A 55,614-nucleotide genomic window follows, 5' to 3' on the forward strand; every position below is an offset into this window, starting at 1 on the left:
GCGCGCTGTCGTTCCTGGGCCTCCTGTACCTGGTGGGGCAGGGCGACATGCTCAGCGTGTTCCAGCACGGTGTGCACGTGGGCGACGGCCTGATGCTGCTGGCCGCCTTGTCGTATGCGCTGTACGGCGTGCTGCTGCGCCACTGGAAAGTGCCGGTGCCCGCCTGGCAGTCCACCTTCGTGCAATCCATCTTCGCGCTGCTCTACATGTTCCCGCTCTACCTGCGCGTGCCGGCAGCGCAAGCGGCGCTGGACGTCAATACGGTTCCGCTCATTCTGTATGCCGGCATCTTCTCGTCGGTGTTGCTGTCGTATCTGTGGATCGAAGGCGTGCAGCGCTTGGGGCCCAACCGCTGCAGCATTTTCATCAACCTGCTGCCGCTCTTTACGGCGCTGGCCGCCTTCGTGATGCTGCGCGAACGCCTGCACAGCTATCACCTGCTGGGTGGCGCGGTCACCCTGGCGGGCGTGCTGCTGGCGCAGACCGTGCAGCGGCCGCTGTTCGGCGCCGGACGCGCGCTGGCGGCAGGCAAGGCCTAGCCGGCAATCACGGTCGTTCGAGCTTGTCGCACTTGTGACTGCAAACTCACCGCGCATTCACGGGCGTTCAAGACAGGCGCCCGCAGCCGCCGCATAGTGGCCGCTTTGCGCGGTGAGGCAATGAGCATTTTCCAGAAAACCACGATTGCGCTGGCCCGCAGCCCGGCGGTCGGCCACATGATGCGGGCGATGGCCGCCCGGACGTCGCTGGCGCGCCGTTTCGTCGGCGGCGCCGATGTGGACGAGGCCGTGCGGACCGCCGAGAAGCTGCGCGAGGCGCACGGCATCCGCGCCTCGCTCTTCTATCTGGGCGAATACGTGGCGGACCGCGCTGCAATCGACCACAACGTCTGTCAGGCCGTCGACGCGTGCCGGGCGCTGGCCGCGGCCGGCCTGGACGTGCACGTCTCCGTCGATCCCACGGCCATCGGCTACATGCGCGATGACACGCTGGGCGAGGAAAACGCGCGGCGCATCGGCACGGCGGTGCAGCGCTTTGGCGGCCAAGGCTGCGACTGGCTGGTGCTGGACATGGAAGATTCCAGCATCCGCGACCGCACCTGCACGCTGCATCGCACGCTGTTGGAAGCGGGCATCCCCGCCGGCCTCACGCTGCAGGCGCGGCGGCGCCGCACGCCGGAGGACCTGGCCTGGGCGATCCGGCAGCGCACCTCGCTGCGGCTGGTAAAGGGTGCGTTCCCCGAGCGTGAGCTTGACCACGCCGGGCGCGCGCGCATCGACCAGGCCTATCTGGACGCGGCGTCCATCATGCTGTCGCGCGAGGCGCGGGACTCTGGCTTTTACCCGGTCTTCGGCACGCACGACGACCGGCTGGCCGGCGCCATCATCGACCTGGCGCGCGAGCGCGGCTGGCCTGCCGGCAGTTTCGAATTTGAGATGCTTTACGGCGTGCGGCCGGACTGGCAGATCGCGCTGCGCCGGTTGGGCTATAACGTCAGGGTCTATCTCCCGTTTGGCGCGGACTGGTGGCCGTATGCCATCCGCCGGGTGGGGGAAAATCCTCGCAACGCGTGGCTGCTGGCCCGTTCGCTGAAAGCGGACGGGCATTACTTCGGGTAGCCGCGAATGGCTGGCAATTCATGGCGGTTTCTCAACATATCTGGCATTGCGGCGCGGGACTGCCCGGCGACGTATTGATCGCGGATCTGCGCGCGTATCGCTACGCGCCGCATTTCCACGACGCCTGGTCCATCGGCGCCATCGAACACGGCCGCTGCGACTTCACCGTGCAGGGCGTGGCCCATGCCGCCAGCGCGGGCGAGCTGGTGGTCATCGCGCCCGGGCAGGTGCATACCGGCGGCACAGCGGCGGGGGCGCTCGCTTATCGGATGGTCTACATCGATCCCGCGTGGTTCCAGGACCATGAACGGACGTTGCACGCGCACGGTGCGCGGCTGGCGGGGCCGGTGATCGCGGACGCCGCGCTTTGCGCGCAATGGCTGGACGCGCTGGCGCCCGGCGAGATCGCGCCGGCTGAGCGCAGCGCACGCATTTCGGCGGCCCTGTTCGGGACGCTGGCCGCGCATGGAGAGGCGGAGGAGGGCGGTGCTGCGCCGGCCGCCGGCCTCGCCGATGTATGCGCCTTGCTGCGCGAGCGCATGGCGGCGGATCCCGCCTGCGCACCCGACCTGGACGCCTTGGCGCAAGCGCAAAACCGCCATCGCACGACGCTGGTCAAGCAGTTTGCCCGGCGCTATGGATTGCCGCCCCAGGCGTGGCTTCGCAACTGGCGGGTGGCGCGCGCACGGGTGCTGTTGCGCGGCGGCCTGCCGTTGGCCGATGCGGCGCAGGCCGTCGGGTTTGCCGACCAGGCGCACCTGACGCGGGTGTTCAAGCAGGTCTACGGCAGCCCGCCGGGCGTGCTGCTCAAGGCCGGCGCGGGCGGTTCCCACACGTTGTGACGGCGGGGCGTCTCAAGCCGGTAGTCCGAGTATTTCCGCGTGAAGAATTCCGCGCCCAGCGCCTGCGCCGCGGCAAGCGGCCGCCGGGGATCGAGCGCCACCTCGCCGCGCCGGTTGCCGGCGCCATGCACGTAGCCCACGAAATCCGAATGCGTATACCGCGCATATTCCTGCACCTGATGCACGATGCCCAGCGCCGCGCCGGGATAGGTTTCTTCCGAGGCCACGGCCAACCCCAGCCGCTTGCCGGCCATGCCGGCCTTGACGCGTTCCGGCTCTGGCCCGGATCCCGCGTAATGGCTGAATGACCGGTCGAAGAACGCCTTGGTCTGCGCGGACATGCCATACCAGTAGATGGGCGTGCAGAACAGCACGCCATCGGCGGGCAGGAAGTGTTCAAGGAAGAGTTCGGCGTAACGGTCGGCGGGCGGCTTGGCGTGGCGCAAGTCCGGCAGCAGACCCTGGATGTAGTCGTCCAGGAAATGCACCGACGCCAACGTGCCGGCCGTTTCCGCGCCCTGGCGGGCGGATGCGGCCAGCGCGGCGCTGTTGCCATCGCGGCGGGGACTGCCGACCAAGATCAACAAGCGTTTGACTCGATGAGTTGAATTCATGCCTGGCTCCTATCAAAGATAACGATCTGAAGCCAAATGGTGGCGTCATCAAGCATGAAGCGACAACTGATCATTCCTTCACTAAGATGAACCCAATTCATCCCAGGATTCGCGCCCATGTTTGCCACGCTTCCCGTCACAGCGCTGCGTTCGTTCGAGGCCGCGGCGCGGTTGCGCAGTTTCAAGCTGGCCGCGGCCGAGTTGTCGGTCACGCCCACCGCGGTGTCGCATCAGGTCAAGGCACTGGAGCGGCATGTGGGCTGCGCGCTGTTCGAGCGCGTGCCGCGCGGCGTGCGGCTGACCGACAAGGGGGCGCGTCTGTTTGCCGGCGTACATGGCGCGTTGCTGGACGTCGCGCAGACGCTGGACGCCTTGCGGCCCGCGCCCGAGTCCGGCGCGCTGACCGTGTCCACGACGCATTCCTTTGCCGCTTTGTGGCTGGTGCCGCGGCTGGGGCGCTTTCACGAGGTCTATCCGCAGTACCAGTTGCGCCTGGACACGTCGCCCGACCCCGTGGACCTGTTGCAGGACGCCAGCGTGGATGTCGCCATCCGCTACAGCCGCCGGCGCTATCCCGGCTTGCACGCGGCCTGCACGCTGCCCGAGTGGTTCGGGGTGTATGGGGCGCCCGCGCAGATCGCGCACGCCGGCCGCCGTGCGCCCGCGCTGGTGACGGTGCGCTGGCGCGATTCGGAACTGTATGACGAAGGCTGGCAGGCATGGTGCGCGGCCGCCGGCCTGCCAGCCTGGCGGCGGCCTGCGGCCGAACTTGCCTACACCGAGGAACACTACGCGCTGCAGGCCGCCATCGCGGGCCAAGGCTTGGTGCTGGCCAGTTCGGTCATGGTGTCGGACAGCGTGGCCGCGGGAACGTTGGTTCCCTACCGGCCGGAGATACGGGTCGCGGGGTCGGCCTACACGGCGCTGTGCGCGCCGGGGCGCGAACGCCACCCGCCGGTCAAGGCTTTCCTGTCGTGGCTGCGCAAGGAATTCCGCGCGTAGTGGCATCCGTGGCCGGACGCGCGGCGGCGCGCGGCAGCAGCGGCAGGGCGGCCAGCATGCAGGATCCCGCGATCAGCCAGGCGACGGGCCACGAGCTCGCGGCGACGGTATGCGCGATAGCCAGCGGCGTGGCAAACAGCACCAGATAGACGCAGGTGTTGGCCATGCCGAGCGCCGTGCCCGCGCGCGAGGCGCCCGCCAGCGTGGCAAGTTCGGTGTAGGCGACGCCATGCCAGGCCGACGCGCAAATGCCGGCGGCGGCCAGCAGCACGGCCAGGGCGAATACGAGCCATCCGGTGGGGCGGGCGCCCGCCGCCCATGCCGCGCCTGCCAGCGCCGCGTACAACGCAAAGCTCAGCAGCGCGCAGCCGCGCAGGTAAGCGCGCCGGTTGCCGCGGCGATCGGTCCATCGTCCGCTCGCGATGCGCGCGGCCATGGCGCCCAGTTGAACGGCCACCATCACTGCCGTGAGCACGCCGATCCCCGCATGCAGGGCATCGTGCAGAAAGACGGCGGCAAAGGTCAGCACCGCGAATTGCGGGCCGCACATGATGCCGATGGCGAACGCCGCGCGCCAGACGCGGGTGTCCGTCATGGGGCTGCTGGTGGAAGGGCGAGCCGGCGCGGATGCATATGAAACTTTCGGCTCGCCAGGCATAGGCGGCACAGCCGGCAAAGCGGCCACACCCGCCACACCCCGCTCGCCAGGCTCCCGCAACCAGCACGCCGCAAGCAACGCGGCCGTGCCGCACATCACCGCCAGCACGCCAAACACCGCCCCGAACCCGGCATGGGCCGCCAGCCAAGGCAACAGCAGTGCGCCCAGGCCGCCGCCCAGCGGCACGGCGGTCTGGCGGATGCTCATTGCCAGTCCGCGCTCGCCGTCGTCGAACCACGCCATCACCGCGCGGCCGCTGGCGCCGTTGACGCTGCCGCCCAGCATGCCGACGAGCACCAGCCCGACGGCCAGCAGCCAGAGGCTGGGCACGAAGCCGCCAACCGGCGCCACCCAGCCGCTCATCCAGGCCAGCGCTGCCGCGGTCGAGCCCAAACCGCCCAGCAGCACGGGACGGTCACCCCACCGATCGGTCAGTAATCCCCAAGGCAGCTCGAAGAGCGCCACGCCCAACCCCAACAAGCCCAGCGCCAGCGCCAATTGGTCGGTATCGAGACGGTAGCCCGCGCGCATGAAGACAGCAGTGGTAGGCAGGCCGGCCGCGACGGCGGAAAATGCGGTGTTGGCGGCGACGCCCACGGCCAGCACCTTCCAGCGGTGAGGTGGGCGGACAAAGGTAGGGCGATCGGACATGGCAGGTGCCTGCAGAAACATTGACGGCGCCAGTGTGCGCGCCTAGCATGCTTCTGAAAATCAGGAAGTTTTGCACCAATGCTTTTGAAAATCGGGATTATTGAATGAGGCCAGTCACGTTCGACCTGGAGGTGCTGCGCAGCTTCGTCGCGGGCGTCGACCTGGGCAGCTTCGGGCGCGCGGCTGACCGCCTGGGCCGGTCGACGTCGGCCGTGAGCGCGCAGCTGAAAAAGCTGGAGGAGCAGGCCGGCGTGCCGCTGCTGCGCAAGGACGGGCGGGGCTTGGCGCTGACCGATGCCGGCGAGACCATGCTGGCCTACGCCCGCCGGCTTCTCGACCTGAACGACCAGGCCGCGCGCGCCGTGCGCGGCACGCAATTGCACGGCCGCGTGCGTCTCGGCCTGCAAGAGGATTTTGCCGAGATGCTGCTGCCGCGCGTGCTCGGCCGCTTTGCGCGCGCCCATCCCAAGGTCCGGATCGAGGCGCGCGTCGCCCGCAACACGGACCTTCTGGAACGCGTCGCGCTGGGCCAGCTTGATTTGGCGCTGGCCTGGGACCACGACGCCCGCCAGCCGCAGGCACAGCGGCTGGCCGAGCTGCCGATGTGCTGGATCGGGCCCGCGCACCCTGCGCCGGTGCCGGATGCGGACGGCGCGCTGCCGCTGGCGGCATTCGAGTCGCCCTGCCTGTTCCGCGGCTGCGCCACCGACGCGCTGGACCGCGCCGGCATTGCCTGGCTGGCTGCCTTCACCAGCCCGAGTCTCTCGGGCCTGTGGGCGGCAGTTTCCGCGGGGCTGGGAGTGGCCGTGCGCACGCCCCTTGGCCTGCCGTCCACCGTTCGCGTGATGAAGCCGGGCGAACACGGGTTGCCCGACTTGCCGGTCATCGCGTTGTCGCTGTACCGCGCGCAGGCGCAGCCCGATCCGGTCTGCGCCGCGCTGGACGAAATCCTGGTGCAATGCGTCAATGACAGCGTCGCCGCGTTGGCGGCCACGCGTTTTCAGGAGCGGGCCTCGCTGTGAACCAATTCCATGAAATGACGGTATTCCTGGCCGTGGCGGACGCGGGCAGTTTTTCCGGCGGGGCCCGGCGCCTGGAAATGTCCGCGCCCACCGTCACGCGCAGCGTGGCGGCGCTGGAACGTCGTCTGGGTGCTTTGCTGCTGGTGCGCACCACGCGCAGTCTGCGCCTGACCGAAGCCGGCCAGCGCTATGCCGCCGATTGCCGCCGCATCCTGGAAGACGTCGAACGCGCCGACGACGCCGCCGCCGGTGCAATGGCGGTCCCGCGCGGCGCGCTGGCAATCACCGCGCCCGCGCTGTTTGGCGAGCTGCATGTGATGCCGGCAGTGCTGGGATACTTGCGCGCCCATCGCCAGGTGTCGGTGCGAGCGCTGCTGGTGGATCGCGTCGTCAATCTGGTGGACGAGGACATCGATGTCGCCGTGCGGATCGGCGCGCTGCCCGATTCCTCGTTGACGGCGGTGCCCGTGGGACACGTGCGCCGCGTGGTGTGCGCCGCGCCCGGCTTTCTGCGCGATCATGGCGAGCCGGCCGACCCCGAGTCGCTGCATCAATTCTGCACCATCACGGCTGCCATGGAAGGACGCGCGCCGCAGTGGCGTTTTGCGCAGGCCGGCCAGACCGTGCGCCTGAACCTGCAATCGCAGTTGACCGTGACGTCGTTCCAGGCGGCGGTGGCGGCCGCGCGCGAAGGCTGGGGCCTGACGCAGGTGATGTCCTACCAGGTGGCGCCGCATCTGGCCAGTGGCGCCTTGCAGGTGGTGCTGCGCGGCTTCGAGATGCCGCCCGTGCCCGTGCATCTGGTGTATCCGGAAGGGCGCAAAAGCTCGGCCAAGGTGCGCAGCTTTGTGGATTTCTGCGTGGATGCGCTACGCGCGGATCTGGCGGCGCTGCCCGCCTGACGGGTTTATTTCATTTACCGCAAGAGTGTCTTGCCGGCGCCGGCCGTTCCGGATTTGCGTCGCGGGTCCCAACATGGAGTCTCGAATCCACCAGGGAGATCCCCGATGCAAACCAACCCCGCCCCGGCGCAGGCTGCCGCTCCGCTGAAGTTTTACAGTTTCCCGCTGTCCGGCCACGCGCATCGGGTCGCGCTGATGCTGTCACTGCTGGATGTCGCGCACGAACGCATCGACGTCGACCTGCGCCAGCGCGAACAAAAGCGGCCTGATTTCCTGGCGCTCAATGCCTTCGGCCAAGTGCCAGTCATTGACGACAACGGCGTCGTGGTGGCCGACTCGACCGCCATCCTGGTGTACCTGGCCAAGCAATACGGCGGCCGCGCCTGGCTGCCGGACGATCCGGTTGGCGCGGCCGCCGTGCAGCGCTGGCTGTCGGTGGCATCGGGGCCGCTGGCCGGCGGGCCCGCGTCGGCGCGGCTGGTGACGCTGTTCGGCGCGCCGCTCGATGTGGACGCCACGTTGGCGCGGGCCCATGCGTTGCTTGGGGTGATGGAGGGAGAACTCACGCACCGCGAGTTCCTGGCCGGCAGTGCGCCGACCATCGCCGATGTCGCCTGCTACGCCTATGTGGCGCATGCGCCCGAAGGCAACGTGTCGCTGGCCGATTATCCGCGCATCCGTGCGTGGCTCACGCGCATCGAAAATCTGCCGCGGTTCGTTCCCATGGCGTCGTCGCCCGTGGGCCTGCTGGCCGCCTGAAGACCCGCGCACACTGCAAGGACACCGTCATGAATCTGCCCGAACACACCGCACCGTCTCCCTGGCATGCGGGCGAACTGCACTTGCAGGAGCACGCCGGCGTGGCCGCGCGCATGGACATGGTGGGCCGCAAGGTCATCCGCGACTACATGCCGGATCAGCATCGCGAATTCTTCGCGCAGTTGCCATTCGTGGTGGCCGGCGCCGTCGACCCGCAGGGCGATCCGTGGGCCGGCATTCTGGAAGGGCAGCCGGGCTTTGCCGTGTCGCCGGACCCGCATACGCTGCGCATCGCGGCCATGCCTGACGAGGACGACCCGCTGCGCGCCGGGTTGGGATTGGGCCAGCCCGTCGGCTTGCTGGGCATCGAGCTGCACACGCGCCGCCGCAACCGCATGAACGGCCGCATCGCCGCCTGGGATGGCAAGCGCTTCGACGTGGCGGTGGCGCAATCATTCGGCAATTGTCCGCAGTACATCCAGTCGCGCGACTTCTTCTTCTCGCGCTCGCCGTCGATGCGCTTTGCCGCCGCATTGCCGGAGCGCGCCGGACTGGATGACGCGGCGCGCGCGCTGATCTCGGCGTCCGACACCTTCTTTGTCGCCAGTTATGCCGGGCACGCCGTCGATGTGTCGCACCGGGGCGGCAAGCCCGGCTTCGTGCGGGTGGACGGCGACGTGCTGACCATTCCGGACTTTTCCGGCAACCGCTTTTTCAACACCCTGGGCAACCTGGCCGCGAATCCTGTTGCCGGTCTGCTGTTCATCGACTTTGAACGCGGCGACCTGCTGCAACTGACGGGGCGCGCCGAGGTGATTCTGGACAGCCCCGAAATCGCCGTGTTCGAGGGCGCCGAACGCCTGTGGCGCGTGCACGTGCGCCGCGTGGTCCGCCGGCCGGGTGCACTGGCCCTGCGCTGGCGCTTCGATGCGTGGTCGCCCACTGCACTGGCGACCGGGCGGTGGCCGGCAGCCGCATAGTCTCAGGCGTCCGCCGCCACCTTGCGCACGACAGTGTCGTCGGGGTGCAGCAGCCGGCCGTCCTGCGCGCGGATCTCCATCCTTTGCACCGGTTGCCCGCGCTGGCGGTCGATCAGGGTGGAATGCGCCTCATCGGGACCGTAGTAGTGGTCCTCGCCCCACTGGCGCAGTCCGACGATCACCGGAAACAGCGCCTTGCCTTTATCCGTAAGCACGTATTCCTGGTAGGCGCTGCCGTCGGATGCCGGCGCGACGGCAAGAATGCCGTGCGCGACCAGCGTGCGCAGCCGGTCGCTCAGGATGTTCTTGGCCATGCCCAGGCTTTTCTGGAATTCGCCAAACCGGCGCAGGCCGTCAAAGGCATCCCGCACGATGAGCAGTGACCACCAGTCGCCGATGGCGTCGAGCGAGCGCGCGACCGGGCAGGCGGCGCCTTCAAGGCTGGTGCGTTTGACCATGCGGGCTCCTTGCGGCTTTTCAGAACAAAGTTGGTTGCATTATAAAACCTGTAGGTCTAGCATTCTGGTTTTGTAATAAAACCAGATTAATCATGAACCCGACCGCCCGATCCGACCCGCCCGAAGGCGATGCGACCCCCTCGATGCCGCCCGCGCTGGTTTTCCTGCTGGCAGCGGCGTGCGCGCTCAGCGTCGCCAACGTGTATTACGCGCAGCCGTTGCTCGACGCCATCGGCCGCGAATTCCGCCTGGACCAGGCGGCCGTGGGCATCGTCATCACCGCCACCCAGCTGGGCTGCGCGCTGGCGCTGTTCTTCGTGGTGCCGCTGGGCGACCTGCTGGATCGGCGGCGGCTGATGCTGGGGCAGTTGGGACTTCTGGTGCTGGCCTTGGCCGCGGTGGCGGCGTCTGCGAACGCACCGTGGCTGCTGGCCGGCATGGTGGCGTTGGGATTGCTGGGCACGGCGATGACGCAGGGCCTGCTTGCGCTGTCCGCGGCGCTGGCGGCGCCTGCTGAGCGCGGACGCGTCGTGGGGGCGGCGCAGGGCGGGGTGGTGATCGGCCTGTTGCTGGCGCGCACCTTGGCTGGCGCGCTGGCGGACCTGTGGGGCTGGCGTGCGGTGTATGTGGCGTCGGCCATTCTGTCGGCGGTGCTGGCGCTGGTGCTGGTCCGCTGGCTGCCGCGGCGGCAGTTGCCGGTGGCCGGGCTGGGCTACGGCGCGCTGTTGCGTTCCGTCTTCACGTTGCTGGTCACGGAACGCGTGCTGCGCGTGCGCGGCATGATCGCGCTGTTGATGTTCGCCGCGTTCAGCGCGTTCTGGACCGCGCTGGTGCTGCCGCTGAGCGCGCCGCCGCATTCGCTGTCGCACACGGCGGTGGGGGCGTTCGGACTGGTCGGGGTGGTGGGCGTGCTGATGGCGGCGCGCGCCGGCCGTCAGGCCGACGCCGGTCATGGCCAGCGCACCACCGCGATCGGCCTGGCGCTGCTATGCATGGCATGGGTGCCGATCGCCTTGCTGGACCACAGCCTGTGGCTGCTGGCGCTGGGCGTGCTGGCGCTGGACCTGGCGCTGCAGGCGCTGCACGTGACCAATCAGGCGATGATCTTCAGCATCAGCGCGCAGGCGCACAGCCGGCTGGTGGCCGGCTACATGATGTTCTACGCGGTGGGCAGCGGCCTGGGGTCGATTGCCGCGACCGCCGTGTACGCCAGCGCAGGCTGGCTGGGCGTGTGTGTGCTGGGCGTGGGCATCAGCGTGGCGGCGTTGGGGTTCTGGGCGGCGACGGTGCCGCGCGGCGCGCGCGCGGTGTGTCCCGCTGACGGACAGGCGCGCATCTAGCCGCGCGCGCCCGCCGTTTTCCGATCACGCCAGCCAGCGCTTGATGCGGCCGGCCAGCGCTTCGCGGCTGATGCCGTAGCGGTCATGCAGGGTGGGCAGGGCGCCGGCATCCAGGAACGCGTCCGGCAGCCCGGCCAGCTGGAACCCGGCCGGCTGTACACGGTGCCGCAGCAATGCGCTGGCCACCGCTTCGCCCAGTCCGCCGATCACCGAATGGTTCTCGGCCACGACCACCAGCCGGTGCTTGTAGCGCACCGCCTCGACCAGGCTGGCCTCGTCCAGCGGCTTGATGGTCGGGCTGTGCATCACCGCCACGCCGATGTTGTCGCGCGCCAGGTCCTCGGCGGCTTCCAGCGCGCGCATCGTCATGATGCCGCTGGCAATGATGAGCACGTCGCTGCCTTCGCGCAGCATCTTTGCCTTGCCCAGCTCGAACCGGTAGCCCTCGATCTCGTCCAGCACCAGCGGCACCTGGCCGCGCAGCAGGCGCATGTACACCGGGCCCTGGTGCTCGGCGATCTGCGGCACGGCCTGTTCGATGTCCAGCGCGTCGCACGGATCGACGATGGTCAGGCCGGGAATGCCGCGCATCATCGCCAGGTCCTCGGTGGCCTGGTGGCTGGGGCCGTAGCCGGTCGTCAGCCCGGGCAGCGCGCAGCAGATCTTGACGTTGAGGTTCTCCTCGGCGATGACCTGATGGATGAAATCGTAGGCGCGCCGCGTGCCGAACACCGCATAAGTCGTGGCGAACGGCACCAGGCCTTCCTTGGCCATGCCGCCCGCCGCGCCCATCAGCAGCTGTTCGGCCATGCCCATCTGGTAGAAGCGCTCGGGATACGCCTGCGCGAACAGGTGCAGGTCGGTGTATTTGGCCAGGTCGGCCGTCAGGCCCACGACGTCCGGACGCGATTCCGCGTACGCGACCAGCGCCTTGCCGAAGGGCGCCGCGCGGACGCGCTGCCCCTCCGAGGCAATCGACGCGATCATCGCGGACGTGGTGAGGCGGGGCTTTTGCTGGGTGCTGGCGCTGCTCATGACCAGGCTCCTTCGGTCGTGGGGGTGGGGCGGTTCTGGTCCAGGATGTCGAGCGCCTGTTGCCATTCCGGCGGGTCGACGCGGATGAAGTGGTTTTTCTCGCGTTGCTCAAGAAACGGGATGCCTTTGCCCATCCGGGTATCGAACAGGATGACGCGCGGCTTGGCGTCGGGCAGCGCGCGCGCGGTATCGAACGCCTGCACGACGGCGGGCAGGTCGTTGCCGTCCACGCGCTGCACGTGCCAGCCAAAGGCCGCCCACTTGTCAGCCAGCGGCTCAAATCCCATCACCTTGCCCGACGGGCCGTCCGCTTGCTGGTTGTTGATGTCGACCAGGCAGATGAGGTTGTCCAGTTCGTGATGCGCGGCGCCCATCGCCGCTTCCCAGGTCGAGCCTTCGTCCAGCTCGCCGTCCGACATGGAGTTGTAGACGAAGGCCGGATTGCGCTTGTGCTTGAGCCCCAGCGCGATGCCGACGCCGATGGACAGGCCCTGGCCCAGCGATCCGCCCGAAATCTCCATGCCCGGCGTGTAGGTCGCCATGCCGGACATGGGCAGGCGGCTGTCGTCGCTGCCATAGGTGTCGAGTTCGCTCTCCGGGATGACGCCGGCCTCGATCAGCGCCGCGTAGTGGGCAATGGCGTAGTGGCCATGCGACAGGAGAAAGCGGTCGCGGCCTTCCCATTGCGCGTCGCCCGGCAGTACGTTCATGGCGTGGCGGTAGGCGACTGCCAGCACGTCGGCCCAGCCGAGCGCCTGGCCGATGTAGCCCTGGCCCTGGACTTCGCCCATGCGGACCGCGTAGCGGCGGATGCGCCAGGCGGCGGACGCCAGTTCGCTCAAAGATTTGGACTTCTCCATTCGAAGCTCCCTATTCATGGTGTGGGGTTCATTTCAGGATGCTGGCGGGCACGTAGGACACCAGTCCCAGCACCGCAAAGGCGACCAGATAGAAGGGCGCCAGCTCGCGCACGGTCTGGCCGACCTTCACTTTGGCCAGTGCACTGGTGATGAAAAGCGTGGTGCCGACGGGTGGCGTGTACAGGCCGATGGCCAGGTTCACGACCATCATCACGCCCAGCTGCGTCATGTCCATGCCGATGCTCTGCGCCAGCGGCACGAACACGGGCGCCAGCAGCAGCACGGCGGCGGGCAGGTCGATGAACATGCCCAGAAACAGCATCATCAGGTTCATCAGCAGGATGACCAGCCATTTGGCGTGGACGTTTTCCTGGACCCAATGCGCGATGCCCTGCGGCGTCTGGTCGAAGGTCAGCAGCCAGCCGATGGCCGATGACGCCATGATCACCAGCAGGACCACGCCGGTCGCCAGCCCCGCGTGGACGATGGCGGCATTGAGCCGCGACCACGACAGATCGCGGTACATCACGGCCGACACCAGGCCCGCGTAGAACGTGGACAGGACCGCGACCTCGGTCGGCGTGGCAATGCCGAACCGCAGGAACACGATGATCAGCAGCGGCAGGACGACGGCGGGCAAGGCATACAGCAGGTGCCGGCGGAACGCCGCGCCATTGAAGGGCGACGTGTCGCGGGGAAAGTTGCGGCGGCGGCCCACCCACCAGCAGGCCAGCATGAAGCCGCCGCACAGCAGCAGACCGGGCAGAATCCCCGCGACGAACAGCGACGCGATCGACGCATTGGCGGTAAGGGCGAACAGGATCAACGGGATCGACGGCGGAATCAGGATGTCGATGGTGGCGGCGGCGGCCAGCGTGGCGGCCGAGAAGGCGGCCGGGTAGCCCAGCCGCTTATGCCACGGAATCATCAGCGAGCCGATGGCCGACGCATCCGCCACCGCCGAGCCCGACACGCCGCCGAACAGCGTGGACGACAGCACGCCGACCTGCGCGGGTCCGCCGTGATAGCGGCCGATCAGCGCGGACAGCACGCCCACCAGCGCTTCGCCGAGCTTGCCGCCCATCATCAGCGACCCGGTCAGCATGAAGAACGGAATGGCGATCAGGGGAAAACTCTGCACCTGCGAGACCATCTGCTGGACCACCACGTCCAGCGGCACGCGGTCCGTGCTGGCGACGGCCGCCATGGCGGCGACGAGCAAGGCGTGGGCGATGGGCATGGCCGCAACGGCGGCGCCCATGAAAACGATCAGAATCAATGCACTCATGGCTGTTCTCCCGTCACCAGTGCACGGCAGGCGCCTGCGGCTCGCCGTCGGGCTGCGCCGCGGCGTCGCGGCAATGCCAGCTCTGCCACGCCGACTGCCCCGCCAGCACGGCGAGCAGCAGCATGCCGCCCATCACGCACCCGTAGGTGAGCGAGCCGGGCATTTGCAGGATGGGGGATTTTTCGTCGTGGACGATCTCGATCATGTTGAACGTCGCCCAGGACAGGGTGGCGTACAGGACGGCGACCACGCTCCAGGCCACGGCCGCGACCACGCGGCGGGCATGAGCCGGCAAGGCGTCCATCAGGAACGTGGTGGCGATATGCGCGTTGTGCAGCGCGGCCAGCACGACCCCTGACATGACGAGCCAGGGAAAAAGCAGTTCGGGGATCTCGTTGGCCCATTCCAGGCTTGAACCGGTTGCGTATCGCAGTGCGGTGTTGACGACGAGGATCACGAAGATCACCGTGGTGGACAGCCACAGGATCACGCGGCATATGCCGTCGATGACCCTGCCGACCAGTCCGTGTCGATCGGTATTCATGTTGTCTCCTGCCTTGTGGCCGGTCCGCCGCCGTGCCGTCGCGAGGGACGGGACGGCGGCGGCCGAAAGGACATATCAGTTGCCGCGCGCCGCGGCCAGAACCTTCTTCACGTACGGGCCGATGGGACCGGCCAGCCATTTTTCGTCGACCGGCGCGGTGGCCTTGGCGAAGGCGGCGGTGTCCGGCGTCGTGACCTGCACGCCCTTGGCTTTCAGATCGGCCAGCAGCCGCGTGTCGGCGTCCCGGCTCAGCTTGCGCTGAAAGGCCGACGCTTCGTCGGCGGCTTCACGCACGGCCTTGCGGTCGGCGTCGCTCAGCCGGTCCCAGGTGCGCTTGCTCATCAGGAACGGCGTCATCTGGAACTGGTGATTGGTCATCGCCAGGTGCTTCTGCACTTCGTACAGCTTGCTGGCCTCGAAGTTCACCAGCGGATTCTCCTGGCCGTCCACCACGCCCTGCTGCAACGCCACATACAGTTCCGCGAACTTGATCTGCTGCGCCTGCGCGCCCAGGGCGTTCATGATGTCGACCAGCGTCGCGTCGGGCGGCACCCGCATCTTCAGGCCCTTCATGTCCTCGACCTTGTTGATGGGATGCTTGCTGTTGGTCATCTGGCGGATGCCGTTGTCCCAGGTGCCCAGCAGGATCAGGTTTTTGGCGGCCGATTTGTCGGCCAGCTCCTTGCCCAGCGGCCCGTCCAGCAGCTTGAATGCCGCGCTGGCGTCCGGGAACAGGAACGGCATGCCGAAGGCGGCGTACTCCGGCACGGCGGCGGCGACGGCGCCCTGGGAGTTGGCGCTCATGTCCAGGGCGCCCGTGCGCAGCGCAGTGACCATGGCGGCGTCGTCGCCCAACTGCGCGGACGGCGCGACCTGGACTTCGATGCGCCCGCCTGTCTTTGCCTTCAGCACCTCGGCAAACTTCACCGAGGCGTCGTGGCGGGGATTGCCGACGGCTGCGCCGTGGCCCAGCGTCAGCTTGAGGTTTTGCGCCTGCGCCGCCAGCGGCAGCAGGGTGGCGGCGGCCAGGACCAGGCCCGCCTGAAGCATTTTTCTGCTTTTCATGATGTCTCCTCCAATTTTTTGTGGGGTGCTGCGGATCAGTGAATCAACATGCCTCCGTTGACGTCCAGCGTGATGCCCGTGCAGTACGCCGACAGGTCGCTCGCCAGGAACACGCACGCGCCCGCCACGTCGTCCGCCCGGCCCAGGCGTGCCAGCGGGATGGTGCCTTCGATGTCGGCCTTGCGCTCGGCGGACAGCTTGCCTTGCGTGATGTCGGTTTCGATCAGCCCGGGTGTGATGCAGTTGATCCGGATGCCGTCGCCGCCGAACTCGCGCGCCATGGCCCGCGCCAGGCCCAGCACGCCTGCCTTCGCGGCGGAGTAGTGCGGTCCGCCGAAGATGCCGCCGCCGCGTTGGGCCGATACCGACGAGATGCAGACGATGGACCCCGAACGTTGCGCCTGCATGGCGGGAAGGGTGGCCTGCGACAGGTAAAGCGTGCCGCGCAGGCTCACGTCCAGGATGCGGTCGTAGTCCGCGCCGGTGATTTCCAGCGTCTTGACCGGCTGCGTAATGCCGGCGTTGTTCACCAGGATGTCGATCCTGCCGAACGTCTTGACGGCCTGTTCGATGGCTGCGATGCAGGCCGTCTTGTCGGTCACGTCCGCCACCAGCCCCAGATGGCCGTCGCCCAGCCGGGCGGCGGCGCTGGCGGGCGCGGCGCGTTCCAGGTCCAGGATCACCACGCGCGCGCCGTGCGCAGCCATCTGGCGGGCGGTGGCAAATCCCAGTCCGTTGATTCCTGCGCCGCCGGAAATCACGGCCACCTTGTCCTTGAGCAACATCTGTCTTCCTCCTGTCCTTGTTATGGAATCGATGCGGACCATTCTGGAGGCCGTCTAGCATTAAGACAAACGATGTGTCATCAGTCTAAGATGACGAATCGTCATCTGAAGTCAGGGACAACCCCATGCCTGCGCTGCCGCCCATCGTCAACCTGCTGGCGTTCGAAGCCGTGGCGCGCCGCCGCAGCTTTGCCATTGCCGCTACCGAATTGCACCTGACTGCGTCGGCGGTCAGCCACCAGATTTCGCGGCTGGAATCGGACCTGGGCGTGCGCCTGTTCGAGCGCAGCGCGCACGGGGTGCGGCTGAGCAGCGCGGGCGAACAATACCTGGTGCGAATCGGCGGGGCGCTTGCGGCGATCTCATCGGCCACCGAAGACCTGCGCCAGGGCGTCAGCAACAGCCTGTATGTGCACTCCGCGCCCAGCATCGCCAGCTTGTGGCTGATGCCGCGGCTGCGGCGGTTTGCCGAGGCGCATCCGCACGTGGCGCTGAACCTGTCGGCCGCGCATTCGCACAGTGATTTCGCGCTGGGGCAGTCGGATATCGACATCCGCTACGGCGTGCCGCATTGGGATGATGTGGTGGTGGAGCCGCTGTTCGAAGAACGGATACTGCCGCTGGCCAGCGCGGCGTTCATTCGCGAACACGGCATCAAGCGCATCGAACAGTTGCTGGACGTGCCGCTGATCCAGAGCAACGTCAGCGTCATTCAGTGGTCCGACTGGTTCGGGCGCTATTCGGAACGGCGTGCGCCGGATCACTTCACGATCCGCTTCGACCGTGCGCAGATGTCGCTTGACGCGGCGGCGCAGGGATTGGGCGTGGCGCTGGAAAGCGCCACCATTGCCGGCATGCATCTGGCGCAGGGCAGCCTGCAGCCGGTATTTGGAATGGCCAAGGCCATTGCGGTGAAGGCGCACTTTGCCGTCTACCCGGCGCGGCACGCCAAGCGTCCTTCCGTGGAGGCTTTTCTTGCCTGGATCCACGCCGAGGCAGCCGCGACGGCGATCACCCGCTGAGCCCGGCCCGCGCGAGCAGCCGGGGCAATGCGTCACGGCTGCACGTCGTACTCGGCTGTGCCCAGCACGACCGCCGCCAGGCCCGGCGCCTGCGTCAGCTTGTGCAGCGCAAAGGCTTGCGCGGTGGCGATCTTGGCGTTGTGGAAGTCCGGGTCTTCAGCCTGCAGGTCCAGGCTGGCAAGCAGGGCGCGGGCCATCTGCCAGCCGGCGAACGTCGTGCCTGCCAGCAGCAGGTAGGGCACCGCGGCGCCAAAGACCGCATTGGGATTGCCGGCCGCGTTGGCAAGAATGAACTCGACCGCGCTGGCCAGCGCTTCGCGGGCCTCGCGCAGCGGCTTGAGCATGCGGCCGGCGGCCGGCTCGGTGCGGGCCTGAAGGTCGGCTTCGGTCTGACGCACCGCGTCCAGCAGGGCGCGCGCCACGGCGCCGCCGTCGCGCAGCGTCTTGCGGCCGACCAGGTCGTTGGCCTGGATGGCGGTCGTGCCTTCGTAGATGGTCAGGATGCGGGCGTCGCGGTAGAACTGCGCGGCGCCGGTCTCTTCGATGAAGCCCATGCCGCCATGGACCTGCACGCCCAGGCTCGCGACATCGATCGACATCTCGGTGCACCAGCCCTTGACGATCGGCACCAGGTATTCCTGGATCGCCAGGTGGCGCTTGCGCGTGTCGGCGTCGGGACTGGCGTGGGCCAGGTCGGCATGGCCGGCGGTCACGTAGGCCAGCGCGCGGCCCGCTTCGGTCAGGGCGCGCATCGTGCCCAGCATGCGGCGCACGTCCGGGTGCTGGATGATGGGCACGGCGTCGCGCGACGAGCCGTCCACCGGGCGGCTCTGCACGCGCTCGGCGGCATAGGCCAACGCGTGCTGGTAGGCGCGATCGGCGATGGCGATGCCCTGAACGCCCACCGCGTAGCGGGCGGCGTTCATCATGATGAACATGGCGTCCAGGCCGCGGTTTTCCTGGCCGACCACGTAACCCAGCGCGCCGCCGGCGTCGCCGAACTGCAGCGTGCAGGTGGGGCTGGCCTTGATGCCCAGCTTGTGCTCGATGGACACGCAGGTCACATCGTTGCGCGCGCCCAGCGAGCCGTCTTCATTGACCAGGAACTTGGGCACCAAAAAGAGCGAAATGCCCTTCACGCCCTCGGGCGCATCAGGCAGGCGGGCCAGCACCAGATGCAGGATGTTCTCGGCAAGGTCGTGCTCGCCATAGGTGATGAAGATCTTGGTGCCGGACAGGCGGTAGGTGCCGTCGCCTACCGGCTGGGCGCGCGTGCGGACCATGGCAAGGTCCGAGCCGGCCTGCGGCTCGGTCAGGTTCATGGTGCCCGTCCATCGGCCGGAGATCATGGGGCCGATGAAGCGCTCGCGCAGCTCGGGCGAGCCAGCCGTCATCAGGGCTTCGATGGCGCCGTTGGTCAGCAGCGGGCACAGCGCGAACGACAGGTTTGCGGCGTTCAGCATTTCAGAGCACGGCGAGCCGATCAGCCCGGGCAGCCCCTGGCCGCCGTATTCGGCAGGGTGGGACAGGCCCTGCCAACCGGCGTCTGCATATTGGCGGAAGGCCTGCTTGAAGCCGGGGGCGGTGGTTACCGCGCCATCCTGCCAGGTGCTGGGCGCCTTGTCCGCCGGGTGGTTCAACGGCGCCAGGACTTCGGCGGCGAAGTGGGCGGATTCTTCCAGCACGGCTTGCGCGGTGTCGGGCGTGGCCTCCTCGAAACCGGGCAGGGCGGCCACCTGCGGCAGACCGGCCAGATGGTTCAACACGAACAGCATGTCTTTCACGGGGGCTTGGTACGTCATGGCGTAGGCGCTCCTGGTTTTATGGGTTAAGCGGATCAGGCCGGCTTGCCGGGGTCGGCCACGTCGATCGCGGACGTGGCGCCGACCGCGGCGCGCAGCTCGAATTTCTGGATCTTGCCGGTGGAGGTCTTGGGCAGGTCACCGAAGCGTACCGCGCGCGGCACCTTGAAGCCGGACAACAGCAGCTTGCAATGCGCGATGATCTCTTCGGCGGTGGCGGTGCAGCCGGGCTTGAGCTCGACGAAAGCGCAGGGCGTCTCGCCCCATTTGGGATCGGGCATGGCCACCACGGCCACGGCCGCCACGGCGGGATGCCGGTACAGCGCGTCCTCGACTTCGATGCTGGAGATGTTCTCGCCGCCCGAGATGATGATGTCCTTGCTGCGGTCCTTGATGCGAACATAGCCGTCGGCCGTCATCACGCCCAGATCGCCGGTGTGGAACCAGCCCCCGGCAAAGGCGTCCTCGGTCGCGCGCGCGTTCTTCAAGTATCCCTTCATGCAGATGTTGCCGCGGAACATGACCTCGCCGATGGTTTCCTCATCGCGCGGCACTTCGGCCATCGTTTCCGGGTTGCGCACCGACACGCCGGCCTGCAGGTGATAGCGCACGCCCTGGCGCGCGGTCAGCAGCGCGCGGCGCTCGGGGTCCAGCGCGTCCCAGGCGTCCTGGTGCGCGCAGACGGCGGCCGGTCCGTAGACTTCGGTCAGGCCATACACGTGGGTCAGCTCAAAGCCGATCTCCCGCATCTTGTCGATGACGGCTGGCGCAGGCGCGGCGCCCGCCACCATGGTGCGCACGGTATGCGTGATGCCCGCGCGCAACTCGGCCGGCGCGTTGGCCAGCGCGCTCTGCACGATGGGCGCGCCGCAGTAGTGGGTGACGCCTTCGTCGCGGATCAGGTCGAACACCGTCTTGGGATCGAACTTGCGCAGGCACACGTTCACGCCCGCACGCGCCGCGATGGTCCAGGCGAAGCACCAGCCGTTGCAATGAAAGAGCGGCAGCGTCCACAGGTAGACGGGATGCTTGGGCATGTCCCATTCGAGGATGTTGCTGACCGCGTTCAGGTAGGCGCCACGGTAGTGATAGACCACGCCCTTCGGGTCGCCCGTGGTGCCGGACGTGTAGTTCAGCGCGATGGCGTCCCATTCGTCGGCGGGCGGCTTCCAGTCGTAGGTGGCGGGCGCGGCGGCCAGGAAATCTTCGTAGTCGGCGGCGCCCGGCAACGTGGCGGCGGCGCCTTCCAGGTCGTGCACCGAGATGACTTTCAGGTGCGGGAATTCGGCACGCGCGCGCTGCGCAACGTCGGCGTATTCGGTGTCGATGATGAGCGCGCGGGCCTCGCCGTGGCCCAGCATGAACAGCACGCTGGGCGCGTCCAGCCGCGTGTTCAACGTGTTCAGCACGGCGCCCAGCATGGGCACGCCGAAGTGCGTTTCCACCATGGCGGGGATGTTGGGCAGCATGACGGCAACCGTGTCGCCGCGCTGGATGCCGGCCTGCGCCAGCGCGCCGGCCAGGCGCTGGGCACGCTCATAGGTCTGCGCCCACGTGCGACGGATCTTGCCGTGGACGACGGCCAGCTTCTGGCCATAGACATGCGCCGCGCGGGCGATGAAATCCACCGGGGTCAGGGCTTCGTGATTGGCTTCGCGGCGCGCAAGGCCGTGATCGAACATGCCGGTCATGCTTGTCTCCAATGGGGCGGGGTGGCCCCTTATCCAGGTCTGCGGGGTTTGATCCCCGTCGCTTGCCCTAGCTTATGGCCGGCCGGAAAATGGCGTCTGTCGCCTGCATGACAGACCCCCGGCCGGCGGCGCAATCCCCAAGTTTTACACGGTTCTTCCCATGTCCGATGTTTCAAACACAGTTTCCCCCGACGAACTGCCGGCGCTGTTCCGGGCCTGTCCGTGGTTCGGTGCGCTGGAGGCACGGCATCAGGACCTGGTGCTGGCGACCTCGCGCGCGGAACTCGTCGGCAGCGGGGCGTGGATTGCGCGGCGCAATGCGCCGTCGGACTACTGGCTGGGAGTGAGCCGCGGGCTGCTCAAGCTGGCGATCTACAACGAGTCCGGCCGCAGTTGCACGTTTTCCGGTGTGCCGCCGGGCGGCTGGTTCGGAGAGGGCAGCGTCATCAAGCGCGAGCTGCGCAAGTACGACGTGGTCGCCATCCAGCCGTCGCTGGTGATGCTGGTGCCCGCTGCAACCTTCCATGCGCTGCTGTCGGCGAGCCTGCCTTTTTCGCACTTTGTCATCGGCCAGTTGAATGACCGCATGGGCGAGTTCATCGCGTCCATCCAGAACCACCGTTTGCTCGATGCCGACGCGCGCGTGGCGCAGTCGCTGGCTCAGCTGTTCAATCCGCAGCTGTATCCGTCCACCGACCTGACCTTGGCCATTTCGCAGGAAGAACTGGGGTATCTGACCGGTCTGTCGCGTCAGCGGGTCAACCAGGCGCTGCAGACGCTGGCCGACCAGGGAATGCTGGCGCTGGCGTACAACCAGATCAAGGTGCTGGACCTGGGCCGGTTGCGGCAGTACGGGCTGGATCAGCTCTGACGGGAATCAGGGCGCCGTGCCGCCCCGCGCAACGTCAAAGGCGGGGGCTAGCGCACGGTCCAGCGCGGCGCGCGCCAGCAGGCGGGTCGAGTCGAGCGTGGGCAGGGCGCAATTGCCGTCGTTCAGCACCAGCGGCAGTTCGGTGCAGCCCAGCACGACCGCGTCGCAGCCGTCGTCTTTCAGGCGTTCGACGATGCCTTGCAACTGCGCCACCGACGCGGGCTTGATCACACCGTAGACCAGCTCGTCCATGATGATGCGGCCCAGCAGCAGGCGGTCGTCCTGCGGCGGCCGCGCGTAGTCCAGGCCACGTGCCGCCAGGTCCGCGGGGTAGACGTCGCTGTCCACCAGCCAGTGCGTGCCCAGGATGCCGATCCGCCGGTAACCGCGCGCCGCCGCCACGGCGGCGACCTCCTGCGCGATGTGCAGCCACGGCCGCGGCGAGTCCGCCACGACGCGGTCCAGCGCCTGGTGGATGGTGTTGTCCGGGCAGATCAGGAAATCCGCGCCGGCGCGGGCCAGCTTGTCCGCCGACGACAACATCAGGGCGGCAACGCCGTCCAGGTCGCGGGCGTCCAGGCAGGCGACGTAATCCGCCAGCGAATGGGTGTGTAGCGAAATCTCGGGATGGGCGTGCGGGCCCATGCGCTGCGCGCCTTCGGCGCACAAGGTGCGGTAGCAGAGCGCGGCGCCCTCGGCGGAGCAGGCGACGATGCCGATGTGCAGCGGCGTGGCATTCATCCAGTCGATTCCTTCTTCAGGGTCCGGGTAGCCGGACGGCGGGGAACAGGTCGGGCGTGATCGATTGTAGGGGTGGCAGCCGTTAGGGTATTGCAGGGTCAAATTCACCTCGTGGCGGTGATTTATACCCGTCCGGCCAACAGTAAAAAAAACCACGCCGAATCCAAGCTGTTGATTCGGCGTGGTTTTTTTCTGGCACGGATTTCGCATGAAGACACGTACCCAACCAACCGCAACACAGGAGGGCGTTCCCATCATGGGTCCGTATCGGAAATTATGGTTCACGTTGATCGCCGTGGTGGCGATCACATTTGCGCTGCTAGGCTTCTACGGCGGCGAGGTCTACCGCCAGGCGCCGCCCATTCCCGGGCAGGTCGTGACGTCCGATGGCCGCGCGCTGTTCGGCCGCGAAGACATCCTGGACGGGCAGACCGCCTGGCAATCCGTCGGCGGCATGCAGCTTGGCTCGATCTGGGGCCACGGCGCGTACCAGGCGCCTGACTGGACGGCCGACTGGCTGCATCGCGAACTGACCGCCTGGCTGGACCTGGCCGCGCGCGACGAGCACGGTCAGGCCTACGCCCAACTTCCCGCGCCGCAGCAGGCCGCACTGCGCGAAGCGCTCAAGGCCGAGTACCGCGCCAATCGCAGCGACGCAGCCACCGACACGCTGACCATCACGCCGCGCCGCGCGAAGGCCATCGAACAGACGGCGGCTTACTACGAGCAGTTGTTCTCCGATGCGCCCGCCCTGCAAGGCAGCCGCGAGAGCTTCGCCATGAAGGAAAACACGCTGCCCGACGCCAAGCGCCGCACGCAGCTGACGCATTTCTTCTTCTGGACGGCCTGGGCGGCCGCCACCGAACGCGAAGGCATGTCGGTCACCTACACCAACAACTGGCCGCACGAACCGCTGATCGGCAACCAGCCCAGCGCTGAAAACGTCATGTGGTCCATCATCAGCGTGGTTGTGCTGCTGGCGGGCATCGGCTTCCTGGTCTGGGCCTGGGCCTTCATGCGTGGCCAGGAAGAAGAAGAGCCGCAAGCGCCCGCGCGCGATCCGCTCACCGCCTTTGCCCTGACGCCCTCGCAGCGCGCCCTGGGCAAGTATCTGTTCCTGGTCGTGGCGCTGTTCGGCTTCCAGGTGCTGCTGGGCGGTTTCACCGCGCACTACACCGTTGAAGGGCAGAAGTTCTATGGCATCGACGTCTCGCAGTGGTTCCCGTATTCGCTGGTGCGCACCTGGCACATCCAGAGCGCCCTGTTCTGGATCGCAACGGGCTTTCTGGCCGCCGGCCTGTTCCTGGCCCCGCTGATCAACGGCGGACGCGACCCCAAGTTCCAGAAGGTCGGCGTCGACATCCTGTTCTGGGCGCTGGTGCTGGTCGTGGTCGGCTCGTTCGCCGGCAACTACCTGGCCATTGCGCAGATCATGCCGCCCGAGCTGAATTTCTGGCTGGGTCACCAAGGCTATGAATACGTCGACCTGGGCCGTCTGTGGCAGATCGGCAAGTTTGCCGGCATCTGCTTCTGGCTGGTGCTGATGCTGCGCGGCATCGTGCCCGCGCTGCGCACGCCGGGCGGCGACAAGAACCTGCTGGCGCTGCTGACGGCCTCCGTCGGCGCCATTGGTCTCTTCTACGGCGCCGGCTTCTTCTACGGCGAACGCACCCACCTGACCATCATGGAGTACTGGCGCTGGTGGATCGTCCACCTGTGGGTCGAAGGCTTCTTTGAAGTGTTCGCCACCACGGCGCTGGCCTTCATTTTCTCGACCCTGGGTCTGGTGTCGCGCCGCATGGCAACCACCGCCAGCCTGGCCTCGGCCTCGCTCTTCATGCTGGGCGGCATTCCCGGCACGTTCCACCACCTGTATTTCGCGGGCACGACCACGCCCGTGATGGCCGTCGGCGCCAGCTTCTCGGCGCTGGAAGTCGTGCCGCTGATCGTGCTGGGCTACGAAGCCTGGGAAAACTGGCGCCTGAAGACCCGCGCCGCCTGGATGGACAACCTGAAGTGGCCGCTGATGTGCTTTGTGGCAGTGGCGTTCTGGAACATGCTGGGCGCTGGCGTCTTCGGCTTCATGATCAACCCGCCGATCTCGCTGTATTACATCCAGGGCCTGAACACCACGCCGGTGCACGCGCATGCCGCGCTGTTCGGGGTGTACGGCTTCCTGGCGCTGGGCTTCACGCTGCTGGTGCTGCGCTACATCCGTCCGCAGTATGCGTTGAACCCGGGCCTCATGAAGCTGGCGTTCTGGGGCATGAACATCGGTCTTGTACTGATGATCTTCACCAGCCTGTTGCCGGTGGGCCTGATCCAGTTCCACGCCAGCGTCAGCGAAGGCATGTGGTACGCCCGCAGCGAAGCCTTCATGCAGCAGGACCTGCTCAAGACCCTGCGCTGGGGCCGCACGTTCGGCGACGTGGTGTTCCTGCTGGGCGCGCTGGCGATGGTGATGCAGGTGATCCTGGGCCTGCTCAGCAGCAAGCCTGCGCTGGTCGAGCCGCGGCTCACGCCCAAGGCCGCGCGCGGCTGATCCCGGCGCCCTCGCGACTTTGCGCCAGCGCAACGTTGCGAAGGCGGCCTCCCGGTCCAATGGAAGCCAAGCCTGCGCCGGTTCGGCGCGGGCGCTTCGGAGAAACTCCGCATGCGCTTCCTGCCGATCGCCGCCGCCCTTTCAATATTGTTGACCGCTTGCGGGCCCGCAGACCGGGCCCGCTTTGCATTGCCGGAACTGACGCGGCTGCCGCCCGGCGAGGTCACCCATCAGCCGCCCGGTGATGCCCTGCGTAACGGATATCCCGTCACGCCCGCGCCGGTCACCACGCGGCATCCACGCGGTGTCGCCATCATGACGCGTCAGGTCAGCCAGGCGGAATACGCGGCGTGCGTGGCCGCCGGCGCCTGCAAACCGCTGGACGCGGAACACCGCAAGGACAATTCTCCGGACCTGCCCGCCACGGGCATCAGCTGGTCGGACGCCTCGGCTTACGCGGCGTGGTTGTCCGGGTCGACGGGTCAACGCTATCGATTGCCGCGCTACGCGGAATGGATCTATGCGGCGGGCGAGGCGTATCGCGAAGAAACACCGCCCGCGGCCTTGCAGGACGACAACCAGGATCCCAACGACCCCGCGCAGCGCTGGCTGGCCGAATACGAACAGGAAAGCCGCCGCAGCGGGCAGGGCGCCGAAACCGCGGTGCGGCCGTTCGGCCAGTACGGCGCCAACGCGGCGGGCGTCAAGGACATGGCGGGCAGCGTGTGGGATTGGACTTCGGACTGTCACTCACGCCGCGTGCTGGACGCGGGAACGGGGGCGGAGTCGCCGGAAGACGCCGACCTGAGCCGCAACTGCGGCATCCGCGTCGCGGCGGGGCGGCACATCGCGTATCTGCCGGATTTCATCCGCGACCCCAAGAGCGGCGCCTGTTCAGTCGGCGTGCCGCCCGCCAACCTGGGGGTGCGGCTGGTGCTCGAAGAGGGCTAGGCCGCACAGGCGGCACTGTACACGCGGCACTGCAGTCGCTGCACTGCAGTCGCGGCGGATGCGGGCAGTGAGCCCGCGCTCGCCAAGCTAGTGCGCAGCCAGTTCAGCAGCCGTGCGATCGCCGGCCGTATGACCGGCAGCCGCACGATCGGCGGCCGTACGAGCGACGCCTTTGATTTTCATGGCGGCGTCGGCATCCGTTGCCGGCGAGCCGCTGCGGCACGACAGACACGACGCGCAGTCCATGGCGGGCTGCGCGTTTTCGGACAGCCGGGTCAGCGCCGCGGGCGACCGCAGCACGATGCGCTTGCGGCCGCTGCTGACGATGCCGCGCTGCTTCCAGTCGCTGAGCAGGCGGCTGACCGTATGCAGCGTGGTGCCGGTCATCTCGGCCACGTCCTGGCGCGTGATGGGAAAGCTGATCCCGATGCCGTCGTGCGTGGGCTGCCCGGATTGCTGGACCAGCCGCAGGATGGCGCGCGCGACGCGTTGCTCGACTTCGTCGGTGGACAATTCCTGGATGCGGATGTGCGCGTCCTGCAGGCGTTGCCCCATGGTCTGCAGCGCGATCGCACCCAATTGCGGGTGGCTGGCCATGAAGCTTTCCCAGGCTTCTGCCGGCCATGCCAGGCAGACGCTTTCCTGCACGGCCAGCACGCTGGCCGGATAACAGGACTGCCGCATGGCGCAAGCCAGGCCAAACATATCGCCCGGATTGACATATCTCACGACAACTTGGTCGCCTTCCGATGTAATTTGTGTGACCTTGAGGCAGCCGTGCAGCAGCACGAAGAAATGGGCGCCTTCCGCACCCTGGCGGTAGGCGGCTTCGCCGGCTTCAAGACGGCATGGAACGGCGTCTTTCAGTGCGGCATCAAGCTGCGTATCGGACAACGGCCTGAACAGGTCCAGGTTGCGCAGCAGGGCATGGCATAAGGGCGATGGCATGGCGGTCCGCTTATGGGCGTGGTGAAATTTTCCACGCGTCGATGGTGACACCTGGGGGTCACCCTGACAACGTGTGGGCGCTCGCAGGGTTATCCCGAATTTGCGCTACAGCAAAGAACGCGATCGCTCGCGGTTCTTCAATGGAGGTGCCGACAGACTCGGCTTTGAAGAAACCGAAAGAGGAGTAGCACATGAACGCGTTGCGCCCCACCTTGCTTGCCGCCGCCCTGATGTTCTCGATGGCAGGCGGTCTGGCTTCCGCCCAGAATGCGGACACGCTGCCGCGCGCCAAGGTTACGCTGGTTGCCCCGCCGATGGTCCATCCGCATGAGCAGGTGGCCAAGTCGGGACCCAAGGTTGTCGAATTCACCATGACCATCGAAGAAAAGAAGATGGTCATCGACGGTAAGGGCACCACGCTGCAGGCCATGACTTTCAACGGATCCATGCCCGGCCCCACGATGGTCGTGCACGAGGGCGACTACGTGGAGCTGACCCTGGTCAATCCCAAGACCAACGCCATGCCGCACAACGTCGACTTCCACGCCGCGACGGGCGCGCTGGGCGGCGCCAAGCTCACCAACGTGAACCCCGGCGAACAGGCCACGCTGCGCTTCAAGGCCGACCGCGCCGGCACCTTCGTCTATCACTGTGCCCCTGAAGGCATGGTGCCGTGGCACGTCGTGGCCGGCATGAGCGGCACGATCATGGTGCTGCCGCGCGATGGCCTGAAAGATCCGCAGGGCAAGTCGCTGAAGTACGACCGCGTCTACACGATCGGCGAGTTCGACCTCTACATCCCCAAGGACGCCAACGGCAAGTACAAGGACTACGCGACCCTCGCCGAAAGCTACGGCGACACGGTGGAAGTCATGCGCAAGCTGACCCCGTCGCACATCGTCTTCAACGGCAAGGTCGGCGCACTGACGGGCGACAACGCCCTCACCGCCAAGGTCGGCGAAACCGTGCTGCTGATCCATTCGCAAGCCAACCGCGACACGCGCCCGCACCTGATCGGCGGCCACGGCGACTGGGTCTGGGAAACCGGCAAATTCAACAACCCGCCCGAAAAGGACCTGGAAACCTGGTTCATTCGCGGCGGTTCCGCCGGGGCGGCGCTGTACACGTTCAAGCAGCCCGGCGTGTACGCCTACCTGAACCACAACCTGATCGAAGCCTTTGAACTGGGCGCGGCCGGGCACATCAAGGTCGAGGGCAAGTGGAACGACGACCTGATGAAGCAGATCAAGGCGCCGGGTCCCATCCCGCAGTAATGGCCGGCCGGCAAGGCGCGCGCGGCGCGTCTTGCCGGGTTGTTCCCCTTCTAGAGCCTGGAATCTCCCCCATGCCCAAATTTGCTCGACTCTTTTTTGCCCTTGCGCTGACGGGCCTGCCCGTCCAGCATGCCGCGGCTGACACCGTTGCCGCCGTCAATCCCGCCGGCGAAAAACTCTACAAGTCCGCCTGTGTCGTCTGCCATGCCAGCGGCGTGGCCAATGCCCCCAAGCTGGGCGACAAGCAGGCCTGGACGCCTTTCCTGGCGCAGGGCACGGACGCGCTGATGCTTACCGTGCTCAAAGGCAAGGGCGCCATGCCGCCGCGCGGCGGCTCGGCCGCTGACGACGCCACGCTACGTGCCGCGGTGGAATACATGATGGCTGCGGCAAAGTAACGCGTAACCTGGCGCGGCGCGGATTGAAACGCGCGGGATGCCGGCCGCGCGTTTCGCCGTGCTTTTCGTCACGCTACGCGCGGCGGGCCAGCAAGGCCCACACCCCGGCGGCCGACAGCAGCGCGCCGCCACCCAGGTTGAAGCCGCGCTGCGCGCGCGGCGACGCCAGCATGCGCCGGGCCGATCCCGCAAAGATCGCATAGGCCGCGGCATTGATGCCGGCGCAGGCGACAAACGTCGCTGACAACACCCACAACTGCTGCGTCACGTCTCGTGCCGGATCGATGAACTGCGGCAGGAAGGCCACGAAGAAGATCATGCCCTTCGGATTCAGCGCGGTCACCAGGTAAGTGTTGGCGAACAGCTTCCAGCGCGAACCCGCCGCCGTCGCAACGGGCAGCGTGGCGGGCGACACGCCGGCGCGCAGCAGCCGGTAGCCGAGATACAGCAGGTACAGGCCGCCAATGGTCTTGACCACCGTGAACCAGAACGCGGATGCGGCAAGCAGCGCGCCCAGGCCCAGCAGCGACAGCACCAGGGCGGTGGAATCGCCCAGCGCCACGGCCAGCACCAGCGGCAGGCGGGCGCGCTTGCCGTGCGTAAGCGAATAGCTGATGACGGTAAGAATGGTGGGTCCGGGCAGCATGACGAGCAGGGCGGAAGCGCCCAGGAAGGCCAGCCAGGTTTCGAGCGACATGGAAGGAACTCCGTATGAAGGGCCAGCGCGCGTGGCCGGCTGCGGCCAATGTATTCCAACCGTGGTGTTAAATACAGCTTTCCCGGACAGTGAACGCCGGCCCCCTGGCCGCGCGAAGGAAACCCCATGGCATTTGACTTTGACCTGTTTGTGATCGGCGCGGGCTCGGGCGGCGTACGCGCGGCCCGCTTTTCCGCCAGTTTCGGTGCGCGCGTGGCGGTGGCGGAAAGCCGCTACCTGGGAGGCACGTGTGTGAACGTGGGCTGCGTGCCCAAGAAACTGCTGGTCTACGGCGCGCACTACAGCGAAGACTTCGAGCAGGCGCACGGTTTTGGCTGGAGCGCGGACGCGCCCAAGTTCGACTGGCCCACGCTGATCGCGAACAAGAACCGCGAGATCGAGCGCCTGAACGGCATCTACCGCAACCTGCTGGTCAACAGCGGCGTGACGCTGCTTGAAGGCCACGCGCGCATCGTCGATCCGCACAAGGTCGAAATCAACGGCAAGACCTATAGCGCCGAACACATTCTGGTGGCAACGGGCGGCTGGCCGCAGGTGCCCGACATTCCCGGCAAGGAACTCGCCATCACCTCCAACGAGGCCTTCTTCCTGAAGGACCTGCCGCGCCGCGTGCTGGTCGTGGGCGGCGGCTACATCGCCGTGGAGTTCGCGTCCATCTTCAACGGCATGGGCGCGCAGACCGTCCAGTCGTATCGCGGCCCGCTCTTCCTGCGCGGCTTTGACCTGGGCGTGCGCGAGCACCTGCGCGACGAACTGGTCAAGAAGGGCATCGACCTGCGCATGAACACCGAGGTCGCGCGCATCGACAAGCGCGCCGACGGATCGCTGGCCGCCACCTGCAAGGATGGTTCCGTCATCGAGACCGATTGCGTGTTCTACGCCACGGGCCGCCGTCCGATGCTGGACAACCTGGGGCTGGAAAACACCGGCGTGAAGCTGCGCGAAGATGGCTTCATCGAGGTCGATGACGAATACCGCACCGCGGAGCCGTCCATCCTGGCCATCGGCGACGTGATCGGCCGCGTGCCGCTGACGCCCGTGGCGCTGGCCGAAGGCATGGCGGTGGCGCGGCGCCTGTTCCGCCCGCACGAATACCGCAAGGTCGACTACAAGCTGATCCCCACTGCGGTATTCAGCCTGCCCAACATCGGCACGGTGGGCCTGACCACCGAAGAGGCGCGCGAAGCCGGCTTCGAGGTCCGGTTGTTCGAAAGCCGCTTCCGCCCCATGAAGCTGACGCTGACCGAATCGCAGGAACGCACGCTGATGAAGGTGATCGTCGACGCGCAGACCGATCGCGTGCTGGGCGTGCACATGGTGGGTCCGGAGGCGGGCGAGATCGTGCAGGGACTGGCCGTGGCGCTGAAGGCGGGGGCGACCAAGGCGGTGTTCGACGACACCATCGGCATCCATCCCACGGCAGCCGAAGAGTTCGTGACGATGCGCACGCCCGTCGCGGAATAGCGCCTGTGAACCGGCGAGGCCGCAAGCGCCAGATGGCACGAGCGGCGCGCGCCGGCGCTACAGGCGTTGAATCATCGCGCGCGCCGCTGCCGGCGCGCGTTCTTTTGCGCCATTGATGAAGTACGCGAAGACGTCCTGCGATTTTTTCCCGGAGTCCGCTTTGCCGATAAGCGGCAGGTCGTCCGGGTCCGCGCCGCGTGACCAGATCCGGAATCGCTCCGCCCAGGCGTCCAGCGCCTTGGGCGCGTAACCGGCCTTGTAGGCCGTGCTGGCGCGCATCAGCCGCGCGTAGACAAAGTCCGCCGTCCGATCGGCGATGGCGGGAAACTCGTCGCTATCGGTGTACACGGTCGCCGCGCGATGGCGGCGCGCAAGGGCCACGTATTCCTCGCAGGCGAAACTGGCATGGCGCACGTCCAGCGCGTGCCGCAACGGCAAACCGTCCACCTTGTCCGGCAGCAATTCCAGGAAGGCGCCAAAATCCTCCGGGTCGAACTGTTTGGTCGGCGCGAACTGCCAAACGATGGGCCCCAGCTTCGGTCCCAGTTCGGCGATGCCGCTGTTCACGAACTTGGCAATCGAGTCCTTGGCGCCCGCCAGTTCGCGCCGGTTGGTCGAATACCGCGATGCCTTCAGCGAAAAGACGAAGTCGTCGGGCGTTTCATCGCGCCACTTGGCGAAGGTGGCGGGCTTCTGGGTGCCGTAGTAGGTGCCGTTGATCTCGATGGCCGTGACCTGCCGGCTGGCGTATTCCAGTTCGCGCGCATGGGGCAGGTCGTCGGGATAGAAGACGCCGCGCCACGGTTCGAAGGTCCAGCCGCCGATGCCGACTCGGATCGCGGCGGGGCTGTCTGCCGGGGACGGATGACGTTTCGGCATGGGCTGCGCTCCACAGGAAAGGTCGAGCGGTCCACTGTATCGCCGGCGCGACGAGCCGCCAACCCCGCCCGAAAATTCCGCTGTTCCGATACAGTTTTCGGCTAAGGTGTGCAGTCACGACCCGACTTCTGACCGGCGCGCGCCGGCACTCCATGCCTGACCTGACACATCTGCTGACTTTCGCCCTGGTAGCGCTGGGCATGGTGCTCACGCCTGGGCCCAACATGATCTACCTGGTGTCGCGCTCGATCTCGCAAGGGCCGCAGGCCGGCCTGATTTCGCTGGGCGGGGTGGCGGTGGGGTTCATCTTCTACGTGGCCTGTGCGGCGTTCGGCATCACTGCCTTGCTGATGGCTGTGCCCTATGCCTACGACGCGCTGCGCATCGGCGGGGCGCTTTACCTGCTCTACATGGCGTGGCAGGCGATCCGTCCGGGCGGCCGCTCGCCGTTCCAGGTGCATGACCTGCCCAAGAGCAGCCCGCGGCAATTGTTCACGATGGGTCTGCTCACCAATCTGCTCAATCCCAAGATCGCCGTCATGTACGTGTCGCTGCTGCCGCAATTCATCCAGCCCGACCACGGCAGCGTCTTCACCCAGTCGCTGGCGCTGGGCATGACGCAGGTCGTGATCAGCTTGTCGGTGAACGCCATGATCGCCATCATGGCCGGCTCCATTGCCGGGTTCCTGGCGGGCCGTCCGCTGTGGATGGTGGTGCAGCGCTGGCTGATGGGCACCGTGCTGGCCGGCCTGGCCGTGCGCATGCTTGTGGATACGCGCCGCTGATGCCCGCCGACGACGGATTTTTCGCGACGCTGGGCGGCATGCTTGGCGAGGGCCTGCGCGCCATCGTTGCAGGGATCAAATGGCTGCTCGGCGGGCTGGGCGGCGCGCTGGCCGATTTCTATGGCGGGCTGGCCGGCGCGATGGGCATGAGCCCGTCGATCTTCAATCTGGTGTTGCTGGCGCTGGGCCTGATGTTTCTGTGGGGCGCGATCAAGGCGCTGCTGCGGCGGTCCATCCTGGGTTTTCTGTTCTGGGCGTTCATGACGCTGCTGGTGCTGGGCGGGCTGGTCGACTAGCGCGTCCTAAGCCGCTTTCGCCACCGCCAGCGCCACGTCCCGCAGACGGCGCACCAGCGCCGGAAACCGCTCCGCACCCGTGTTGCCGTAGCCGATCACCAGGCCGTTGTCTTCAATGCGCGGCGTCAGCGCAAACGACGACAGCGCGCCCGGATTCATGCCCAGCTTGCGCGCCTCGGCCACGATCGCCGTGTCGGCATAAGCCGGCGGCAGCCGCACGGTCAGGTGCAGGCCGCAGTGCCCGCCCAGGACCTCGTGCTCGATCCCCAGATGCAAGGCCAGCGCCTCGCGCAGCGCCGCCTGGCGTTCGCGGTACAGGCGCCGCATGCGGCCCAAATGGCGCGAGAACTGGCCGTTTTCAATGAATGCGGCCATGGCCAGCTGTTCCAGCCGGTGGCCGCCGCGCTGCATTTCGATGATGGATGGCATGGCTTCGCGCGCCAGGGCTTCGGGCAGCACCAGAAAGCCCAGGCGCAGGGCCGGGAACATCGTCTTGCTGAACGTGCCGACATACAGCACCGGCGCGTCCGGCAGCAGCCCCTGCATGGCGGCGATCGGTTCGCCCTGGTGGCGGAATTCGCTGTCGTAGTCGTCTTCGATGATCCACGCGCCGGCGCGTCGCGCGCGTTCCAGCAGATCGAGCCGGCGGGTCAGCGACAGCACCGCACCGGTCGGGTACTGGTGCGACGGCGTCGTCTGGATCAACCTGGGCGGCTGGCGGGTCCAGGCGCTTTCCGGGATGACAATGCCGTCGGCATCGACGCGCACGGCCACCACATTGAGGTCGCCGGCATGGAAGGCGGACTTGGCGCCGCGGTAGCCGGGGTCTTCCAGCCAGGCGGTATCCCCAGGGTTGGTTAGCAGTTGCACACACAGCGCCAGCCCGCCCTGTGCGCCTTCGGTGATGACGATGCGCGAGGCGTCGCAATGCACGCCGCGCGACACGCGCAGGTATTGAGCGATGGCTTCGCGCAGCGCAGGTTCGCCGGCCGGATGACCGTAGCCCAGCGCGGCGGCCGGCGCCGCCTGCAGGGCGCGGTCCTGCGCGCGGCGCCACGCGTTCACGGGGAATTGCGTCAGCGCGGGCGTGCCGGGCGTCATCGGCAGCGTACCGTCGTGGGTATAGCGCGTGGAGACGATGCGGGAGAGGCGCTGCGCCGTGGCTGGCGGCTGCGCGGAGAGAGGGACCGCCTCGCGCGCGGCGCTGCGGGCGGCGGCGGACAGCGGCGCCACGCGGGTGCCCTGGCGGTCGGCAATCACGTAGCCTTCGGCCGTCAATTGCTCGTAGGCGATCAGCACCGTATTGCGCGAGATGTCCAATTCTTCGGACAGCGCGCGGGACGACGGCAGCTTGCCGCCCGCGGGAAGCTGGCCGGCAAGGATGGCCTGCTTGAGGCGCTGGATAAGCTGGCGCTGGCGCGGCAGCGAACCCGGGCCGCGTGCCAGCGGACTGGACAGCAGCGGGGCAATGGCGGTATCGCCCAATGAAGTTTCGATCATGGCCCTATTAAATTCCAGTTTCGTGGCACTTTTTATGATGCCACGCTTCCGATATCGTGAGGCCCTGAGTGTTGCGCCCGCCACCGTCGGCGGCGCGCCCTGAACCGATTCCCGAGGCACCGCCGCATGCAACCCCGCACCAACGATTTTCAGCAACCCATTGGCCCGGCGCTGCCCGGCTGGACCACGCGTCCGCGTCCGCCGCTTGAACCCGCGCTTGGCCGCTATTGCCGCCTGGAGCCGCTGTCGGCCGAGCGCCACGCGGCAGATCTGTACCAGGCGTTCAGCCAGGCGCCCGACGACAGCGACTGGACGTACATGGGCGTCGGGCCGTTTGCCGACGAGGCTTCCTACCGGACGTTCGCCGAGGCCGCGCAGGCCAGCCCGGACCCGATGCACCACGCCATCATCGACCTTGCGACGGGCCGCGCCGTCGGCACGCTGGCGCTGATGCGCATCGACGCGCCCAACGGCGTCATCGAGGTCGGCTTCGTGTCCTATTCGCGTCAGCTCAAGCGCACGCGCATCGCCACGGAAGCGCAGTACCTGCTGATGCGCCGTGCCTTCGACGAACTGGGCTACCGCCGCTACGAATGGAAGTGCGACAGCCTGAACGCGCCGTCGCGCGCCGCGGCGCTGCGCCTGGGCTTCAGCTTTGAGGGCATCTTCCGGCAGGCCACGGTCTACAAGGGCCGCAGCCGCGACACGGCGTGGTTCTCGATCATCGACAGCGAATGGCCCGCGCTGCGCGCCGCGTACGAACGCTGGCTCAGCCCGGACAACTTCGATGCCGAAGGCAACCAGCGCCAGGGATTGGCATCGCTGATCACCACTGAGCGGGGCAGCAACGCTGGGGGAGACCACGCGGCGTGCGCCTGATCCCGGTGGCATTGGCCCTGTTCTGGGGCCTGAACTGGCCGGCGGTGAAGATCATTCTGTCGATCTTCCCGCCGTTCACCTTGCGCGTGCTGGGACTGGGCAGCGGCGCGCTGCTGCTGTTGCTGCTGGCGGGCGCCAAGCGGCTGCCGCTCTTGCCGCCGCGCAGCGCGTGGCCCGGCATCGCGGTAGGCGGCGTCTTGGCGGTGGCGGTATTCAATCTGGCCGTGGCCTGGGCGCAGCTCAGCACCAGCACGTCGCGCGCGGCAGTGCTGACCTTCACCATGCCGATGATGTCCGCGCTGCTGGCGTGGCTGGTGCTGGGGGAACGCCTGGACCGCCGCCGCGGTCTGGCGCTGCTGCTGGGCGCGTGCGGCGTCGCGGTGCTGGCATGGCCGGTGCTGCAGGCGGTGTTCGGCGGCAACGACGTGGCCGCCGCCAAGGGGCTGGTGTTTCCGCTCGTAGCGGCGTTCGGGTGGGCAGCCGGCACGGTGTATCTGAAGCGCTGGCCCGTCGCGGGCGATCGCATCGTCATCACGGCGTGGCAGCTCGTCGTCGGCGCCGGTTGCGCCCTGGCCGGCGCGTTGATCGCCGGCGAATCCTTTCCCACGCACGGCTGGACCGCCAGCGTCGCGGGGGCGCTCTCGTTTCACATCCTCCTGGGCACTGCGGTCGCGTACTGGCTGTGGTTCGTACTGAGCGAGCGTGTCAGCGCCACCGTCGCCGCGCTGACCACGCTGATGGTGCCGGTCGTGGGCGTGCTGGGCGCGATGGCGCTGGTGGGCGACCGGCCGGCCCCGGCGGACTGGTGGGGGTTTGCGTTCGTGATGGCCGGGGCGGGGCTGATCGTGTTGAACCTGGGTCAGCGGCGCGCCTGACCTGGGTCAAAGGTGCACCTGACCTGGATCAGCGGCGCATCTGACCCAAGTCTGCGACGCACCCGACGCTAAGCGGCCGCCTGCAAAGGCATCCAGGATCCGTGCAGCCCGGCGGGCACGCGGCGCGGCAGGCGCACCTGCGCGACCGGCCCGGCAGCCAGGTCGCGCGCGTCCAGCACGATGAACCGGCCGCCCGCGTCGTCTTCAGCGTGCACGAAGCTCAGGAGGTAGCCGTCCGCTTCACCCGCGCCGGCCGGATCGGCGGCAAACACCGGTTCGCACGCGGTCTGCCCGGCGGGCAGGCGGTACACGGTCTTCGCACCCGTCTCGACGTCATAGCGTGCAAAGGCCTCGAAGGCGCCCGGCTGCGGCGTTTCGCCCGGACGCGGATCCCGCAGGCCGGCATAACAGAACCGTGTGCGCCGGCCCAGCCACGCGTCGTTGACCCGGCCGAACTCGCAGGGCTGGTCGTCCAGCGTCTGGTCGTCCACGCGTCCGCTGGCCATGTCGATACGCAGCCGGTGCATTTCCAGCCGCTTGCGCGACGTAGGCCCGTAGCCATCGTGCCAGGGCAGCACCGCCTCGATCACGTTGCCGTCCACGTAGGCATTGGCGACGTGCCAATTGAAGAAGGGGGCGGCCTCGATCCACCGGATCTGCGCCGCGTCGGTGCAGTCGCGCGGCACCAGCAGCACCTGCGTGCCGCGCTGCGGCTCCCACCCGGGCGCCGCCGGTCCGCGGCTGAAGTCGAACACCAGCGGGCAGACAAACGCCACCACGTGGGTGGCGGTCAGGCCGATGTCGTGAACCAGCGCCGGCCAGGGCGATGCAAATGCGACCTGGCGGTCCACCCGCCCCGTGCTGTTCAGCCGCATGTATTCAAGCGTGCCTGCCATGAGGTCGTAATTGATCGCCAGCATTTCCCCGGTCAGCGGGTCGACCTTGGGATGCGCGGAGAAGGCGCCGGCGAGCTTGCCCTGGAAAGTGTTGGCGCCGACCGTGCCCAGTGCGTCGTCCAGTTCGTACGGGCAGCCGCCTTCGTACAGCGCGTGGATGCGGCCTGCATGGCGCAACACGTTGGTGTTGGCCAGATTGGCGTACGGCGGGGGGGCGAACGTGGGGTTGTAGATACGGTGGCCGGCGTCCCGTTCTTCCTGCAGTTCGGCAGTCAGCACCCAGCGGTTGCGGTAGCGCGCGCGGCCGCCGTCCAGGTAGAGCGCGTGGATCATGCCCGTGCCGTCGAAGGGATAGGAATAGCCCGGGCCGGGCTCGAATTGCGGATTGGGGCCGTTGCGCATGAAGACGCCGGACAGGCCGGGGGGCAGGGCGCCTTCAATGGGCAGGTCCGCGTCGTCGCGTTCGTCGAAGACCGGCGCGAAGGCGCGGGTCAGGGCGGGGTTGTCGCTGTGCCAGGGTTGCATGTGACCTCCAGGCCGAGGCCGCGCACCGGGCTGGATGACACCGCGAGCCCGGGGGCGGCAAAAGTCCGTTATATCCGCCCGGGCCGCCGGGAAAAAGCCGAGTTAACCATGATGGGAATTGCGCCGCGCCTGACGCTTGCGCAGCCGTTCCCGCACCATTTCGGCCCCGCTGACCAGCGTGATTCCCGCCAGCACCATCACCGCGCCGATCACGAAGCCCGCATCCAGCGGTTCATCCAGGATCAGCACGCCGAAGCTGACGCCGAACAGCGGCGTCATGAACGACAGGATGGACAGGCGGGACGCCAGATACCGGCGCAGCAGCCAGAACCAGGCCAGATAGCTGGTCAGCGCGACGACGACCGACTGGAACACGACGCTGAGCACGGCGGCCGGGGTATAGCGGATGCCATGATGGCCGGTGGCGGCTGCAAAGGCCAACAGGCCTATCGAGGCCACGGCCATCTGATAGAAAAGCGTCTTGGCCGGGGCGGCTTCGGACAACGACGTCTTGCGGATCGCCACCGTCGTCGCGCCCCACAGGAGTCCAGCGAGTAGTCCCATCGCGTCGCCCAGCAGCATGTTGCGCGCGCCGTCGTGCGCCAACGGCTGGCCGCCCTTGACCAGGAACGCCACCGCGATGCCGCAGAAGGCCAGCGCGACGCCCGCCCATTGCAGCGGCTTAAGACGCTCTTCGGGTAGCAGCCAGTGCAGGCCCAGCGCCGCGAAGATCGGCGCGGTGTACAGGAACACCGACATGTGCGAGGCCGTGGTGTAGACCAGCCCTTGCGCGACGAACAGGAATTCGCCCGCAAACAGCAGCCCCACGATCAATCCAGGCAGGAACGTTCCGTCGGTGAACGCGCGCTGCCCTTCGGCGCGCCACACCACGACGGCCAGCACCAGGGCCGCGAAGGTGGAGCGCAGCCCGATCTGCATGATGGGCGCGATGTCGTCCGCGACCAGCTTGATGGCGATCTGCTGGAAGCCCCAACACACGCACAGCGCCAGCATGGCGCCGGTGGCCAGCGTGTCCAGCGGCAGGCGCAGCGGCTTGGCGGCGGTGATGTTCACGGCAGTTCGGCGGGGTAGCTGTCTAGCGCCAGGCCGATTTGCTGGCGCAGGTCCCATTCGGCCAGCGAGGCTTGCACCGGGCCATAAAAGGCGCCGTCGCGGGCGACGAACATGGCGGGCAGGTGGAAGACCTCGTAGCGCTCGACCAGGCCGCGGTTGTCGCCGGCGTCGATCCAGCAGATGCGCTCGACCGGCAGTTCTACGCCCGGAAGCTGCTCCCGCGCCACGCGGCAGGTGCCGCAGGTGCGGCTGTGAAAGACGATGAGCGACAGGCCGCGCGCGTCCAGCAGAAAGCGGTCGGCGGTGCTGTCGTTGAGTTCTATCTGTTCCATCGTGTGTCTCAAGCGCCGCGCAGCACGCGGTCCAGTTCCAGTACCGACTGGTACAGCACGCGCGTGCCGTCCAGCAGTTGCGCGGGTTCGATCCATTCTTCGGGGCAGTGGCTGCGGCCGTTCAGGCAGGGGATGAAGATCATGCCGATAGGGCCGGTGGGCGCCATGTACACGGCGTCGTGGCCGGCGCCGCTGGGCAGCCGCATCGACGCGTAGCCAAGCTGGTCGGCGGCCGCCTTGACCGCGTCCATGACCAGCGGCGAACAGTCCGTGGGCTGCGCGCGGCTGAGCTGCGTGAAGCCGGCCGTCAGACGCAGCGCCTTCAGGTCGTCGGCCACGCCCGCCATCAGGGTTTCGGGAAAGGCGTCGAGCACGGCGTTGCTGTCGCTGCGCATTTCCAGCGTCATCTCGACCCGGCCCGGCACTGCGTTGGCCGCATTGGGCGTCATGGTCAGCCGGCCGACGGTGGCGACGACGTAATGCGGATTGCCGCTGGCCGCGCTGGCCTGCCGGTTGGCGGCGTCGATGATGCGGGCCGCGCCCACCAGCGCGTCGCGCCGGATGTCCATGGGCGTAGTGCCCGCGTGGTCAGGTTGGCCCTCGACCACGATCTGCACGCGGCGGATGCCGACGATGTTGGTGACCACGCCGATCGGCAGCTGGCGGCTTTCCAGCACGGGGCCTTGTTCGATGTGCAGTTCGACAAAGGCGGCGGTTTCGCCCGCACGGCGCAGCGGGGCGTTGAGTGCGGACGGGTCGCCGCCGATGCGGGCAATACCCTGCGCCAGCGTCTCGCCCTGCGGATTGCGCGCGTCCAGCATGTCGGCGCTGAGCTGGCCGCACAGCGCGCGGCTGCCGACACAGGAAATGCCGTAGTCGCTGGGTTCTTCGGACAGGAAGTCGATGACTTCGAAAGGATGGTCGAGCGTGATGCCGTGTTCCTGCATCGTGTGCGCGACTTCGATGCCGGCCAGCACGCCGATGATGCCGTCGAAGCGGCCGCCGGCCATGACGGTGTCGCAGTGCGAGCCGGTGGAAATCGGTTTGCGCGTGGCATCGCGCCCCGCGCGAGTGCCGACCAGATTGCCGCCCGCGTCCAGGCGCGTGGTCAGGCCCGCGGCTTCGAACTCGCCGCGCAGCCAGGCGCGCGCGTCATCGAATAGCGGCGAAAAGGCGCGGCGCGTCCAGGGGACGTCAGGCAGGGTGAATTTGGACAGGGTGTCGACGCGCGACCAGAGGCGTTCGGCGTTCAGCGGGGGAAAGGCGGGCGGTGTGGCTTGCGGCATGAGACTTCCAGAAGATCCGCCCTGGATTATGGCATCAATGGCGCGGCGTCCTTGCCCGCCGCTTACGTCGCGCCGCGCCAGGACGGTTCACGTTTTTCCAGGAAAGCCGTCACGCCCTCGCGCGCTTCCTCGGTGCTGCGGATCGCCGCAATGCGTTCGACCGAGTCGGCAATCAGGGTGGCGTCCAGCGGCCGGCCGGCAAAGTCGCGCACGAGCCGCTTGCTGGCCTGCACGGCGCCCGGCCCGTTCGCGCACAGCGTGCGGCAGAGCGCTTCGGCGGCCTCAAGCGCCTGGGCCGCCGGGACGACCTCGTGCACCAGCCCCAGCCGCAGCGCGGTCGCGGCGTCGAAACGTTCGGCGGTCAGGAAATAGCGGTTGGACGCGCGCTCGCCCAGGGCGCGGATCACGTAGGGGCTGATGGTGGCGGGCAGCAGGCCCAGGCGGGTTTCGGACAGGCAGAAGTGCGTGCTGTCCGCCGCAACCGCGATGTCGCACGCGGCCACCAGTCCCATGCCGCCCGCGTAGGCGTCGCCGTTCACGCAGGCGACGATGGGTTTCGGGCAGGTCCAGACCGCGTGCAGCATGTCCGCCAACCGCGTGGCGTCCTTGCGGTTGTCCGCATCGGTCAGCGTGCCCATTTTGCGCATCCAGTTCAGATCGCCGCCGGCGCAAAATGCCTTGCCCGCGCCCGTCAGCAGCAGGACCCGCACCTGGGAATCATCGACCGCAGTCTGGATCGCGGCCGTCAGCGCGGCGATCAGCGTCTCGTCGAACGCGTTGCGCATGTCCGGCCGGTTCAGCGTCAGGCGGGCGAGGGCGCCTTCTATGGTCAGGTCCAGCGGTGCGGTCAGCATCATGCGCGGTCTCCGGTGTTGTTGATGATGGCTCAACAGGTATTCCGATCAATTCGGTTGATTCTATGGGCAAAAGCGCGGCGTTGCGATGCTTGTTTTCGGTAGATTGAGTTATCCTCAACAAAAAATTTTCGGAGACAGACATGAATCAGCCTGCGGGGAGTGGCACCGCCGATCAGCGTTACGCATCGGTATTCCGGCCAGGATTGTTTGACGGCAAGACGGTCATGGTCACCGGCGGCGGCAGCGGCTTGGGCCGTTGCACCGCGCATGAGCTGGCGGCACTGGGCGCGCACTTGGCGCTGGTGGGACGCAACCCGGACAAACTGCGCGCGGCGGCCGAGGAAATCGCCCGCGTCTATCCCGAGGCCGCCGATCGGATCAGCCAGCACCCCTGCGACATCCGGGACGAAGCCGGCGTACGCGGCGCCGTCACCGACGCGCTGACCGCGCACGGCCGCATCGACGGCGTTTTCAATTGCGCAGGCGGCCAGTTTCCCGCGCCGCTGGACCGCATCAGCCTCAATGGCTGGAACGCCGTCGTGCAGAACAACCTGCACGGCACCTTTCTTGTGTCGCGCGAGGTCTATACGCAGCACATGCGCCAGCACGGCGGCGCCATCGTCAACATGCTGGCCGACATCTGGGGCGGCATGCCGGGCATGGGACACTCGGGCGCGGCGCGCGCGGGGGTGTGGAACCTGACAGAGACCGCCGCCTGCGAATGGGCGTATGCCGGCGTGCGGGTGAACGCCGTGGCGCCGGGCTGGATTGCATCCAGCGGCATGGACAGCTACGACGAGCACTACCGCGGCGTGCTGCGCGAGCTGAAAACCAAGGTGCCGCTACAGCGCTTTGGCACCGAGGCCGAACTGGCCGCGGCCGTCGTCTTCCTGCTGTCTCCCGCGGCCGCGTTTATCAATGGCACCGTGATCCGGGTGGACGGCGGCGTGCCGAACGCGCGCCATTCGTGGAACCTGCAGCCGGCCGAGCGCGGCGAGACCTACAACGGCTTTCCTCAGTACGTGCCGCCGTCGCTGTTTTCGGAAGACTGAAGCCGATGCAGCGCGTTCTGGACTTCGCCCCGGAATTGCGCCAGCGCCAGGGCGTCCTGGCGCGGCGGCTGCAGGGCCTGCCACAGAAAACCGACCAGCTGGTCGGCCGTGGCGGCCACATCGACATTGACCTCCGCACCGCGCCGCATCGCGTCCCACAGCACGTGCTCCATCGGCCCGTACACCGCCGAACGCAGCAGCCGCAGCGGCATGTCCTGGCGGATGTCGCCGTCGGCCTGGCCTTGCGCCAGGATGCGCATCAGCGGCGCGGTGTAGCGGCGCTGCAGGTCGGCGTAGATGTCGCCGAAGTCGTCGTTGCGCGCGCGGCCTTCGGAAAGTATGAAGGCGCACAGGCCCGGACCTTCGGCCAACAGATGGCGCAGATGCGTGTGGACCAGGTAATGCAGTTGGGCACGCGCGCCGTGGATGTGCGGCAGGTGGTCCTCCACCCGCGCGATGATCTCGTCGTACCAGTCACTGATGACGCGCACGCAGAGTTCGCGCTTGCCGCCAAAGTAGGTGAAGACGGTGGCTTCCGAGACGCCCAGCCGCTGCGCGATTTCGGTGGTGGTGGCCGCGTGAAAGCCCGCTTCGGAGAACACCTGGCGCGCGACCCGCAGGATGTCGCGGATGCGTTGTTCGGACTTGGCGCTGGCCGGCGGGCGGCGCATCGGGACGGCTGGGCTTTTTTCCATGCAGGCTACAGGCGAAAAAGGGGCGGGCGGCCTGTCTGGCCGTCCGCGCGAGGGCCTATTATTGAGCGACGGTCAACTTCATGGCAAGGCGGGGGGCAACCCGCCGCCGCAGCGGGCCTTTCATGGCAACAACCATAACGATCAAGAGACAACCATGCTGCACAGAGCAGATTCCTACGCGCAAGTCGTGTCCGCCTTCCAGTGGCAGGTGCCCGCGGCCTATAACATCGGCGTCGACGTGTGCGACAAATGGGCCGACGGCAGCGGCCGGCTGGCCCTGATCTATGAAAAGAGCGACGGGGCGCAAACGCGCTATACGTTCGATCAGATCAAGGCGCAGTCCAACCAGTTCGCCAACAGCCTGGCGCGCTACGGCATCCGGCGCGGCGACCGCATCGCCATCTACCTGCCGCAGGCGCCCGAAACCGCCATCGCCCACGTCGCCGCCTACAAGATGGGCGCGGTGGCGGTGCCGCTGTTCACGCTGTTTGGCGTGGACGCCATCCAGTTCCGGCTGGCCAACAGCGGGGCGTCGGCCCTCGTTACGGACGCGGAAGGCTGCCGCAAGCTGCTGGAAATCCGCGACAGCCTGCCTGATCTGAAAGTGATCTATTGCATCGATGGCGACGCCGGGGCTGCGGGGGGCACGGTAGGCGCGCTGCCGTTCCACCAAAGCCTGGCGCTCGAATCCGACGCCTTCGACCCGGTCGCGACCGCCGCCGACGACCCGGCCGTCATCATTTACACGTCCGGCACCACCGGCAAGCCCAAGGGCGCGCTGCATGCGCACCGCGTGCTGCTCGGCCATCTGCCGGGCGTGGAGATGTCGCACGAGTTCTTTCCCGAGAACGCCGTGCTGATGTGGACGCCCGCTGACTGGGCCTGGATCGGCGGGCTGCTGGACGTGCTGCTGCCGTCGTGGCACCACGGTGTGCCGGTGCTGGCGCGGCGGTTCGAAAAATTCGATGGCGCTTCGGCGCTGGAACTGATGGCGCGCCACGGCGTGACGCACACCTTCCTGCCGCCGACCGCGCTGAAGATGATGCGCGGCTGCGACTGGCCGGACCACGCCGGGCCGCGCGCGCTGCGCTCGGTGGCCAGCGGCGGCGAATCGCTTGGGGCCGAACTCATCGACTGGGGCCGCCGCGTGCTGGGCGTGACCATCAACGAGTTCTACGGCCAGACCGAATGCAACATGATCGTGTCCTCGTGCTCGTCGCTGTTCGACCCCTGCATCGGCGCCATCGGCCGCGCCGCGCCCGGGCATCGGGTCGCTATTGTGGATGACAGGGGAGCCGAAGTGGCCGATGGACAGGAGGGCAACATCGGCGTACTGCGCCCGGATCCCGTCATGTTCCTGGGGTACTGGAAAAACCCGGAGGCAACGGCGGAAAAATTTGCCGGCGATTACCTCCTGACCGGCGACATCGGCGTGCGCGATCCGGAAGGCTTCATCCGCTTCGTGGGCCGCAACGACGACGTCATCACCAGCGCCGGCTACCGGATCGGCCCGGGACCCATCGAAGACTGCCTCATCGGTCACCCCGCGGTGCGCATGGCGGCGGTGGTGGGCATGCCGGATGCTGAGCGTACGGAAATCGTGGTGGCGTTCGTGGTGCTGAACGAGGGTGTGGTGGGCGACGAAGCGCTGGTCAAGGCGCTGCAGGCGCATGTCCGCACCCGGCTGGCCGCGCACGAATATCCGCGCGCGATCCGCTTTGTAACCAGTTTGCCCACGACCGCGACCGGCAAGATCATCCGCAGGGAGTTGCGTGCCGGATACCCCGCATAAGCGGACTCACCCGGTGACAATCTCGCCCATGTGGATGGGTTGACTGGCTGCCCGGCGCTGCAAGTATGATTGCGCAAACTGGATACGGCCCCTCTCAATTGGGGCCGTATCACCTTTAGCCAAAGTATGGAGATAGCCCCAATGAATAAGCCTTTGGACGGGGGATTGGCAGCCTTGAACGTGCCCGCGTACGTCAAGCATCGCGGACTGATCGACTGGGTCGCCAGTTTCGTCGCGCTGGCCAAGCCTGATCGCGTGGTGTGGTGCGATGGCTCGCAGGAAGAGTACGATCGCCTGTGCGAGCAGATGGTCCAGGCCGGCACCATGCGCCGGCTCAACCCCGCCAAGCGCCCCAATTCCTATCTCGCGTGGTCCGATCCGTCCGACGTGGCCCGGGTTGAAGACCGGACCTTCATCTGTTCCGACCGCGCCGAAGACGCCGGCCCCACCAACAACTGGGCCGATCCCGCTGAAATGCGCGACACGCTCAACGGTCTGTTCGACGGCGCTATGCGCGGCCGCACGCTGTACGTGGTGCCGTTCTCGATGGGCCCGCTGGGTTCGGACATCGCCCACATCGGCGTCGAACTGTCCGACAGCCCGTACGTCGCCGTGAACATGCGCATCATGACGCGCATGGGCAAGCAGGTTTATGACGTGCTGGGCACCGACGGCGACTTCGTGCCGTGCCTGCACTCGGTCGGCAAGCCGCTGGCCGAAGGCGAAGCCGACGTGGCCTGGCCGTGCAACCCCACCAAGTACATCGTCCACTTCCCCAAGACCCGCGAAATCTGGAGCTACGGCTCGGGCTACGGCGGCAACGCGCTGCTGGGCAAGAAGTGCTTCGCGCTGCGCATCGCGTCCACCATGGGCCGCGACCAGGGCTGGCTGGCCGAACACATGCTGATCCTGGGCGTCACCTCGCCCAAGGGCCGCAAGTATCACGTCGCCGCCGCCTTCCCGTCGGCATGCGGTAAGACCAACTTTGCCATGCTGATCCCGCCGCAAGGCATGGACGGCTGGAAGGTCACCACCATCGGCGACGACATCGCCTGGATCAAACCCGGCCCCGACGGCCGCCTGCACGCCATCAACCCCGAAGCCGGCTATTTCGGCGTGGCCCCGGGCACCAGCGAGCAGACCAACTTCAACGCCATGGCCACGCTCAAGGCCAACGTCATCTTCACCAACGTCGCGCTGACCGACGACGGCGACGTCTGGTGGGAAGGCATGACCAGCACGCCGCCGGCGCATCTGGTGGACTGGCAGGGCAAGGACTGGACGCCTGAAATTGCGCGCGAAACCGGCCGCAAGGCCGCGCACCCGAACGCGCGCTTCACCGCGCCGGCCGCGCAGTGCCCGTCCATCGACCCCGAATGGGAAAACCCCAAGGGCGTGGTCATCGACGCCTTCATCTTCGGCGGCCGCCGCTCCACCACCGTGCCGCTCGTCACCGAAGCGCGCAACTGGGTCGAAGGCGTCTACATGGCCGCCACGATGGGCTCGGAAACCACCGCCGCGGCCGCTGGCCAGCAAGGCGTGGTGCGCCGCGACCCGTTCGCCATGCTGCCGTTCTGCGGCTACAACATGAGCGACTACTTCGGCCACTGGTTGAAGCTGGGCAAGCAGCTCGAAGCCGCCGGCGCGACCCTGCCGCGCATCTATTGCGTGAACTGGTTCCGCAAGGGTCCGGACGGCAAGTTCGTCTGGCCCGGCTTTGGCGACAACATGCGCGTGCTGCGCTGGATGCTGGGCCGCATCGACGGTCAATCCAAGGGCGTGGATCAGGTGTTTGGCGTGTCCCCCAGCTACCAGGACATCGACTGGACCGGCCTGGAATTCAGCCCGGACAAGTTCGAGCAGGTCATGTCGGTCGACGAAAACGCTTGGCGCGAGGAACTGGCGCTGCACCATGAGCTCTTCGGTCAGCTGTCGCAAGGCCTGCCCGACGAACTGCGCACCACCAAGACCGAGATCGAGGGCCGTCTGGCGGCTTGATGCCATTGATGGTTACCGGTTGATCGAACCCGCCTGCGTTTACGCAGGCGGGTTTTTTATTGCCGGCCGCGGAATCCGCAGGCGCGTCCGCTCGGAGTTTAGCTTTGCCAGGCCGGGCTTAAACCGTTTGGCTGGCCGCGATGCCGTCCAGCGCCTTGGCCACGTCGTCCGGCAACTGCAGCGACGCCGCGGCCAGGTTCTCCTTCAGATGTTTCTGCGAAGACGTGCCGGGAATCAGCAGGATGTTCGGCGAGCGGCGCAGCAGCCAAGCCAGCGCGGTCTGCATCGGCGTCGCGCCGATCCGCGCGGCCGCGTCGTTCAGGATGGACGACTGCAACGGGCTGAACCCGCCCAGTGGAAAGAACGGTACGTAGGCGATCCCTTCGCGGGCCAGGTCGTCGATCAGGGCGTCGTCGGCCCGGTGGGCGACGTTGTACTGGTTCTGCACGCAGACGATGTCGCAGATGCCGCGGCCCTCTTTCACCTGCGTGGCCGTCACGTTGCTCAACCCGATGTGGCGGATCAGCCCTTGCTGCTGCAGGCCGGCCAGCACGGACAGCGGCTCCTCGATGGACCCTTCCGCCGGGCCATGGACGTCGAACATGGCGCGCAGATTGACCACGTCCAGCACGTCGCGGCCCAGGTTGCGCAGGTTGTCGTGCACCGCCCGGGTCAACTGCTCGGCAGAGAACGCGGGATTCCACGAGGCATCGTCGCCGCGCACCGCGCCCACCTTCGTCACGATCACCAGATCGTCGGAGTAGGGGGCCAGCGCTTCCCGGATCAGTTGGTTGGTAATGTGCGGGCCGTAGAAATCGCTGGTGTCGATGTGGTTCACGCCGGCGGCAACCGCGTCGCGAAGCACGGCAAGCGCGGCGTCGCGGTCTTTGGGCGGACCGAACACGCCCGGTCCGGCGAGCTGCATGGCGCCGTAGCCAAGGCGATAAACCTGGCGTGCGCCAAGGGGGTAGGTGCCGCTGTCTGCAAGGTGGGTCATGTTCGGGTTCCTGATTGCGGTGAAGGAGTGGGGATGGGCAAACGATAGAGCTTTCGCCACTTGCTGATAAGCCAATACAATCCGCACGGCTTGTACGGAAAAATGCACAATGGCGACCGACCTTGATGACCTGAATGCCTTCGTCGCCGTGGCGCGCGCGCGAGGGTTCCGCGAAGCGGCCCGGACGGCGGGCACAAGCGCGTCGCGCCTGAGCGACACCGTGCGCCGCCTGGAGGCGCAGCTTGGCGTGCGGCTTTTCAACCGAACGACGCGCTCCGTGGCGCTGACCCAGGCCGGCCAGGAACTGCTGGCCCGGCTGGCGCCCGCGCTGACCGAGGTCGAGGCGGCGCTGGACGCCGTCAACGGGTTCCGCGACAAGCCGGCGGGCACGCTGCGGCTCAACGTGCCGCTCAGCGCGGCCAAGCTGGTGCTGCCGTCCATCGTTCCCGACTTTCTGGCGGCCTATCCCGATATCCGACTGGAGGTCGTTGCCGAGGAAAGCTTTGTCGACGTGCTGGCTGCCGGATGCGACGCAGGCATCCGCTACGACGACCGGCTGGAGCAGGACATGATCGCCGTGCCCATCGGCCCGCGCGTGCAACGCTTTGCAGCCGGCGCCTCGCCCGACTACCTGAACCGGCGCGGGCGGCCCGCGCATCCCGAAGACCTGATGCAGCACGCCTGCCTGCGCGGCCGCTTTCCCAGCGGGGCGATGCCTGCGTGGGATTTCGAGCGGGGCGGAGAGACCGTGCGTATCGATGCGTCCGGACCGTTGGTCGTGCAGATTGGCGGCGCGGTCGATCTCGCTGTCGACGTCGCTATCGCGGGGGCGGGCGTCATGTATCTGTTCGAAGACTGGCTGCGGCCGCACTTTGAAAGCGGGGCGCTGGAGCCAGTGCTGGAGCCGTGGTGGCCGCAGTTTTCGGGGCCATTTTTGTACTACTCGGGCCGCCGCCTGGTGCCGTCGCCGCTGAAGGCGCTGATCGAGTTCATCAAAGCGCGGCCGTTTCCTTGAACGGCGCGTCCCGCCTCGCCGCCTCGCGCCGTTTGATGCACAATCGCCTGATGCACCTGGATCCCGAAGACCTCGCCAAGATCACGTCCCTGACGCTCGCCCATTACGAAGAGAACGCTGATTCCTTCCAGGCCGGCACGCGGGACCACGACGTCAGCCAGAACATCGCCGCCTTGCTGCGGCACATCGACGGTGAACCGCCGTTCGACATCCTCGATCTGGGTTGCGGGCCGGGGCGCGACCTGAAGACTTTCCTCGCGATGGGACACCGGCCCGTGGGCCTGGACGGCACGCCGCGTTTCGTGGAAATGGCGCGCGAGGCAAGCGGGTGCGAGGTCTGGGAGCAGGATTTCCTCCGGCTCCAACTGCCCGCGGCGCGCTTTGACGGCATCTTCGCCAACGCCGTGCTGTTTCACGTGCCGGGGCAGGAACTGCCGCGCGTGCTCAAGGAACTGCGGGCAACGCTGCGGCCGCGCGGCGTGCTGTTCAGTTCCAATCCCCGTGGCGGCAACCAGGAAGGCTGGAATCGCGGGCGCTATGGGGCGTACCACGATCTCGACGGCTGGCGCGCACTGATGGAGGCCGCCGGATTCGACGAGCTTGAGCACTACTACCGGCCCGACGGACTGCCGCGCGAGCAGCAGCCGTGGCTGGCCAGTGTGTGGCGCCGGCGGGATTAGCGGGGCGGAACTGAAAGGCGTCGATGAGCGGCGATCCCGTGGCCAGGCAATCGGGGGCAGACGGCAGAGCGGCCGCCTCCTCGCGTCGCGTCATTCAGGTGGCCGGTTCAAAACTCGCTCGTAGTGACTCAGGTCAGCGTCCGAAAAGCAGCAGAAGATGACCTCTTGAATTGACGAATCCCTCGACAGGCTTACACGAACGATATCGACAGCAATCTGCGCCGCCAAATCAATGGGATAGCCATAGATGCCGGTGCTGATGCTGGGAAACGCAATCGAAGCCACGCCTTTTTCCTCCGCCAGCGCAATGCAGCGTTGATAGCAGCTTGCCAAGAGTGCCGGCTCCCCGTTATTCCCACCGCGCCAAACCGGGCCCACCGTGTGAATGATGAAGCGCGCGGGCAGCCGATATCCGCCGGTCACCTTCGCATCGCCTGTCTTGCATCCGCCCAGCAGCCGGCACTCATGCACCAGATCAGGTCCCGCGGCACGATGAATCGCGCCATCCACGCCGCCACCGCCCAGCAATGAGGAGTTAGCGGCATTGACGATCGCGTCCACTTGAAGCTTGGTGATGTCCGAGCGGATGGTTCGCAGGGTGGTGGTCATCTGAATTCTCCTCGTGACGGGAATGCAGCGGCATTATCCCGGCGTTATTCAACTGGTCAACCGCCGGCACTTCTGCCGCACCGACGTGTCGGACGGCCACTTTATCGCCAATTCCGAGCGTGTCTGACGGCTGCTTTACTGCTAATTCCGAGTGCGTTTGATGGCTACTTTATCGCCATTTCCAGGCGCTCTCGGCCGAACTCCTGGGATTAATACCCGCCGACTACAATGAGCGCCGCCCACGCAGGTCGCTGGGTGTCCATCGCTGACCACCGCCCAGTGGCGCCGGCGCAGGAAATCCGCTTTCCCTCTCGACGTCCCTCTCATGGTTGCCTCCACCCTTGTTGGCATGCTGTGCGCACACCTGCTGTGCTTTTCCGGCATGTTCCTGCTTATCAGCCGTCGCCTGCCTGGCAACAGGATGGGGATGGACGTCTTTGCCGTGGGCAACCTGCTGCTCGCGGCGGCCTACATCCTGCAACTGGTCGAAGGCGGCCCCGCATGGAGCGTGATGAGCGTCGTCAATCACTGCCTGACGCTGGCCGCGCCAATCGCGTACCTGCTAGGCGCCATGCGATTCTTCGGGCATCAGGTGCGCCTGTGGTTGCCGCTGGCGGTGTTTTGCCTGGTGTATGGGTTATTGCAGTGGCTGGTGCAATGGCAATTCGGATCGGAAGCGCGCTACGCCATGCTGGCGGCGGCAGCGACGCTTCTCTTCTTCGCCATGACCGTCACGGTGCTCTGCGGCACGCGCACGTTCGCCAAAGACTTGCGCGCAGAAATGATCTTCTTCGCCTGCCTGATCGGCGGAATCTGTGTGCTGAACGCGTTGAAGTTCCTGAAGATTACGGAGGGCGGCCTGGACGCGCTGCATATGGACAGCCGGTTCCAGATGATTTTCTATATCTACATGTCGACGCTTGCCACCATCGTGCCGCCTTCCATTGTCTGGCTGGTGTTGCGCCGGCTGACCGATAGTCTGCGCAATATGGCGGCGCGGGATCCGATGACGGATTTGCTGAATCGCCGGGGGCTGACGGAAGCGCTAACTCAATACTTCAACCGCCGGAACGCGGCGCCGGCGTATTTGCTGGTCTTGGACGTCGATCATTTCAAACGGATCAACGACAGCCGTGGTCATCAGGCGGGCGATGAGGTGATCTGCCACGTGGCGGGGCTGATTCGTGCTGGTGTGCGCCGTGGCGATTTGACCGGCCGGGTCGGAGGAGAGGAGTTTGTCGCTGTGCTGCTTGAATCGGGAGTGGCAGACGTCATGGTCCTGGCGGAGCGGCTGCGCGCCAGTATTGAGAACCAGCCGATCCACGTCACCGGCGGGGACGAGCCGCTGCGCTGCACGGTCACGATTGGCGTTTCGTCGCAGTTTTATGGCGCGGATGGGTTGGAAGAGGCGCTTCGGGAGGCGGATGTGGCGCTTTATCGAGGAAAGGCTGGGGGGCGGAATCGGGTGGAGCTGGGCGGTGATGATGGCGAAAGCGTGATAGCCAGGATCGCGTAAGCTGAGGCGAGGTTGTGAAGGCTGAAACGGCGGCTTTCGGCCAAAATCAGTCGTTCAATTTCGTGGCAAACTTTGCGATCAAATCGCTTGCCTAGGAAACATCGACCTTGCCGAACGCCCTCCGATATCTATTGCCGCCGGCCTTGCGTCGGACAGTGTCGGCGCTGGTCTTTCTGGCCACCGCCGGGTGGGGGACAAGTTACGGCGATACAACGGCCAAGGCACCGCTACGCAAGCTGAACCCCGCTCCGACGCAGGCCTATGAGATACGGCTCACACTTGCCAATGCGTCCGATCTCTCAAGTGCAGCCGACGGCAAATCGCCGTTTACGGTAGTCGAAGGTACTGCGCAATTCGACGCCAGCAACGGCGCGCGCTGTGGACAATCCAACGCGGTGTCGGGCCACGTGCCGACATTGACCAGCCACGAACCATTCCGCCTTTCCCGTATATCCGCCACCGAGTACGCGGGCATCGTGTACGCCGACATGCTGCTCAATGAAGACTATTACGGGCGGGGGGTATGCCATTGGGCATTGACAGAGGCCCGCGTCGCCTTGCGAGCACGGGCGGACATTGCCGATACGCGATTTGTAGCCGGGCTGCCTGCGAAAGAAGTGCTCGCGGGCGGCACACAGGTGCGCTATTTCTGGAAAGGGTATTACCCGCGATTCGAGGACGGGCAACATGCTGAGTATGGAAGGGACCAGTTGGATGCCGTTCCGGCCGATAAGCTTAACGAGTTCTTCACCGTGACGCTGACGGCCAGGAAGATCGCTGGCGACGTTCAACGCAAGTGAATGCAGGAGCTTTTCATCTTGTCGTCACTCTTAGGGGGTTGCTCCTCTGGACAGATGAACATGCTGATGGACGATCGGAACAAAACCCACTTTTCCCGTCATCGAGGGAATTCTGGGAAGTTTCCACGCCGACTAGAGCACTGGCAAAACTGAGCGACTTCGGCATCTTCCGCGCGATGCTCAGCTAGCCGGTACAAGCCTTCTCGAACCGCCATAAAGCGCCAGCTTCCCAATCCAGCATCCCAGCATCAGCAGCGCCGCGTACACCACGAGCATCACCACCGCCACCACGTTGGAATCCGCGGCGCGGATCAGCTGGTCCCATGTCATTGCCCGAATCGCCAGAAAGCCCAGGCCGACCCCCAGCACTTGCGCCAGCCAAAAGGCCAGCGTGCCGAGCGCGACTGCACGCCCTTGACGCGAGTCGCCGACCGGGTGCGGCAGGATTTTCAGGCAGACCACCGTGCACAGCAACAGAAGCAGGACGGGCAGGATCAGGAAACCCAGCGCATATTGCAGCCAGCCGACGGTGAGTGATTGCGCATTCAGGTAGGTGCCCATGGCGATGCACACACTCAATTGCCAGCCCAAGATCATCGACCCAGCACTCCAGGCCGCGTGACGCTGTTCATACGCGGGACCACCGGCGTGATCTGCAGGCTGAACGGTCCGCATGGCGATGCGCACGGCAAGGTGCGCGCCCACCACTTCCAAGGCGACGGCCAAGGCACTGAGCAACAGGCTCATTGTCAGGAATTTGTTGGCGGCGCTGGCGTGCTGCACGGCATACAGCACCAACACGCTTTGCAGATAAATCATCAGCGCCGACACGGCCAGCGAGAACACCAACGTCAAGATGATGGCGATGCCGAAAAGTTTGCCCGGCGCGTCTACTCCATGCCTGTCGTGCTGCCGCAGCCAGCGATGCGTGGTGCTCCATATCGTCAAGCCAACAAAAATGGACGAAGCCGCGATGTTGGCCAGGAACGGCACGAGGTATTGCGGCAGGATGAACGTTTCGCGCAGTTGCGCGGATTCGGGAAGTCCGACCAGTGTGTAGCCTTGCACCAACGCGGCGTAGGCAACGCGCACGAGGACGACTGTCAGTGCCAGGCGCCAAGCGAGAGAGTAGGGAGAGCGGGCGGTTGCGGTCATCATCGTTGAGTGGAAGTGTCGAGAGATAACAGCGGCGGAAAATAATTAGGGATCGAACATATCACGGGCCTGCAGGGCGACATGCGAGGACGATGGCGTGTATTGCGTTGCTAACTATTACTGGGAATTGCTAAGGGAAAACCCATAGGTTTGTGAACCATTCATCCAGCATTTCGCTGTGCTGCAAGACGCGCCAGGCCGGCTCATTCGGCAGCACGATCGGCCAACCGTAAATTGCCTGACACGAAATTTCACGTTATCCACTTTCTATTACGGGTTTGCCGCGCTCGGCAATATGCGCGCGTGAATGGCGGTGATACAAAGCGAGCCACGATGCGCATGCCGGTGGGCCCGCCGCCGAGCGCGTGAATTTCCCCTCGCTGAATACGGAGTCTTGAACGTGCAATTCCACGCTAAGAGCATGAGCCAGTTAGCGCTCGGTATCGGTTCGGCGCTAGTCTGCGCAGCGATGCCGGTTTCGGCCGGGGCGGCTGAAGCCAGCGCCAGTTTGAAATGGTCCACGGATCCCAGCACGCAATGCCGCTTCGTTGCGCCGGAATCTCTGGGCGATGGACCCAAGTACTGGACGGGTTTTTGCTCCAGCGTCACTGGCGTGGCAACCGGCGTCGGCACGATTGTGGCTCGCACGGCAAATCAGGCTGGCCCCGCCTTTTATGGCGAGTTGCGCGCTGGCGTCCCGATTATCGGCGTAGTCAGTGACGGGGCCGGCTACCGCGCAGGCCTGTTTGACGGCAAGGAGATCGGCACCTCCAAGGAAGCTGAGCGAGTGGATATCGACGACAGCTTCAAGGTCGCCGAGCGTGCCGCGATGCAGGTCAGCGCGTATTATGCGCAGCAAAAGAACACGGCATCCGCGAAGCATTATCAAGGCGTCGCCAAACAGTTTGCCAGCCAGTTGGAACGGGATTGAGTGAACGCCATGAACAGACCCACCAAAACTTTCAAGCTTGCACCGGCTGAACTCAAACCCCTGGCTACCGGCAAGGGCGGATGTATTGCCACCGACAGGATCACGGTGCAAGGCAGGCCAGTGGGCTACATGGTGCGTGAGGCACCTATGTTCCCCGAAGACAGCGGCTGGGCTTTTCAGGCCGGGGACGAGACGCAGGCTTACATGGATGATCCGTCGAATCACGGCGTTTTCGACGTGAACACCATCGCAAACCTCTCCCCCGACATCATCCCGCTCCTCGATACGCCACCGCCTGCGGCGTTTGCCCGGACGGCGGCGGGTGAACTGGTGCAGGTGCCGTATGAGGCGCCTTTGGAATAGGCGGGTCCTCGCCGCGCCAGTCGGCATCGTGATCGTCAGATCTGCCTGGCCCCAAAACGCGACCGCGCCCGCATGCCGTTCACTGGCATGCGGGCGCGGGGGTCTGGCGGAGCGTTCGCCTTAATGCATCTGCCCGTACTTCCCGGCGTTGAAGTCCTGGATCGCCTCCACGATTTCCGCTTGCGAGTTCATCACGAAGGGCCCGTAGCCAACGACCGGCTCAGCAATCGGCTCACCGCTCAGGATAAGGAACACGGCGTCGTTATTCGCTTCGACCGTGATGTCCTCTCCCTCTTGCGAGAAAAGCGCCAACTGCGCATCCCGCGCGACAGCTTCGCCGTTGACCAGAACCGTGCCGCGCAACATCACGAGCATGCTGTTGCGGCCCGGCGGAATCGGGAAGGTCGCCGTCTTACCCGCCGCCAGCTTTACATCCCACACATCCATCGGCGTGAAAGTCCGCGCCGGCCCCGCCTGGCCACCGTAGCTGCCCGCGATCACGCGCAGCGAGCCCGCGTCATCCGGCAGCGCTACGACCGGAATGTCTGCGTTGAGAATCCCCTGATAACCGGCGGGCGCCTTCTTGTCTTTGGCGGGCAGGTTGACCCAGAGCTGCACCATTTCCAGCTTTCCGCCCGTGCGGGTGAAGGCGTGGGAGTGGAATTCCTCGTGCAGGATGCCCGATGCCGCCGTCATCCACTGGACATCGCCGGGGCCGATGACGCCGCCGTTGCCGGTGGAGTCGCGGTGTTCGACTTCGCCGCTGTAGACGATGGTCACGGTCTCAAAGCCACGATGCGGGTGCTGGCCGACGCCGCGGGGCTGGCTGGCCGGGCCGAATTCGGCGGGGCCGGCGTAGTCCAGCAGCAGGAACGGGCTGGTGTCGCGGCCCTTGTCGTTGTACGAGAACATGGAGCGAACCGGAAATCCGTCGCCCACCCAGTGGGGGCGGGGGCTGGCGTGCACGCCGAGGATCTTCTT

55 protein-coding genes (2 of these 55 running past the window's edge) are annotated in these 55,614 nt (G+C 66.8%); 29 read left to right on the forward strand and 26 right to left on the reverse strand.

What is annotated here, in order from left to right; translation table 11 throughout:
- The 3 genes from HV681_RS16460 to HV681_RS16470 form a co-directional block, all read left to right on the forward strand.
- Window positions 1-539 carry the 3' portion of a DMT family transporter gene (locus HV681_RS16460; protein ID WP_175124191.1) on the forward strand. It extends 370 nt beyond the left edge of the window, so only the last 539 of its 909 coding nucleotides appear in the window; its start codon lies beyond the left edge, outside the window; it ends in the stop codon at window positions 537-539.
- A gap of 120 nt (window positions 540-659) precedes the next feature.
- Window positions 660-1,619 (forward strand): proline dehydrogenase family protein, encoded by a 960-nt coding sequence (locus HV681_RS16465; protein ID WP_175124066.1) that lies wholly within the window; start codon window positions 660-662, stop codon window positions 1,617-1,619.
- A 20-nt stretch (window positions 1,620-1,639) separates the two neighbouring features.
- The gene (locus HV681_RS16470) at window positions 1,640-2,461 is read left to right on the forward strand and encodes a helix-turn-helix transcriptional regulator (RefSeq protein ID WP_175124067.1); all 822 of its coding nucleotides are present in this window, start codon (window positions 1,640-1,642) and stop codon (window positions 2,459-2,461) included.
- Here the strand turns inward: HV681_RS16470 and HV681_RS16475 are convergent.
- A complete protein-coding gene (locus HV681_RS16475) occupies window positions 2,401-3,075 on the reverse strand; it encodes a flavodoxin family protein (RefSeq protein WP_175124068.1) in 675 nt (224 codons plus the stop codon). The two genes, HV681_RS16470 and HV681_RS16475, sit on opposite strands and share 61 nt — an antisense overlap.
- A gap of 117 nt (window positions 3,076-3,192) precedes the next feature.
- On the opposite strand from HV681_RS16475, the gene HV681_RS16480 reads away from it, so the two are divergent.
- Window positions 3,193-4,077, forward strand: coding sequence for a LysR substrate-binding domain-containing protein (locus HV681_RS16480; RefSeq protein WP_175124069.1), 885 nt, complete (start codon window positions 3,193-3,195; stop codon window positions 4,075-4,077).
- On the opposite strand, the gene HV681_RS16485 is transcribed toward HV681_RS16480, so the two are convergent.
- Window positions 4,034-5,386, reverse strand: coding sequence for an MFS transporter (locus HV681_RS16485; protein ID WP_175124070.1), 1,353 nt, complete (start codon window positions 5,384-5,386; stop codon window positions 4,034-4,036). The two genes, HV681_RS16480 and HV681_RS16485, sit on opposite strands and share 44 nt — an antisense overlap.
- 104 nt (window positions 5,387-5,490) lie before the next feature.
- Between HV681_RS16485 and HV681_RS16490 the strand changes: the two genes are divergently transcribed.
- From HV681_RS16490 to HV681_RS16505, 4 genes are all read left to right on the forward strand, one after another.
- Complete coding sequence (locus HV681_RS16490) at window positions 5,491-6,408, forward strand: LysR substrate-binding domain-containing protein (RefSeq protein WP_175124071.1); 918 nt, start codon at window positions 5,491-5,493, stop codon at window positions 6,406-6,408.
- Window positions 6,405-7,310: a LysR family transcriptional regulator gene (locus tag HV681_RS16495; RefSeq protein ID WP_254594994.1), complete on the forward strand. Its 906-nt coding sequence runs from the start codon at window positions 6,405-6,407 to the stop codon at window positions 7,308-7,310. The genes HV681_RS16490 and HV681_RS16495 overlap by 4 nt, the downstream gene beginning before the upstream one ends.
- A gap of 105 nt (window positions 7,311-7,415) precedes the next feature.
- Window positions 7,416-8,069: a glutathione S-transferase family protein gene (locus HV681_RS16500; RefSeq protein ID WP_175124072.1), complete on the forward strand. Its 654-nt coding sequence runs from the start codon at window positions 7,416-7,418 to the stop codon at window positions 8,067-8,069.
- A 29-nt stretch (window positions 8,070-8,098) separates the two neighbouring features.
- The gene (locus tag HV681_RS16505) at window positions 8,099-9,049 is read left to right on the forward strand and encodes a pyridoxamine 5'-phosphate oxidase family protein (protein ID WP_175124073.1); all 951 of its coding nucleotides are present in this window, start codon (window positions 8,099-8,101) and stop codon (window positions 9,047-9,049) included.
- Window positions 9,050-9,051: 2 nt separating this feature from the next.
- On the opposite strand, the gene HV681_RS16510 is transcribed toward HV681_RS16505, so the two are convergent.
- On the reverse strand, window positions 9,052-9,507 hold the full coding sequence (locus HV681_RS16510; RefSeq protein ID WP_175124074.1) for a winged helix-turn-helix transcriptional regulator: 456 nt from the start codon (window positions 9,505-9,507) through the stop codon (window positions 9,052-9,054).
- A gap of 92 nt (window positions 9,508-9,599) precedes the next feature.
- On the opposite strand from HV681_RS16510, the gene HV681_RS16515 reads away from it, so the two are divergent.
- A complete protein-coding gene (locus HV681_RS16515) occupies window positions 9,600-10,847 on the forward strand; it encodes an MFS transporter (protein ID WP_254594995.1) in 1,248 nt (415 codons plus the stop codon).
- Between the two features lie 24 nt (window positions 10,848-10,871).
- Here HV681_RS16515 and HV681_RS16520 read toward each other — a convergent pair whose 3' ends face one another.
- The 6 genes from HV681_RS16520 to HV681_RS16545 form a co-directional block, all read right to left on the reverse strand.
- On the reverse strand, window positions 10,872-11,882 hold the full coding sequence (locus tag HV681_RS16520) for a transketolase family protein (protein ID WP_175124075.1): 1,011 nt from the start codon (window positions 11,880-11,882) through the stop codon (window positions 10,872-10,874).
- On the reverse strand, window positions 11,879-12,742 hold the full coding sequence (locus tag HV681_RS16525; RefSeq protein WP_175124076.1) for a transketolase: 864 nt from the start codon (window positions 12,740-12,742) through the stop codon (window positions 11,879-11,881). Before HV681_RS16525 ends, HV681_RS16520 begins: the two co-directional genes overlap by 4 nt.
- A gap of 28 nt (window positions 12,743-12,770) precedes the next feature.
- On the reverse strand, window positions 12,771-14,030 hold the full coding sequence (locus HV681_RS16530) for a TRAP transporter large permease (protein WP_175124077.1): 1,260 nt from the start codon (window positions 14,028-14,030) through the stop codon (window positions 12,771-12,773).
- Between the two features lie 13 nt (window positions 14,031-14,043).
- Window positions 14,044-14,574: a TRAP transporter small permease gene (locus HV681_RS16535; RefSeq protein ID WP_175124078.1), complete on the reverse strand. Its 531-nt coding sequence runs from the start codon at window positions 14,572-14,574 to the stop codon at window positions 14,044-14,046.
- A 75-nt stretch (window positions 14,575-14,649) separates the two neighbouring features.
- The gene (locus HV681_RS16540) at window positions 14,650-15,639 is read right to left on the reverse strand and encodes a TRAP transporter substrate-binding protein (protein WP_175124079.1); all 990 of its coding nucleotides are present in this window, start codon (window positions 15,637-15,639) and stop codon (window positions 14,650-14,652) included.
- 35 nt (window positions 15,640-15,674) lie between these two features.
- Complete coding sequence (locus HV681_RS16545; protein WP_175124080.1) at window positions 15,675-16,424, reverse strand: SDR family NAD(P)-dependent oxidoreductase; 750 nt, start codon at window positions 16,422-16,424, stop codon at window positions 15,675-15,677.
- Window positions 16,425-16,549: 125 nt separating this feature from the next.
- On the opposite strand from HV681_RS16545, the gene HV681_RS16550 reads away from it, so the two are divergent.
- Complete coding sequence (locus HV681_RS16550) at window positions 16,550-17,446, forward strand: LysR substrate-binding domain-containing protein (protein WP_175124081.1); 897 nt, start codon at window positions 16,550-16,552, stop codon at window positions 17,444-17,446.
- Between the two features lie 32 nt (window positions 17,447-17,478).
- Here HV681_RS16550 and HV681_RS16555 read toward each other — a convergent pair whose 3' ends face one another.
- Together HV681_RS16555 and HV681_RS16560 are read right to left on the reverse strand one after the other, a co-directional pair.
- Window positions 17,479-19,248, reverse strand: a complete 1,770-nt coding sequence (locus HV681_RS16555; RefSeq protein ID WP_175124082.1) for an acyl-CoA dehydrogenase — start codon at window positions 19,246-19,248, stop codon at window positions 17,479-17,481.
- A 35-nt stretch (window positions 19,249-19,283) separates the two neighbouring features.
- Window positions 19,284-20,939: an acyl-CoA synthetase gene (locus HV681_RS16560; RefSeq protein ID WP_175124083.1), complete on the reverse strand. Its 1,656-nt coding sequence runs from the start codon at window positions 20,937-20,939 to the stop codon at window positions 19,284-19,286.
- Window positions 20,940-21,099: 160 nt separating this feature from the next.
- Here HV681_RS16560 and HV681_RS16565 point away from each other — a divergent pair, with 160 nt between their 5' ends.
- Entirely contained in the window at window positions 21,100-21,810 is a 711-nt protein-coding gene (locus HV681_RS16565) for a Crp/Fnr family transcriptional regulator (RefSeq protein WP_175124084.1), read from the forward strand.
- 6 nt (window positions 21,811-21,816) lie between these two features.
- On the opposite strand, the gene HV681_RS16570 is transcribed toward HV681_RS16565, so the two are convergent.
- The gene (locus HV681_RS16570) at window positions 21,817-22,551 is read right to left on the reverse strand and encodes an aspartate/glutamate racemase family protein (protein WP_175124085.1); all 735 of its coding nucleotides are present in this window, start codon (window positions 22,549-22,551) and stop codon (window positions 21,817-21,819) included.
- Between the two features lie 256 nt (window positions 22,552-22,807).
- On the opposite strand from HV681_RS16570, the gene HV681_RS16575 reads away from it, so the two are divergent.
- Both HV681_RS16575 and HV681_RS16580 read left to right on the forward strand, forming a co-directional pair.
- The gene (locus HV681_RS16575) at window positions 22,808-25,093 is read left to right on the forward strand and encodes a nitric-oxide reductase large subunit (RefSeq protein ID WP_175124194.1); all 2,286 of its coding nucleotides are present in this window, start codon (window positions 22,808-22,810) and stop codon (window positions 25,091-25,093) included.
- A gap of 111 nt (window positions 25,094-25,204) precedes the next feature.
- Window positions 25,205-26,044: an SUMF1/EgtB/PvdO family nonheme iron enzyme gene (locus tag HV681_RS16580; protein WP_175124086.1), complete on the forward strand. Its 840-nt coding sequence runs from the start codon at window positions 25,205-25,207 to the stop codon at window positions 26,042-26,044.
- A gap of 87 nt (window positions 26,045-26,131) precedes the next feature.
- Here the strand turns inward: HV681_RS16580 and HV681_RS16585 are convergent, their stop codons facing one another.
- Window positions 26,132-26,992 (reverse strand): Crp/Fnr family transcriptional regulator, encoded by an 861-nt coding sequence (locus HV681_RS16585; RefSeq protein WP_254594996.1) that lies wholly within the window; start codon window positions 26,990-26,992, stop codon window positions 26,132-26,134.
- A gap of 191 nt (window positions 26,993-27,183) precedes the next feature.
- Here HV681_RS16585 and nirK point away from each other — a divergent pair, with 191 nt between their 5' ends.
- Complete coding sequence (gene nirK, locus HV681_RS16590; RefSeq protein WP_175124087.1) at window positions 27,184-28,266, forward strand: copper-containing nitrite reductase; 1,083 nt, start codon at window positions 27,184-27,186, stop codon at window positions 28,264-28,266.
- 71 nt (window positions 28,267-28,337) lie between these two features.
- Window positions 28,338-28,664 (forward strand): c-type cytochrome, encoded by a 327-nt coding sequence (locus HV681_RS16595; protein ID WP_175124088.1) that lies wholly within the window; start codon window positions 28,338-28,340, stop codon window positions 28,662-28,664.
- A 73-nt stretch (window positions 28,665-28,737) separates the two neighbouring features.
- On the opposite strand, the gene HV681_RS16600 is transcribed toward HV681_RS16595, so the two are convergent.
- Window positions 28,738-29,361, reverse strand: coding sequence for a LysE family translocator (locus HV681_RS16600; protein WP_175124089.1), 624 nt, complete (start codon window positions 29,359-29,361; stop codon window positions 28,738-28,740).
- 126 nt (window positions 29,362-29,487) lie between these two features.
- Between HV681_RS16600 and gorA the strand changes: the two genes are divergently transcribed.
- On the forward strand, window positions 29,488-30,846 hold the full coding sequence (gene gorA / locus HV681_RS16605; RefSeq protein ID WP_175124090.1) for a glutathione-disulfide reductase: 1,359 nt from the start codon (window positions 29,488-29,490) through the stop codon (window positions 30,844-30,846).
- A gap of 57 nt (window positions 30,847-30,903) precedes the next feature.
- Here the strand turns inward: gorA and HV681_RS16610 are convergent, their stop codons facing one another.
- Window positions 30,904-31,725 carry a DUF72 domain-containing protein gene (locus tag HV681_RS16610; RefSeq protein ID WP_175124091.1) on the reverse strand — a complete coding sequence of 274 codons (822 nt, stop codon included), beginning with the start codon at window positions 31,723-31,725 and terminating at the stop codon, window positions 30,904-30,906.
- Between the two features lie 152 nt (window positions 31,726-31,877).
- Here HV681_RS16610 and HV681_RS16615 point away from each other — a divergent pair, with 152 nt between their 5' ends.
- Both HV681_RS16615 and HV681_RS16620 read left to right on the forward strand, forming a co-directional pair.
- Window positions 31,878-32,510 (forward strand): LysE family translocator, encoded by a 633-nt coding sequence (locus HV681_RS16615; protein WP_175124092.1) that lies wholly within the window; start codon window positions 31,878-31,880, stop codon window positions 32,508-32,510.
- A complete protein-coding gene (locus tag HV681_RS16620) occupies window positions 32,510-32,806 on the forward strand; it encodes a hypothetical protein (RefSeq protein ID WP_175124093.1) in 297 nt (98 codons plus the stop codon). Before HV681_RS16615 ends, HV681_RS16620 begins: the two co-directional genes overlap by 1 nt.
- Before the next feature lie 6 nt (window positions 32,807-32,812).
- On the opposite strand, the gene pdxR is transcribed toward HV681_RS16620, so the two are convergent.
- On the reverse strand, window positions 32,813-34,306 hold the full coding sequence (gene pdxR / locus HV681_RS16625; RefSeq protein ID WP_175124094.1) for a MocR-like pyridoxine biosynthesis transcription factor PdxR: 1,494 nt from the start codon (window positions 34,304-34,306) through the stop codon (window positions 32,813-32,815).
- Window positions 34,307-34,432: 126 nt separating this feature from the next.
- Here pdxR and HV681_RS16630 point away from each other — a divergent pair, with 126 nt between their 5' ends.
- Entirely contained in the window at window positions 34,433-35,185 is a 753-nt protein-coding gene (locus HV681_RS16630; protein ID WP_175124095.1) for a GNAT family N-acetyltransferase, read from the forward strand.
- Entirely contained in the window at window positions 35,176-36,060 is an 885-nt protein-coding gene (locus HV681_RS16635) for a DMT family transporter (protein ID WP_175124096.1), read from the forward strand. Before HV681_RS16630 ends, HV681_RS16635 begins: the two co-directional genes overlap by 10 nt.
- Before the next feature lie 68 nt (window positions 36,061-36,128).
- Here HV681_RS16635 and HV681_RS16640 read toward each other — a convergent pair whose 3' ends face one another.
- The 5 genes from HV681_RS16640 to HV681_RS16660 all read right to left on the reverse strand — a co-directional run bounded on the left by HV681_RS16640 (window position 36,129) and on the right by HV681_RS16660 (window position 41,030).
- On the reverse strand, window positions 36,129-37,481 hold the full coding sequence (locus tag HV681_RS16640; RefSeq protein WP_175124097.1) for a carotenoid oxygenase family protein: 1,353 nt from the start codon (window positions 37,479-37,481) through the stop codon (window positions 36,129-36,131).
- Between the two features lie 102 nt (window positions 37,482-37,583).
- Window positions 37,584-38,549, reverse strand: a complete 966-nt coding sequence (locus HV681_RS16645) for a DMT family transporter (protein WP_175124195.1) — start codon at window positions 38,547-38,549, stop codon at window positions 37,584-37,586.
- A 2-nt stretch (window positions 38,550-38,551) separates the two neighbouring features.
- Entirely contained in the window at window positions 38,552-38,887 is a 336-nt protein-coding gene (locus HV681_RS16650) for a thioredoxin family protein (protein ID WP_175124098.1), read from the reverse strand.
- Window positions 38,888-38,895: 8 nt separating this feature from the next.
- A complete protein-coding gene (gene ertE, locus HV681_RS16655; protein ID WP_175124099.1) occupies window positions 38,896-40,173 on the reverse strand; it encodes an N-carbamyl-l-glutamate amidohydrolase ErtE in 1,278 nt (425 codons plus the stop codon).
- A 62-nt stretch (window positions 40,174-40,235) separates the two neighbouring features.
- Window positions 40,236-41,030: an enoyl-CoA hydratase/isomerase family protein gene (locus HV681_RS16660; protein WP_175124100.1), complete on the reverse strand. Its 795-nt coding sequence runs from the start codon at window positions 41,028-41,030 to the stop codon at window positions 40,236-40,238.
- A 140-nt stretch (window positions 41,031-41,170) separates the two neighbouring features.
- On the opposite strand from HV681_RS16660, the gene HV681_RS16665 reads away from it, so the two are divergent.
- Window positions 41,171-42,082 carry an SDR family oxidoreductase gene (locus HV681_RS16665; protein WP_175124101.1) on the forward strand — a complete coding sequence of 304 codons (912 nt, stop codon included), beginning with the start codon at window positions 41,171-41,173 and terminating at the stop codon, window positions 42,080-42,082.
- Here the strand turns inward: HV681_RS16665 and HV681_RS16670 are convergent.
- A complete protein-coding gene (locus tag HV681_RS16670; protein ID WP_175124102.1) occupies window positions 42,046-42,777 on the reverse strand; it encodes a TetR/AcrR family transcriptional regulator in 732 nt (243 codons plus the stop codon). The two genes, HV681_RS16665 and HV681_RS16670, sit on opposite strands and share 37 nt — an antisense overlap.
- Window positions 42,778-42,931: 154 nt before the next feature.
- Here HV681_RS16670 and HV681_RS16675 point away from each other — a divergent pair, with 154 nt between their 5' ends.
- Window positions 42,932-44,569 (forward strand): acyl-CoA synthetase, encoded by a 1,638-nt coding sequence (locus HV681_RS16675; protein ID WP_175124103.1) that lies wholly within the window; start codon window positions 42,932-42,934, stop codon window positions 44,567-44,569.
- A 141-nt stretch (window positions 44,570-44,710) separates the two neighbouring features.
- Window positions 44,711-46,567 (forward strand): phosphoenolpyruvate carboxykinase (GTP), encoded by a 1,857-nt coding sequence (locus tag HV681_RS16680; RefSeq protein ID WP_175124104.1) that lies wholly within the window; start codon window positions 44,711-44,713, stop codon window positions 46,565-46,567.
- Between the two features lie 118 nt (window positions 46,568-46,685).
- Here the strand turns inward: HV681_RS16680 and HV681_RS16685 are convergent, their stop codons facing one another.
- A complete protein-coding gene (locus HV681_RS16685; protein WP_175124105.1) occupies window positions 46,686-47,564 on the reverse strand; it encodes an aldo/keto reductase family oxidoreductase in 879 nt (292 codons plus the stop codon).
- A gap of 109 nt (window positions 47,565-47,673) precedes the next feature.
- Between HV681_RS16685 and HV681_RS16690 the strand changes: the two genes are divergently transcribed.
- Together HV681_RS16690 and HV681_RS16695 are read left to right on the forward strand one after the other, a co-directional pair.
- Window positions 47,674-48,579 carry a LysR family transcriptional regulator gene (locus HV681_RS16690; protein ID WP_175124106.1) on the forward strand — a complete coding sequence of 302 codons (906 nt, stop codon included), beginning with the start codon at window positions 47,674-47,676 and terminating at the stop codon, window positions 48,577-48,579.
- Window positions 48,580-48,629: 50 nt separating this feature from the next.
- Window positions 48,630-49,259 carry a class I SAM-dependent DNA methyltransferase gene (locus HV681_RS16695; RefSeq protein WP_175124196.1) on the forward strand — a complete coding sequence of 210 codons (630 nt, stop codon included), beginning with the start codon at window positions 48,630-48,632 and terminating at the stop codon, window positions 49,257-49,259.
- Between the two features lie 90 nt (window positions 49,260-49,349).
- On the opposite strand, the gene HV681_RS16700 is transcribed toward HV681_RS16695, so the two are convergent.
- A complete protein-coding gene (locus tag HV681_RS16700; protein WP_175124107.1) occupies window positions 49,350-49,868 on the reverse strand; it encodes an O-acetyl-ADP-ribose deacetylase in 519 nt (172 codons plus the stop codon).
- A gap of 325 nt (window positions 49,869-50,193) precedes the next feature.
- Here HV681_RS16700 and HV681_RS16705 point away from each other — a divergent pair, with 325 nt between their 5' ends.
- A complete protein-coding gene (locus HV681_RS16705; RefSeq protein WP_175124108.1) occupies window positions 50,194-51,384 on the forward strand; it encodes a GGDEF domain-containing protein in 1,191 nt (396 codons plus the stop codon).
- Window positions 51,385-51,491: 107 nt separating this feature from the next.
- Window positions 51,492-52,184, forward strand: coding sequence for a hypothetical protein (locus HV681_RS16710; protein ID WP_175124109.1), 693 nt, complete (start codon window positions 51,492-51,494; stop codon window positions 52,182-52,184).
- Between the two features lie 180 nt (window positions 52,185-52,364).
- Here the strand turns inward: HV681_RS16710 and HV681_RS16715 are convergent, their stop codons facing one another.
- Window positions 52,365-53,342: a hypothetical protein gene (locus HV681_RS16715; protein ID WP_254594997.1), complete on the reverse strand. Its 978-nt coding sequence runs from the start codon at window positions 53,340-53,342 to the stop codon at window positions 52,365-52,367.
- Window positions 53,343-53,739: 397 nt separating this feature from the next.
- On the opposite strand from HV681_RS16715, the gene HV681_RS16720 reads away from it, so the two are divergent.
- Together HV681_RS16720 and HV681_RS16725 are read left to right on the forward strand one after the other, a co-directional pair.
- Entirely contained in the window at window positions 53,740-54,270 is a 531-nt protein-coding gene (locus tag HV681_RS16720; protein ID WP_175124110.1) for a hypothetical protein, read from the forward strand.
- Between the two features lie 9 nt (window positions 54,271-54,279).
- On the forward strand, window positions 54,280-54,633 hold the full coding sequence (locus HV681_RS16725) for a DUF2185 domain-containing protein (RefSeq protein WP_175124111.1): 354 nt from the start codon (window positions 54,280-54,282) through the stop codon (window positions 54,631-54,633).
- Between the two features lie 120 nt (window positions 54,634-54,753).
- Here the strand turns inward: HV681_RS16725 and HV681_RS16730 are convergent, their stop codons facing one another.
- Window positions 54,754-55,614 carry the 3' portion of a pirin family protein gene (locus HV681_RS16730; RefSeq protein ID WP_175124112.1) on the reverse strand. It continues 3 nt past the right edge of the window, so the window shows 861 of its 864 coding nt (coding positions 4-864); its start codon lies off the right edge, out of view; its stop codon occupies window positions 54,754-54,756.

The sequence above is a fragment of the Achromobacter animicus genome, assembly GCF_902859585.1.
Classification (GTDB): Bacteria; Pseudomonadota; Gammaproteobacteria; order Burkholderiales; family Burkholderiaceae_B; genus Achromobacter; species Achromobacter animicus.

Coding starts and splice junctions, on each gene's coding strand:
- HV681_RS16610 (WP_175124091.1), bottom strand. CDS start 31,725: ATGCCGAAACGTCATCCGTCCCCGGCAGACAGCCCCGCCGCGATCCGA.
- HV681_RS16515 (WP_254594995.1), top strand. CDS start 9,600: ATGAACCCGACCGCCCGATCCGACCCGCCCGAAGGCGATGCGACCCCC.
- HV681_RS16725 (WP_175124111.1), top strand. CDS start 54,280: ATGAACAGACCCACCAAAACTTTCAAGCTTGCACCGGCTGAACTCAAA.
- HV681_RS16470 (WP_175124067.1), top strand. CDS start 1,640: ATGGCGGTTTCTCAACATATCTGGCATTGCGGCGCGGGACTGCCCGGC.
- HV681_RS16575 (WP_175124194.1), top strand. CDS start 22,808: ATGGGTCCGTATCGGAAATTATGGTTCACGTTGATCGCCGTGGTGGCG.
- HV681_RS16485 (WP_175124070.1), bottom strand. CDS start 5,386: ATGTCCGATCGCCCTACCTTTGTCCGCCCACCTCACCGCTGGAAGGTG.
- HV681_RS16520 (WP_175124075.1), bottom strand. CDS start 11,882: ATGAGCAGCGCCAGCACCCAGCAAAAGCCCCGCCTCACCACGTCCGCG.
- HV681_RS16650 (WP_175124098.1), bottom strand. CDS start 38,887: ATGGAACAGATAGAACTCAACGACAGCACCGCCGACCGCTTTCTGCTG.
- HV681_RS16670 (WP_175124102.1), bottom strand. CDS start 42,777: ATGGAAAAAAGCCCAGCCGTCCCGATGCGCCGCCCGCCGGCCAGCGCC.
- HV681_RS16630 (WP_175124095.1), top strand. CDS start 34,433: ATGCAACCCCGCACCAACGATTTTCAGCAACCCATTGGCCCGGCGCTG.
- HV681_RS16525 (WP_175124076.1), bottom strand. CDS start 12,742: ATGGAGAAGTCCAAATCTTTGAGCGAACTGGCGTCCGCCGCCTGGCGC.
- HV681_RS16570 (WP_175124085.1), bottom strand. CDS start 22,551: ATGAATGCCACGCCGCTGCACATCGGCATCGTCGCCTGCTCCGCCGAG.
- HV681_RS16545 (WP_175124080.1), bottom strand. CDS start 16,424: ATGTTGCTCAAGGACAAGGTGGCCGTGATTTCCGGCGGCGCAGGAATC.
- HV681_RS16585 (WP_254594996.1), bottom strand. CDS start 26,992: ATGCCATCGCCCTTATGCCATGCCCTGCTGCGCAACCTGGACCTGTTC.
- HV681_RS16700 (WP_175124107.1), bottom strand. CDS start 49,868: ATGACCACCACCCTGCGAACCATCCGCTCGGACATCACCAAGCTTCAA.
- HV681_RS16665 (WP_175124101.1), top strand. CDS start 41,171: ATGAATCAGCCTGCGGGGAGTGGCACCGCCGATCAGCGTTACGCATCG.
- HV681_RS16715 (WP_254594997.1), bottom strand. CDS start 53,342: ATGATGACCGCAACCGCCCGCTCTCCCTACTCTCTCGCTTGGCGCCTG.
- HV681_RS16685 (WP_175124105.1), bottom strand. CDS start 47,564: ATGACCCACCTTGCAGACAGCGGCACCTACCCCCTTGGCGCACGCCAG.
- HV681_RS16535 (WP_175124078.1), bottom strand. CDS start 14,574: ATGAATACCGATCGACACGGACTGGTCGGCAGGGTCATCGACGGCATA.
- HV681_RS16510 (WP_175124074.1), bottom strand. CDS start 9,507: ATGGTCAAACGCACCAGCCTTGAAGGCGCCGCCTGCCCGGTCGCGCGC.
- HV681_RS16640 (WP_175124097.1), bottom strand. CDS start 37,481: ATGCAACCCTGGCACAGCGACAACCCCGCCCTGACCCGCGCCTTCGCG.
- HV681_RS16475 (WP_175124068.1), bottom strand. CDS start 3,075: ATGAATTCAACTCATCGAGTCAAACGCTTGTTGATCTTGGTCGGCAGT.
- HV681_RS16540 (WP_175124079.1), bottom strand. CDS start 15,639: ATGAAAAGCAGAAAAATGCTTCAGGCGGGCCTGGTCCTGGCCGCCGCC.
- HV681_RS16565 (WP_175124084.1), top strand. CDS start 21,100: ATGTCCGATGTTTCAAACACAGTTTCCCCCGACGAACTGCCGGCGCTG.
- HV681_RS16675 (WP_175124103.1), top strand. CDS start 42,932: ATGCTGCACAGAGCAGATTCCTACGCGCAAGTCGTGTCCGCCTTCCAG.
- HV681_RS16580 (WP_175124086.1), top strand. CDS start 25,205: ATGCGCTTCCTGCCGATCGCCGCCGCCCTTTCAATATTGTTGACCGCT.
- gorA (WP_175124090.1), top strand. CDS start 29,488: ATGGCATTTGACTTTGACCTGTTTGTGATCGGCGCGGGCTCGGGCGGC.
- HV681_RS16500 (WP_175124072.1), top strand. CDS start 7,416: ATGCAAACCAACCCCGCCCCGGCGCAGGCTGCCGCTCCGCTGAAGTTT.
- HV681_RS16600 (WP_175124089.1), bottom strand. CDS start 29,361: ATGTCGCTCGAAACCTGGCTGGCCTTCCTGGGCGCTTCCGCCCTGCTC.
- HV681_RS16595 (WP_175124088.1), top strand. CDS start 28,338: ATGCCCAAATTTGCTCGACTCTTTTTTGCCCTTGCGCTGACGGGCCTG.
- HV681_RS16695 (WP_175124196.1), top strand. CDS start 48,630: ATGCACCTGGATCCCGAAGACCTCGCCAAGATCACGTCCCTGACGCTC.
- ertE (WP_175124099.1), bottom strand. CDS start 40,173: ATGCCGCAAGCCACACCGCCCGCCTTTCCCCCGCTGAACGCCGAACGC.
- HV681_RS16490 (WP_175124071.1), top strand. CDS start 5,491: ATGAGGCCAGTCACGTTCGACCTGGAGGTGCTGCGCAGCTTCGTCGCG.
- HV681_RS16615 (WP_175124092.1), top strand. CDS start 31,878: ATGCCTGACCTGACACATCTGCTGACTTTCGCCCTGGTAGCGCTGGGC.
- HV681_RS16705 (WP_175124108.1), top strand. CDS start 50,194: ATGGTTGCCTCCACCCTTGTTGGCATGCTGTGCGCACACCTGCTGTGC.
- HV681_RS16550 (WP_175124081.1), top strand. CDS start 16,550: ATGCCTGCGCTGCCGCCCATCGTCAACCTGCTGGCGTTCGAAGCCGTG.
- HV681_RS16465 (WP_175124066.1), top strand. CDS start 660: ATGAGCATTTTCCAGAAAACCACGATTGCGCTGGCCCGCAGCCCGGCG.
- HV681_RS16690 (WP_175124106.1), top strand. CDS start 47,674: ATGGCGACCGACCTTGATGACCTGAATGCCTTCGTCGCCGTGGCGCGC.
- HV681_RS16680 (WP_175124104.1), top strand. CDS start 44,711: ATGAATAAGCCTTTGGACGGGGGATTGGCAGCCTTGAACGTGCCCGCG.
- HV681_RS16560 (WP_175124083.1), bottom strand. CDS start 20,939: ATGACCGGCATGTTCGATCACGGCCTTGCGCGCCGCGAAGCCAATCAC.
- HV681_RS16620 (WP_175124093.1), top strand. CDS start 32,510: ATGCCCGCCGACGACGGATTTTTCGCGACGCTGGGCGGCATGCTTGGC.
- HV681_RS16530 (WP_175124077.1), bottom strand. CDS start 14,030: ATGAGTGCATTGATTCTGATCGTTTTCATGGGCGCCGCCGTTGCGGCC.
- HV681_RS16505 (WP_175124073.1), top strand. CDS start 8,099: ATGAATCTGCCCGAACACACCGCACCGTCTCCCTGGCATGCGGGCGAA.
- pdxR (WP_175124094.1), bottom strand. CDS start 34,306: ATGATCGAAACTTCATTGGGCGATACCGCCATTGCCCCGCTGCTGTCC.
- nirK (WP_175124087.1), top strand. CDS start 27,184: ATGAACGCGTTGCGCCCCACCTTGCTTGCCGCCGCCCTGATGTTCTCG.
- HV681_RS16555 (WP_175124082.1), bottom strand. CDS start 19,248: ATGACGTACCAAGCCCCCGTGAAAGACATGCTGTTCGTGTTGAACCAT.
- HV681_RS16660 (WP_175124100.1), bottom strand. CDS start 41,030: ATGATGCTGACCGCACCGCTGGACCTGACCATAGAAGGCGCCCTCGCC.
- HV681_RS16480 (WP_175124069.1), top strand. CDS start 3,193: ATGTTTGCCACGCTTCCCGTCACAGCGCTGCGTTCGTTCGAGGCCGCG.